At 62.8% G+C, this 57,671-nt stretch carries 49 protein-coding genes and 1 pseudogene (2 of these 50 cut by a window edge); 25 read left to right on the forward strand and 25 right to left on the reverse strand.

What is annotated here, in order from left to right:
• Together O7A05_RS00260 and O7A05_RS00265 are read right to left on the reverse strand one after the other, a co-directional pair.
• Positions 1-565, reverse strand: the start of a protein-coding gene (locus O7A05_RS00260) for a mandelate racemase/muconate lactonizing enzyme family protein (RefSeq protein WP_337090946.1). 755 nt of this gene lie to the left of the window's left edge; 565 of the gene's 1,320 nt are visible here — the first part of the coding sequence; its start codon is at positions 563-565; the stop codon falls past the left edge of the window.
• Positions 465-1,175: a GntR family transcriptional regulator gene (locus O7A05_RS00265; protein WP_337090947.1), complete on the reverse strand. Its 711-nt coding sequence runs from the start codon at positions 1,173-1,175 to the stop codon at positions 465-467. The genes O7A05_RS00260 and O7A05_RS00265 overlap by 101 nt, the downstream gene beginning before the upstream one ends.
• Before the next feature lie 215 nt (positions 1,176-1,390).
• On the opposite strand from O7A05_RS00265, the gene O7A05_RS00270 reads away from it, so the two are divergent.
• The 6 genes from O7A05_RS00270 to O7A05_RS00295 all read left to right on the forward strand — a co-directional run bounded on the left by O7A05_RS00270 (position 1,391) and on the right by O7A05_RS00295 (position 7,972).
• Positions 1,391-2,872: an ABC transporter substrate-binding protein gene (locus tag O7A05_RS00270; protein WP_337090948.1), complete on the forward strand. Its 1,482-nt coding sequence runs from the start codon at positions 1,391-1,393 to the stop codon at positions 2,870-2,872.
• Between the two features lie 190 nt (positions 2,873-3,062).
• Positions 3,063-4,022, forward strand: a complete 960-nt coding sequence (locus tag O7A05_RS00275; RefSeq protein WP_337090949.1) for a carbohydrate ABC transporter permease — start codon at positions 3,063-3,065, stop codon at positions 4,020-4,022.
• Positions 4,019-4,909, forward strand: a complete 891-nt coding sequence (locus tag O7A05_RS00280) for a carbohydrate ABC transporter permease (protein ID WP_337090951.1) — start codon at positions 4,019-4,021, stop codon at positions 4,907-4,909. Before O7A05_RS00275 ends, O7A05_RS00280 begins: the two co-directional genes overlap by 4 nt.
• 10 nt (positions 4,910-4,919) lie before the next feature.
• Positions 4,920-6,017: an ABC transporter ATP-binding protein gene (locus O7A05_RS00285; protein ID WP_337090952.1), complete on the forward strand. Its 1,098-nt coding sequence runs from the start codon at positions 4,920-4,922 to the stop codon at positions 6,015-6,017.
• Between the two features lie 32 nt (positions 6,018-6,049).
• Complete coding sequence (locus O7A05_RS00290) at positions 6,050-7,213, forward strand: mandelate racemase/muconate lactonizing enzyme family protein (RefSeq protein WP_337090953.1); 1,164 nt, start codon at positions 6,050-6,052, stop codon at positions 7,211-7,213.
• A gap of 24 nt (positions 7,214-7,237) precedes the next feature.
• Positions 7,238-7,972 (forward strand): ribonuclease activity regulator RraA, encoded by a 735-nt coding sequence (locus tag O7A05_RS00295; RefSeq protein ID WP_337090955.1) that lies wholly within the window; start codon positions 7,238-7,240, stop codon positions 7,970-7,972.
• A 97-nt stretch (positions 7,973-8,069) separates the two neighbouring features.
• Here O7A05_RS00295 and O7A05_RS00300 read toward each other — a convergent pair whose 3' ends face one another.
• The gene (locus tag O7A05_RS00300) at positions 8,070-8,663 is read right to left on the reverse strand and encodes a DJ-1/PfpI family protein (RefSeq protein WP_224714868.1); all 594 of its coding nucleotides are present in this window, start codon (positions 8,661-8,663) and stop codon (positions 8,070-8,072) included.
• A 45-nt stretch (positions 8,664-8,708) separates the two neighbouring features.
• Positions 8,709-9,407, reverse strand: a complete 699-nt coding sequence (locus O7A05_RS00305; protein ID WP_337090956.1) for a GntR family transcriptional regulator — start codon at positions 9,405-9,407, stop codon at positions 8,709-8,711.
• Positions 9,408-9,638: 231 nt separating this feature from the next.
• Between O7A05_RS00305 and O7A05_RS00310 the strand changes: the two genes are divergently transcribed.
• From O7A05_RS00310 to O7A05_RS00320, 3 genes are read left to right on the forward strand one after another with little or no spacing between them, the layout of a single operon-like run.
• Positions 9,639-10,865, forward strand: coding sequence for an iron-containing alcohol dehydrogenase (locus O7A05_RS00310; RefSeq protein ID WP_337090957.1), 1,227 nt, complete (start codon positions 9,639-9,641; stop codon positions 10,863-10,865).
• A 56-nt stretch (positions 10,866-10,921) separates the two neighbouring features.
• A complete protein-coding gene (locus tag O7A05_RS00315; protein ID WP_415926931.1) occupies positions 10,922-12,370 on the forward strand; it encodes an NAD-dependent succinate-semialdehyde dehydrogenase in 1,449 nt (482 codons plus the stop codon).
• Between the two features lie 8 nt (positions 12,371-12,378).
• The gene (locus tag O7A05_RS00320) at positions 12,379-13,194 is read left to right on the forward strand and encodes an alpha/beta hydrolase (protein WP_337090959.1); all 816 of its coding nucleotides are present in this window, start codon (positions 12,379-12,381) and stop codon (positions 13,192-13,194) included.
• Positions 13,195-13,394: 200 nt separating this feature from the next.
• Here O7A05_RS00320 and O7A05_RS00325 read toward each other — a convergent pair whose 3' ends face one another.
• Together O7A05_RS00325 and O7A05_RS00330 are read right to left on the reverse strand one after the other, a co-directional pair.
• On the reverse strand, positions 13,395-14,564 hold the full coding sequence (locus O7A05_RS00325) for an acetate/propionate family kinase (RefSeq protein WP_337090960.1): 1,170 nt from the start codon (positions 14,562-14,564) through the stop codon (positions 13,395-13,397).
• Complete coding sequence (locus O7A05_RS00330; RefSeq protein ID WP_415926932.1) at positions 14,561-16,945, reverse strand: phosphoketolase family protein; 2,385 nt, start codon at positions 16,943-16,945, stop codon at positions 14,561-14,563. Before O7A05_RS00330 ends, O7A05_RS00325 begins: the two co-directional genes overlap by 4 nt.
• Before the next feature lie 417 nt (positions 16,946-17,362).
• Here O7A05_RS00330 and O7A05_RS00335 point away from each other — a divergent pair, with 417 nt between their 5' ends.
• The 4 genes from O7A05_RS00335 to O7A05_RS00350 all read left to right on the forward strand — a co-directional run bounded on the left by O7A05_RS00335 (position 17,363) and on the right by O7A05_RS00350 (position 21,817).
• On the forward strand, positions 17,363-19,123 hold the full coding sequence (locus O7A05_RS00335) for a thiamine pyrophosphate-dependent enzyme (protein WP_337090962.1): 1,761 nt from the start codon (positions 17,363-17,365) through the stop codon (positions 19,121-19,123).
• A gap of 12 nt (positions 19,124-19,135) precedes the next feature.
• Complete coding sequence (locus O7A05_RS00340) at positions 19,136-21,127, forward strand: protein-L-isoaspartate(D-aspartate) O-methyltransferase (protein WP_337090963.1); 1,992 nt, start codon at positions 19,136-19,138, stop codon at positions 21,125-21,127.
• A gap of 55 nt (positions 21,128-21,182) precedes the next feature.
• Positions 21,183-21,386, forward strand: a complete 204-nt coding sequence (locus O7A05_RS00345; RefSeq protein WP_337090964.1) for a hypothetical protein — start codon at positions 21,183-21,185, stop codon at positions 21,384-21,386.
• A 131-nt stretch (positions 21,387-21,517) separates the two neighbouring features.
• On the forward strand, positions 21,518-21,817 hold the full coding sequence (locus tag O7A05_RS00350; RefSeq protein WP_337090965.1) for a hypothetical protein: 300 nt from the start codon (positions 21,518-21,520) through the stop codon (positions 21,815-21,817).
• A gap of 92 nt (positions 21,818-21,909) precedes the next feature.
• On the opposite strand, the gene O7A05_RS00355 is transcribed toward O7A05_RS00350, so the two are convergent.
• The gene (locus tag O7A05_RS00355) at positions 21,910-22,188 is read right to left on the reverse strand and encodes a hypothetical protein (protein WP_337090966.1); all 279 of its coding nucleotides are present in this window, start codon (positions 22,186-22,188) and stop codon (positions 21,910-21,912) included.
• Between the two features lie 250 nt (positions 22,189-22,438).
• Positions 22,439-22,750 (reverse strand): hypothetical protein, encoded by a 312-nt coding sequence (locus tag O7A05_RS00360; RefSeq protein WP_337090967.1) that lies wholly within the window; start codon positions 22,748-22,750, stop codon positions 22,439-22,441.
• Between the two features lie 144 nt (positions 22,751-22,894).
• Between O7A05_RS00360 and O7A05_RS00365 the strand changes: the two genes are divergently transcribed.
• Both O7A05_RS00365 and O7A05_RS00370 read left to right on the forward strand, forming a co-directional pair.
• A complete protein-coding gene (locus O7A05_RS00365; RefSeq protein WP_337090968.1) occupies positions 22,895-23,098 on the forward strand; it encodes a DUF2934 domain-containing protein in 204 nt (67 codons plus the stop codon).
• A 13-nt stretch (positions 23,099-23,111) separates the two neighbouring features.
• The gene (locus O7A05_RS00370; protein ID WP_337090969.1) at positions 23,112-23,249 is read left to right on the forward strand and encodes a hypothetical protein; all 138 of its coding nucleotides are present in this window, start codon (positions 23,112-23,114) and stop codon (positions 23,247-23,249) included.
• A 252-nt stretch (positions 23,250-23,501) separates the two neighbouring features.
• Here O7A05_RS00370 and O7A05_RS00375 read toward each other — a convergent pair whose 3' ends face one another.
• From O7A05_RS00375 to O7A05_RS00395, 5 genes are all read right to left on the reverse strand, one after another.
• Entirely contained in the window at positions 23,502-23,933 is a 432-nt protein-coding gene (locus tag O7A05_RS00375; RefSeq protein ID WP_337090970.1) for a hypothetical protein, read from the reverse strand.
• 397 nt (positions 23,934-24,330) lie between these two features.
• Complete coding sequence (locus O7A05_RS00380; protein ID WP_337090972.1) at positions 24,331-24,516, reverse strand: hypothetical protein; 186 nt, start codon at positions 24,514-24,516, stop codon at positions 24,331-24,333.
• Positions 24,517-24,961: 445 nt separating this feature from the next.
• On the reverse strand, positions 24,962-27,241 hold the full coding sequence (locus O7A05_RS00385) for a xanthine dehydrogenase family protein molybdopterin-binding subunit (protein WP_337090973.1): 2,280 nt from the start codon (positions 27,239-27,241) through the stop codon (positions 24,962-24,964).
• Between the two features lie 2 nt (positions 27,242-27,243).
• Positions 27,244-28,266 carry an FAD binding domain-containing protein gene (locus O7A05_RS00390; RefSeq protein WP_337090974.1) on the reverse strand — a complete coding sequence of 341 codons (1,023 nt, stop codon included), beginning with the start codon at positions 28,264-28,266 and terminating at the stop codon, positions 27,244-27,246.
• A 1-nt stretch (position 28,267) separates the two neighbouring features.
• Positions 28,268-28,837 (reverse strand): (2Fe-2S)-binding protein, encoded by a 570-nt coding sequence (locus O7A05_RS00395; RefSeq protein ID WP_337090975.1) that lies wholly within the window; start codon positions 28,835-28,837, stop codon positions 28,268-28,270.
• A gap of 232 nt (positions 28,838-29,069) precedes the next feature.
• Here O7A05_RS00395 and O7A05_RS00400 point away from each other — a divergent pair, with 232 nt between their 5' ends.
• A complete protein-coding gene (locus O7A05_RS00400; RefSeq protein ID WP_337090976.1) occupies positions 29,070-29,513 on the forward strand; it encodes a PPC domain-containing DNA-binding protein in 444 nt (147 codons plus the stop codon).
• 7 nt (positions 29,514-29,520) lie between these two features.
• On the opposite strand, the gene O7A05_RS00405 is transcribed toward O7A05_RS00400, so the two are convergent.
• Positions 29,521-30,129 (reverse strand): cysteine hydrolase family protein, encoded by a 609-nt coding sequence (locus tag O7A05_RS00405; RefSeq protein ID WP_337090977.1) that lies wholly within the window; start codon positions 30,127-30,129, stop codon positions 29,521-29,523.
• Positions 30,130-30,297: 168 nt separating this feature from the next.
• Here O7A05_RS00405 and O7A05_RS00410 point away from each other — a divergent pair, with 168 nt between their 5' ends.
• On the forward strand, positions 30,298-30,729 hold the full coding sequence (locus O7A05_RS00410; RefSeq protein ID WP_463150618.1) for a GFA family protein: 432 nt from the start codon (positions 30,298-30,300) through the stop codon (positions 30,727-30,729).
• On the forward strand, positions 30,723-31,736 hold the full coding sequence (locus O7A05_RS00415) for an ATP-dependent DNA ligase (RefSeq protein ID WP_337090979.1): 1,014 nt from the start codon (positions 30,723-30,725) through the stop codon (positions 31,734-31,736). Before O7A05_RS00410 ends, O7A05_RS00415 begins: the two co-directional genes overlap by 7 nt.
• Before the next feature lie 33 nt (positions 31,737-31,769).
• On the opposite strand, the gene O7A05_RS00420 is transcribed toward O7A05_RS00415, so the two are convergent.
• Positions 31,770-32,981, reverse strand: a complete 1,212-nt coding sequence (locus O7A05_RS00420) for an NAD(P)/FAD-dependent oxidoreductase (RefSeq protein WP_337090980.1) — start codon at positions 32,979-32,981, stop codon at positions 31,770-31,772.
• Positions 32,982-33,122: 141 nt separating this feature from the next.
• On the opposite strand from O7A05_RS00420, the gene O7A05_RS00425 reads away from it, so the two are divergent.
• Positions 33,123-33,404, forward strand: coding sequence for a hypothetical protein (locus O7A05_RS00425; protein ID WP_224514813.1), 282 nt, complete (start codon positions 33,123-33,125; stop codon positions 33,402-33,404).
• Between the two features lie 24 nt (positions 33,405-33,428).
• On the opposite strand, the gene O7A05_RS00430 is transcribed toward O7A05_RS00425, so the two are convergent.
• The 3 genes from O7A05_RS00430 to O7A05_RS00440 form a co-directional block, all read right to left on the reverse strand.
• On the reverse strand, positions 33,429-34,178 hold the full coding sequence (locus O7A05_RS00430; RefSeq protein WP_337090981.1) for a metallophosphoesterase family protein: 750 nt from the start codon (positions 34,176-34,178) through the stop codon (positions 33,429-33,431).
• A complete protein-coding gene (locus tag O7A05_RS00435) occupies positions 34,171-34,977 on the reverse strand; it encodes a nucleotidyltransferase family protein (RefSeq protein ID WP_337090982.1) in 807 nt (268 codons plus the stop codon). The genes O7A05_RS00430 and O7A05_RS00435 overlap by 8 nt, the downstream gene beginning before the upstream one ends.
• Positions 34,978-35,090: 113 nt before the next feature.
• Positions 35,091-35,252 (reverse strand): hypothetical protein, encoded by a 162-nt coding sequence (locus O7A05_RS00440; protein WP_337090983.1) that lies wholly within the window; start codon positions 35,250-35,252, stop codon positions 35,091-35,093.
• Positions 35,253-35,508: 256 nt separating this feature from the next.
• On the opposite strand from O7A05_RS00440, the gene O7A05_RS00445 reads away from it, so the two are divergent.
• Both O7A05_RS00445 and O7A05_RS00450 read left to right on the forward strand, forming a co-directional pair.
• Positions 35,509-37,824, forward strand: coding sequence for an FdhF/YdeP family oxidoreductase (locus tag O7A05_RS00445; protein ID WP_337090984.1), 2,316 nt, complete (start codon positions 35,509-35,511; stop codon positions 37,822-37,824).
• Positions 37,825-38,084: 260 nt separating this feature from the next.
• Positions 38,085-39,416, forward strand: coding sequence for a PQQ-dependent sugar dehydrogenase (locus O7A05_RS00450; RefSeq protein ID WP_337090985.1), 1,332 nt, complete (start codon positions 38,085-38,087; stop codon positions 39,414-39,416).
• A 366-nt stretch (positions 39,417-39,782) separates the two neighbouring features.
• Here O7A05_RS00450 and O7A05_RS00455 read toward each other — a convergent pair whose 3' ends face one another.
• From O7A05_RS00455 to O7A05_RS00470, 4 genes are all read right to left on the reverse strand, one after another.
• The gene (locus O7A05_RS00455) at positions 39,783-40,328 is read right to left on the reverse strand and encodes an invasion associated locus B family protein (protein WP_337090986.1); all 546 of its coding nucleotides are present in this window, start codon (positions 40,326-40,328) and stop codon (positions 39,783-39,785) included.
• A gap of 98 nt (positions 40,329-40,426) precedes the next feature.
• Entirely contained in the window at positions 40,427-48,700 is an 8,274-nt protein-coding gene (locus O7A05_RS00460; RefSeq protein WP_337090987.1) for an autotransporter-associated beta strand repeat-containing protein, read from the reverse strand.
• A complete protein-coding gene (locus O7A05_RS00465) occupies positions 48,697-51,921 on the reverse strand; it encodes a beta strand repeat-containing protein (RefSeq protein WP_337090988.1) in 3,225 nt (1,074 codons plus the stop codon). The genes O7A05_RS00460 and O7A05_RS00465 overlap by 4 nt, the downstream gene beginning before the upstream one ends.
• Positions 51,922-52,566: 645 nt before the next feature.
• Positions 52,567-52,989 carry an AraC family transcriptional regulator gene (locus O7A05_RS00470; protein ID WP_337090989.1) on the reverse strand — a complete coding sequence of 141 codons (423 nt, stop codon included), beginning with the start codon at positions 52,987-52,989 and terminating at the stop codon, positions 52,567-52,569.
• A 350-nt stretch (positions 52,990-53,339) separates the two neighbouring features.
• Here O7A05_RS00470 and O7A05_RS00475 point away from each other — a divergent pair, with 350 nt between their 5' ends.
• The gene (locus O7A05_RS00475) at positions 53,340-53,645 is read left to right on the forward strand and encodes a hypothetical protein (RefSeq protein WP_224518191.1); all 306 of its coding nucleotides are present in this window, start codon (positions 53,340-53,342) and stop codon (positions 53,643-53,645) included.
• 174 nt (positions 53,646-53,819) lie between these two features.
• Here O7A05_RS00475 and O7A05_RS00480 read toward each other — a convergent pair whose 3' ends face one another.
• Positions 53,820-54,449, reverse strand: coding sequence for a TetR/AcrR family transcriptional regulator (locus O7A05_RS00480; protein ID WP_337090991.1), 630 nt, complete (start codon positions 54,447-54,449; stop codon positions 53,820-53,822).
• Between the two features lie 271 nt (positions 54,450-54,720).
• Between O7A05_RS00480 and O7A05_RS00485 the strand changes: the two are divergent.
• The 3 genes and pseudogenes from O7A05_RS00485 to O7A05_RS00495 form a co-directional block, all read left to right on the forward strand.
• Positions 54,721-55,452 (forward strand): annotated as a pseudogene (locus tag O7A05_RS00485) (alpha/beta hydrolase); the annotation flags it as partial.
• Between the two features lie 53 nt (positions 55,453-55,505).
• Positions 55,506-55,937: a YybH family protein gene (locus tag O7A05_RS00490; protein WP_337090992.1), complete on the forward strand. Its 432-nt coding sequence runs from the start codon at positions 55,506-55,508 to the stop codon at positions 55,935-55,937.
• A gap of 34 nt (positions 55,938-55,971) precedes the next feature.
• Entirely contained in the window at positions 55,972-56,760 is a 789-nt protein-coding gene (locus O7A05_RS00495) for an enoyl-CoA hydratase/isomerase family protein (protein ID WP_337090993.1), read from the forward strand.
• 231 nt (positions 56,761-56,991) lie between these two features.
• Here the strand turns inward: O7A05_RS00495 and O7A05_RS00500 are convergent, their stop codons facing one another.
• Complete coding sequence (locus O7A05_RS00500; RefSeq protein WP_337090994.1) at positions 56,992-57,207, reverse strand: hypothetical protein; 216 nt, start codon at positions 57,205-57,207, stop codon at positions 56,992-56,994.
• A gap of 224 nt (positions 57,208-57,431) precedes the next feature.
• Positions 57,432-57,671, reverse strand: partial view of a hypothetical protein gene (locus O7A05_RS00505; RefSeq protein ID WP_337090995.1) — the 3' end only. 399 nt of this gene lie beyond the right edge of the window; the window shows 240 of its 639 coding nt (coding positions 400-639); its start codon lies beyond the right edge, outside the window — the gene reads right to left on this strand; the stop codon is at positions 57,432-57,434.

The raw sequence follows: 57,671 nt of genomic DNA on the forward strand, positions 1-57,671 counted from the left end.
CCTTGCTGGTGAATTTAGCCTGGTTGGGGTGGGTGTAGAGCGCGATTTCATCGCGCACCGGCCCGCCCAGCAGCTCGTAGATCGGCTTACCGAGGACTTTGCCGCGGATATCCCAGAGGGCTATGTCGATGGCGCTCACGCATTCGACAGCGGCGCCGCGGCTGCCCATATAAGTGAAGCTGCGGAAAATCTTGTGCCAGAGATACTCGATACGCGCCGGATCCTCGCCTGCCACGGCGGCGCCGATCTGTCGCAGGATCGTGCAGAGCGCGCGGTTGGCGAGCTTTGTCGTGGTGGTGATCTCCCCCCAGCCACTCACCCCCTCGTCGGTCGTCACTTCGACGAACAGGAACTCTCCCCAGTAAGAAGCATCGGACTTGATCAGCCACGGCCGGACGCTCGTGATTTTCATCTCAACTATCCTTGTCTGAATGGCCAGGTTGACGATGTTGCGGACCGGAGTTCTATCCGGCCCGTGCGGCGTTACGGGCACGCATGTGTTCGAGGATGTGCCGGCCGGAGCCCTCGACGTGGCGTGCCACCAGTTCGGCCGCCTCGTCGGCATTTCCGGCTTTTACATGCGCGATGAGCTCGCGATGTTCGCGCATGATCGCGGCGCGTCGCGCGAGGGTGAAATTGAAACGCCGGCTCACGGCTCGCAGCACTTCGCGATGCTTCCACCAGAGCTCGGCGGCATGGCGGTTGTAGTGCCGCTGGTACATCACGGTGTGGAAGGCGGTATCCAGCTCGCTATGCCTGAATGTGTCGGCAAAGTTGTTCTCTTCGATCAGGCCTTGGATGCGTTCGAGCTCGGCGATGTCCTCCACGGTGGCCATGTTCACAAACCATCGCGTCAGGGCCGGCTCGATCAGAACGCCGATCTCGTAGATATCGCGGACAAATTCCTGGTCTATGGGCCGGACGCGCGCCCCGCGGTTGGGGGTAAAGATGACGAAGCCCTCGCCTCGCAGCAGCTGCAGGGCCTCGCGCACGGGATTGGTCGAGGTGCCGTGACGCCGCGCGAGATCGGTGACCACGAGCCGTTCATTGGCGGCCAGCCGACCCTCGATGATGTCTTCCCTGATCAGTTCGTAAACCGAGGCACCCTCGCTGGAGGCTCCGATCGGATCGATCCCCCCAGGTGGCTTGGCTTTGAAGTCGCTCGTTTCGGCCAAGGTCGGCTCCCCGATTTGTACACACCCTGTCCGATTATCACGCAAAGTTTCTCCAAACAATGTACGATTTGGCGCGTTGACAGGAAATCCGCGATCTGAAAACGTATAAAACGATCGAAGGGATACATTAGGGCGGAGAGATATCCCCGCGGTCGAACCAGCAAGGACCGCTTGCCTCGACGCAGAGCGGCATGGGAGAAACCTGGAGGAGACCTATGAGGAGGATCACACTCGGCGGTGCCGTGCTGCGCGGCGCTGTCTCCACTGCTTTAACGGCATCGTTGATGTCGGCACCGGCGCTGGCTGCGCCGCCGGTAGACCTGAGCAAATGGTCGCCGGAATATGTGCGCTCCATTGCGGGTACGCAGGATTTCGACACCGCAGGCGATTGCGCCAAGGTCACGCCGCTCGACTACAAGGGGCGACTGACTTTCTGGTACCAGGGCGTGTTCGAGGGCGACCCGGACCTTTTGCGCCAGTACTACAAGGATTTCTTCGCAACCTTCCGCAAGACCTATCCGAACATCCAGCTCGAGGATCAGGCTCTCACCTATAACGACCTCCTCGACAAGTTCCGCACCGCGCTGCTCGGCAATGCGGCACCGATGGCTGTGCGCCTGCAAATCCTGGGCGGCACTGAGTTCGCCTCGAAGGGATATTTGCAGCCGCTCAAGCCCGAGGATGTGGGGTATTCGACCGAGGATTTCTGGCCCGGCGCCATGAAGGCCGTTACCTGGGACGGCGTGACCTACGGCATTCCGACCAATAACGAGACGATGGCGTTCATCTGGAACGCCGACATCTTCAAGCGCGCCGGCCTCGATCCGGACAAGCCCCCGGCAACCTGGGACGATGTCGTCAAATATTCCAAACAAATCCACGACAAGCTCGGCATTGCCGGTTACGGCCTGGTGGCGCGCAAGAATGCCGGCAATACGCCGTACCGTTTCATGCCGCAGCTATGGGCCTATGGCGGCGGCGTCTTCGACGAAGCCTCAGCGAACCCGACCTATAAGGAAATCGAGCTTAACAGCCCGCAGAGCAAGGCCGCATTGCAAGCCTCCTACGATATGTATGTTCGCGACAAGTCGGTTCCGGTCTCGGCGCTCACCAACCAGCAGGCCGATAACCAGCCCCTGTTCCTCGCCGGCCAGCTCGGCATGATGATCTCGCATCCGTCCGACTACAACGTCATGCTCGACCTGCAGAAGAAGGCGACGGGCACCGACAAGGACAAGGCGCAGACGGTGATCGACAATATGCGCTACGGGTTGATTCCGACGGGCCCCGACGGCAAGCGCGCGGTCGTTTTCGGCGGCTCGAACATCCACATACTGAAGCCCGAATATGTCGAGGGCGGCAAGGTGGACGAGCCGGCCGCGAAGGCCATCATCTGCATGTGGACGAGCCCCGAATGGTCGCTGAAGATGGCCTATGCCGGCTCGAATCCCGGCAACCTCAATGGCTTCAAGACCAAATGGATGAAGGAGCGTCTGGACAGCATCAAATTCCTCGATGTCACGACCTCGATGCTGCCATACGGCATCCCGTTCCCGGCACTGCCGCAGTCTCCCGAGATCATGAACATCATCATCCCGGACATGCTGCAGAATGCCCTTACCGGAGCGATGACGGTCGACCAGGCGGCGGAGGACGCGGCCAAGAAGGTAAAAGACCTGATGGGCGGCGGACTCTAGAGCATGATACCGAAAAGTGTGAAGCGGTTTTCGGACGACATCATGCTCTATCTCTCTGATTTCGAGACGGATTCAGATTTCAGGTCGATTCGACCTGAAATCATCCGGCTCTAGCCGAAGCCTGACCCGCGATCTCACCGGCCGCGCCGACGACGCAGCCGGTTGTTCCGAACAACAAGGGCACGCCAAAGTGACGATCGTGAGCGGCAAGACCGAGGCTCGCCTAAGATTGCAATCCGGCTGGTCGGGGCTGCCGCGGAAGATCTGGCAGCATCGCGCCGATTACGCGTATGTGCTTCCGGCGATCGCCGTTATGCTCGTCGTCATCGCCTATCCGATCTACTACACGATCGAGCTGTCGTTCTTCAACACGCCGCCTGGCCTGCAGCTCCGCGACAAGATCTTCGTCGGCTTCAACAATTACACAGCCATCCTGACAAGTCAGGTGTTCTGGCAAGTCACCTTGAACACCCTGGTCTGGACATTTGCTTCCACCTTCATCTCCTTTGTCCTGGGATTCGCCACCGCGCTGGCGCTGCACCGCGACTTCATCGGCCGCGGTGTCCTGCGCGCCATCCTGATCATCCCCTGGGTCATCAGCGCGGTCGCCGCCTCCTATATCTGGAAGTGGATCTACCATTCCGATTTCGGGATCATCGGCGCGGTGCTGGTCGAGCTCGGATTGGCCGACCGGCCGCCCAATTTCATCGACAGCGTCAGCACGGTGCTGCCCTCCCTCATCGTCGTCAATATCTGGCGCGAGTTTCCATTCGCCATGATCATGATGATGGCCGGCCTGCAGACTGTCCCCGACCAGCTGCTGCGCGCCGCGAAAGTCGACGGCGCCAATGCGTGGCAGCGCTTCTGGCACGTCACCTTCCCGCATCTGAGAAACGTCTCGACGGTGACGATCCTGCTTCTGGCGGTCGCCAACTTCAATTCCTTCATCATCCCCTGGATCATGACCGGCGGCGGGCCGTCGAACGCATCGCATATCTGGATCACTCACATTTATGAGCTCGCCTTCGGTCGGCAGCGCTGGGGGGTGGCGGCGGCCTACTCCGTGCTCCTGTTCCTGATCCTGATGACGCTTGGCTACTTCTATGTCCGCGCGCTCAACGGCAACGAGCGGAGAGAGGCAAACGCATGAGCACGATTGCCGAGACAAGCTCTCGAGGCCAGACCCGTCGCGGCGTGCGCGTCGACGGATGGCGGTGGGGCGGGCGTATCTTCCTGGTGTTCATGCTGCTTTACACCGCGCTGCCGATGGTCTGGATGCTGCTCACCTCGATCAAGTCCGGCTTCGCGGCAATGCAACTTCCGCCGCAATGGTGGCCCGACCAGCCTACCCTTGACAGCTACCAAAAACTGCTCGATCCGCAAAACAGCGTCGGCCAGGACTTCCTGCGCTTCTTCTGGAACAGCCTTTTCGTCTCGACCGCCACGACGATCCTTTCGGTGATCGTGGCGGTTCCCGCGGCCTATGCGTTTTCGCGCTTCACCTTCCCGGGCCGGAACTTCCTGTTCTTCGCCGTGCTGCTGCGCAATATGTTCCCGGCGGTGATCTTTCTCGTGCCGCTCTTCATCCTGATGCGCGCGATCGGGCTGGTGAACACGCATGGATCGCTCGTTCTCACCTACCTCACCTTCGGGCTGCCGCTGGCGATCTGGCTGCTCAAGGGCTTTTACGACAACATCCCGGTGCAGCTCGAGCAGGCCGCGCGGATCGACGGGGCGACGCGGTTCCAGGCCTTCATCTTGATCGTGATGCCGCTCTCGGCGCCAGGAATCATCGCCACCGCGATCTATTCCTTCATCGGCGCGTGGAACGAGTACATCTACGCCTACACCTTCCTCTCCAAGAACGAGCAGCTGACACTGCCTGTCGGCATCCAGCGCTTCTTCTCGGAGAACACGACCGACTTTCCGGGCCTGATGGCCGCCAGCTTCATGATGAGCGTGCCCGTCGTGGTGCTGTTCCTCCTCCTGCAACGCTACTTCGTACGCGCCCTGACAGAAGGCGCGGTCAAACACTAGGGAGTTGCCGATGGCCCACGTGGTCCTCAAAGATCTCGTCAAGACCTATGGCAGCTTCAAAGCCGTCAACGAGGTGTCGCTAACGGTCAATGACGGCGAGTTCGTCGCGCTTGTCGGTCCTTCGGGCTGCGGCAAGACAACCACGCTCAACCTCGTCGCAGGCCTGACCACCGTCACATCGGGCGACATCGTCATCGGCGACCGGGTGGTCAACGACCTCGACCCCAAGGATCGGGACATCGCGATGGTGTTCCAGAACTACGCCCTCTATCCGCAGAAGTCGGTCTATATGAACCTCGCCTTCCCGCTGCAGATGCGCAAGCTGCCCCGGGACGAGATCGACAGGAAGGTCAGGGAAGCGGCGCGCGTGCTCGACATGACGCAGCTGCTCGAGCGCAAGCCGCGCGAACTTTCGGGCGGGCAACAGCAGCGCGTGGCGCTGGGCCGGGCCCTCGTTCGGGATCCGGCCGTGTTCCTAATGGACGAACCGCTCTCCAATCTGGACGCAAAGCTGCGCGTGCAGATGCGGTCCGAGATCAAGCGGTTCCATCAGGACCTGAAGGCGACGATCATCTATGTGACGCACGACCAGCTGGAGGCCGTCACCATGGCGGACAGGATGGCCGTGATGAACGGCGGCTACCTGCAGCAATATGATTCGCCGGCGCAGGTTTTCGCGCACCCCGTGAACATGTTCGTCGCAAGCTTCGTGGGCAGCCCGGCAATGAGCCTAATTCCGCTGGAAGCATCCACCGCAAACGGCGATGCGGTCCTGACCAGCGCGGAGGGCTGGACCCTCGCGCTGTCGCAAGCCAACGCGCGCAAGATCCAAGGAGCCACCTCCAGGAAGATCGTGCTCGGCGCACGCCATTCGACGATCAAGCTGCACAAGAACGCGGTCCCCGGCGCCATTCCGGCCAAGGCCTATACGGTGGAACCGACCGGGGACGTCACCTTCGTGCAGGCTTTCCTCTCCGGCGCCATCGTCAATATCAGCGTTTCGCCCAACATCGCCGTCGCGCCTGACGAGCAGATCTGGCTCGAGTTCGACCAGGAGCGCATGCACCTGTTCGACGGCGAAACCGAAATGGCCCTCAGGGCCAGCTGACGCGGGCGGGCACGCGTGGAACCTGGGCGGGGATGACTACGAAGATGAGGATCACCGCGATCAAGCCCTATCCGGCGTGGGTGGGAACGCGCAACCAGATGCTTGTCAAGGTCGAGACCGACCAGGGCATCTTCGGCTGGGGCGAGAGCGGCCTGAGCGGCCGCGAGAAGGCCGTGACCGGCGCGATCGAGCATTATCGCGAGTTTCTCGTCGGCCGCGACCCGATGCAGATCGGGCGGATCTGGCAGGAAGCCTATCGCAGCCAGTATTTCGAAGGCGGGCGTGTTCTGCAGGCGGCGATATCCGCCATCGACATCGCCCTTCATGACATCAAGGGCAAGGCGCTGGGAGTACCGGTCTATGACCTGCTCGGCGGCAAGCAACGCGACCGTATCCCAACCTTCGCCTCGACCGGAGACGAGGCCGAGGGGGATGTCGCCATCGAACGAGCCCGAGAACTGCGCGCCCAAGGTTGGCAGGCGATCCGCTTCTTCCCCGTCGGGCAAAGCAGCAAGGACATATTCGAGCCGCGCGAGTCGATCGGCGCTACGGCGAGCATACTGAACAAGGCGCGCGAGGCGCTGGGCGAGGACGTGGTGCTCGGCATCGACTACCATCACCGGCTGTCGGTCGCAGAGGCGGCGAGCTTTTGCAACAAGCTCGGTCGCGGCGTGCTTGATTTCCTCGAGGAGCCGATTCGGGACGAGACGCCGGAAGCCTACGAGTCCCTGCGCAGGATGACCGATGTCCCCTTCGCCATCGGCGAGGAATTTGCCAGCAAATGGCAGTTCCTGCCCTACATCGAGCGCGGCATCCACCAATTCAATCGGCTCGATGTGTGCAATGTCGGCGGGCTTACCGAGGCGATGAAGGTCGCCGGCTGGAGCGAGGCGCATTATGTGGATCTGATGCCGCACAATCCCCTCGGTCCGGTGTGCACCGCCGCGACCGTGCATCTCGCCGCTGCGGTGCCCAACTTCGCCTGGCTCGAAACCAGGGCGCCCGAACGAAAGCTGGGCTTCGACAGTTCCGAGTTTTTCCCCATACAGCCAAGGCTCGACGGCCCCCATTATCCGGTCAGCGATCTGCCGGGGCTGGGCGTCGAGGTCAACGAGGAGGCGATCAAAGCGCAGAGTTTCCGTTTCTGGGAAGCGCCTCACCTCAAGCGCCGCGACGGTTCCGTCACCAATTGGTAGTTCAATTCCAACCGGAGTCCGACAATGACGCATACGCCTGACATCACGCGGCCGCCCAAGGACCTGATCGACGCCTTGAGGGAGATTGGCGCCGCCACAGTTGCCGGCACGCTCGGCCACATGGGCTTCCGCAAGCCTCACATGGTCGGCCCGGTGGCGCAGAACCACGGCAAATCGATCGTCGGACCGGCGCTGACGCTGCAGTTCCTGCCGCAGCGGCCGGACCTGTTCGACGAGGGAGAATATACCGATCCGGAAACGCAACTGCACCGGCATGTGCTCTATCACGCGCAGGAGGGCGACGTGGTCGTGGTCGACGCCCGCGGCGACATGAGCTCGGGCGTCTTCGGCGATATGATGTCGACCTATTTCAAGGGCAGAGGCGGCGCGGGCATCGTCATCGATGGATGCATGCGCGACCGGCCCAACGTCGAAAAGCTCGATCTGCCGCTATGGCTGCGCGGCTGGACGCCAAACTATCATGTGCAGACCAGCATCTACCCCAATGCCGTCAACGTCCCGATTGCCTGCGGCGGCGTCACGGTGATCCCTGGCGACATCATCGTCGCCGACGACGACGGGGCGGTGGTGGTTCCCGTCGCAATGGCCCCCAAGGTCATCGAAGAGGCACAGAAGCATCACGACTGGGAAGAATTTTCACGGGAGAAGCTCATGCAGGGCGCTCCGCTGCAACGCTACTACCCGCTGCACGACGACGCCCGCGGAGAGTACGAGGAGTGGCGCAAAACAAGGCGTTAGCGGGCCGGCGAAAGATGGCAGCCATTGTGTACTTGGAGCGATGCGGCTTCATTTCGGCCGCCTTCCGCTCCAAGTATTTTCTGCGCGCCGCCAAATTCTAGCCGTGCCGGATTTCCGTGCCGAGCACTTTCAGGCATTCCCGGATGAAGGCCGCGAGCGCGGTCCAGCCTTTGGCCGAAACCATCGTGCCATCGACATAGGCTTCGGTTGGCGACAGGTCGATGTAAGTGCCGCCGGCGAGCGTCACTTCTGGCTCGCAGGCCGCCAAAGCTCCGACCTTCTTGCCGCGCACGACGCCGTCGACCGCGATCAGAATCTGCACGCCGTGGCAGATTGTGAAGATCGGCTTCTTGGTTTCATGGAAATGGCGCACCATTGCCTGAACGCGCTTGTCCGTGCGGATATATTCCGGTCCGCGGCCGCCGGCGCAATAGACGGCGTCGTACTGATCAAGCTGCCTTTCCGCATCGGAAAATGTCTTGTTGATCAACGCATAATGGCCAAGCTTCTCGGTATAGGTCTGGTCGCCCTCGAAGTCGTGCAATGACGTCTTGATCACGTCGCCGGCCTTCTTGTCGGGGCAGACCACATGAACCGTGTGGCCGACCGCCTCCATGGCCTGTTGATAGACGAAAATTTCGTATTCCTCGGTGAACTCACCGGTCAGCATCAGGATTTTTTTGGCTGGCATGATTTGTCCTCTTTGATTGGGGGCGGCGATGGCCATAGGAACCTGTCACTCGAAGGCAGGCAGGAGCCGGTCCCGCGAATTCTCGATGTGAACGCGCATCGCATCCGCGGCGCCGCTCGCGTCGCCTGCAGCGAACGCGGCGAGAATCGCCTCGTGCTCATCCAACGCTTCTTCAGTGACCCGCGAATGGTACATCAGGCGGAAGATATGGAAGTGGGTATGCTGATGGTTCAGCGTCTCGCGAATGAGCTCGTTCTGCGCGAATTCCATGATCTTGTCGTGAAAGATCGCATCCTGCCGCGCGAAGTTGGAATACCGCAGACGCTCGTCCTTCCCCACCCGCCGGGCCATCACGCCTGCCGCTTCCCGCAACGCCGTGAGGCGCTCCTCGTCGAGCGTTGCCGTGGCCTTTGCCGCAGCGGCGGGCTCAAGCAGGAGACGCAGTTCGTAGAGCTCGTCGAACCGGCGCCGAGTGATCTGCGGGGCCGCGCGATAGCCGATCAAATGGGTCTTTACCACCAGGCCTTCGCCTTCCAACCGCCCGAGCGCTTCGCGGATAGGCGTGTGTGAAACGTCGAATTCCCTGACAAGATTATCGACGGTAATGCGCGATCCTGGCGGAATCTTCAGCGACATCAATTGCGCGAAGATTGCTTCGTAAACATCGCCCGCCAAGCTGTTGGCGCGCTGGATGCGGCCGCTTGGGCGAGCTTCAGCTTCAACCGTCAGGTCGGGATTTTCCATCTGTTACCTCTTGACAGGAGTAAGCCCTAACATGATGCTCCGGCCAATTCAATAGGATATCCTATACGATTTTATAGAGGATGTGAGATGTGAAGGTGCGGGCTAGGAACCCCTATCGCCCGCATTCAACGACGCTGGCAGGAAAGCCGACAAAGCCCCGGTCTCAGAACTCAAGGCCCCACCGATGAACACGACGCTGTTCCATCAGTCTCTTTCGAAAGATCTCGGTCCATGACCCTTTTTGCAGCCGCGCGCCTGCCCCGCGAAATTCTCTTCGGCAAAGGTCAGCGCCATGCGCTGCCTGCCATTGCCGGCCGATATGGCCGGCGTGCATTCATCTGCACCGACGAACGGCTCGCCGGAACGTCCGAGTTCATCGAGATGCTCGATGGGTTAAAAGCTGCCCGGATCGACACGCTCGTCTACGACCGCACCTTGCCTGATGTGCCGCGCGACAGCGTGGGCGCCTGTATCGCAGAGGCGAAGGGGTTCAGGCCGGACATGGTGATCGGCATCGGCGGCGGCAGTTGCCTCGATATGGCAAAATGCGCCGGGCTGCTCATCAGCTATGGCGGCAAGCTCCAGGACTACTATGGAGAGTTCAAGGTGCCGGGCCCTGCCCTTCCCCTTATCGCAGTGCCGACCACGGCCGGCACCGGCTCCGAAGTCACTCCCGTCGCGGTGATCTCCGATCCGGAGCGGACACTCAAGGTCGGCATCTCCAGCCCGCATCTCATCGCCGCGGTTGCGCTGTGCGACCCGGACCTGACAGCGAGTTGTCCCCCATCATTGACAGCCATTGCCGGCGCCGACGCACTCACACATGCGATCGAAGCCTTCACTGCCGCCAAGCGAGGCACCGACCCCGACCTGCCGCAAAGACATGTGTTCATCGGCAAAAGCGCGATGACCGACCATTTCGCACTGCTGGCGATCAGACTCCTCGGCCGCAGCCTCGAAGCAGCCTGCCGCGATGGTTCCAACGAGGACGCACGCGCGGATGTCATGATGGGGGCGTTGGCCGCCGGCTGCGCCTTCGGCACCGCGGGAACGGCTGCTGCCCACGCCGTGCAGTATCCGGTCGGCGCGCTCACCCACACGCCGCACGGGTTGGGCGTCGCCACAATGCTTCCTTACGTCATGCGCTATAACCTTGCCGCCGCGACAGCGGAGATAGCCGAGATCGGCTCAGCCCTCGGTTTGGCCGGCCACAACGGCAATGCCGCCGCCCTGGCGGAGGCGACCATCGATGAAATCGCCCGGCTGTTCGCCGCGATAGGCATCACACGGACATTGTCCGAACTCGGCCTTCCTGCGGATAAGATCGACTGGACGGCCGAGCAGGCGCTCGGAATAGACAGGTTGATCAAGAACAATCCCCGTCCATTCGACATCGCGGCGATGCGAAACTTGATCCGAGCCGCGTATGAGGGCGACATGGCCGCCAACGCGATGTGACGGAGGAATTCGAAACTATGAACATCTCTCCAGACTCATTTGACCAAGATTCCGACATGTCCGACTACACCACCTTTTCGCACGGTCTTTACATCGGCGGTAAGTGGCGCTCGTCATCCGACGGCCGCGTCATAGAAGTGGTCGATCCCTCGACGGAAGCAGTAATCGCCGCCGTCCCCGATGCGACGCTGGCCGACGCCGGGGCCGCGGTCGATGCGGCTGCGGCGGCAGCATCGGGTTGGCGCGAGACGCCGCCGCGCAGGCGATCCGAGATCCTGCGGCGTTGCTTCGAGCTGATGACCGAACGGGCAGAGACGCTGGCTGCGCTGATCGCCCTGGAGAATGGCAAGGCCCTGCGGGACGCGCGCGGCGAAGTCGCCTATGCGGCCGAGTTCTTCCGCTGGAACGCTGAGGAGGCGGTGCGCATCAGCGGCGAATTCGGCCTGTCGCCATCGGGCACCAACCGGATTGTCGTCGACTACCAGCCCATCGGCATCTGCGTGCTTATAACGCCCTGGAATTTTCCCGCGGCCATGGCCACGCGTAAGATCGCTCCCGCCCTCGCAGCCGGCTGCACCGTGATCCTCAAGCCGGCCAGCGAGACGCCTCTGACGGCTTACGCGCTTGCCGCGCTCTACGAGGAAGCCGGAGTGCCGCCCGGCGTCGTCAACGTCATCACCACCTCGAATCCAGGCCCGGTAACATCGGCCATGCTGGCCGATCCTCGCGCGCGCAAGCTATCCTTCACCGGTTCAACCGGCGTCGGCCGGGTGCTTCTTGCCGAAGCGGCCAAACATGTCATCTCCTGCTCGATGGAGCTTGGCGGCAATGCTCCATTCATCGTCTTCGATGACGCCGACCTGGAGGCGGCTCTTGACGGCGCGATGATCGCCAAGATGCGCAACGCGGGTGAGGCTTGCACGGCTGCCAATCGGCTCTACGTGCAGGCCGGCATCCACGACGCTTTTGCGGAAGGACTGCGCGAGCGCATGGCGGCGCTCAATGTCGGCCCGGGCACCGAATCCGACACCGAGTGTGGTCCGATGATCACAAGGAAGGCCGTGGACAAGATCGACCGGCTCGTCCAAGACGCGATTGCCCGCGGCGCGAAAGTTCTGTGCGGCGGCGCGATTTCTGAAGGCCGAGGCTACTTCTATCCGCCGACCGTGCTCTGCGATGTGCCTGCCGACGCGCTCATGGCGCATGAGGAGATATTTGGTCCCGTGGCACCGATCAGCCGCTTCGAAGGTGAGGCGGAGGTCATCGCAAAAGCGAACGATACCGAATACGGCCTCGCCGCCTATATCTACACACGTGATCTTGCAAAAGGCATGCGCGTGGCATCGAAGATCGAGTCCGGCATGATCGCGCTCAATCGCGGCCTCATGTCGGATCCGGCCGCGCCATTCGGCGGCGTCAAGCAGAGCGGGTTGGGGCGAGAAGGCGGCCAGAAGCACGGCATAGCCGAGTTCATGGAGGCGAAGTACATCGCCGTGACGATGTGAGCAGACAAATGGCGAAAGACCCGTTCCGCACCCGTGATCACGTCGTCGAGTTTGACGAGATCGTCGCCGAGATTGTTCGCAGAAGCGCGGAGACCAGGGCGAGGATCCCGATGGTCGCCGATGTCGCCTACGGACCGAGCCGCGCCGAAACCCTGGACTTGTTCTTCCCGGAAGGGAGGCGCGATCGGCTGCCGGTGCACATGTTCATCCACGGCGGCTATTGGCGCATGTTTTCCAAGAGCGACTATTCTTATGTCGCCGAGACCGTCACAAGCGCAGGAGCCATCGCGGCTATCGTTGGCTATGCGTTGATGCCTGCCGTCAGGATGGCTGCAATCGTGGATCAGGTTCGCCGGGCAAGACGGTGGGTAGGTGAGAGGATCGCAAATTTTGGCGGCGATCCCGGGCAACTCACAATCAGCGGACATTCAGCGGGGGCGCACCTTGCTACCATGCTCTTCAACGATGGCAGCCGGCCGTCCGGCATCAAGGGAGCAATGCTGCTTGGCGGGCTTTATGACCTGAAGCCGTTGCAAAGCTCCTTCCTTGCTGGTGAGATCGCGCTCACCGACGAAGAAGTGGCCGGCTTTTCGCCGATCGGCCATCGTTTCGATATTCCGGTGGCGGTCGAGATCGCGGTCGGAAGCGACGAGACACCCCCTTTCCATGGTCAAGCTGCAGCGTTTGCCGAGCACCTGGAACGGCAAGGACTGGCCGTTTCGCGCTCAAGCTTAGCGGGCGCAAATCATATGAGCAGCATTCGCGATCTCGGCATGCCCGGCACACAGGCTTCGGCTTTGTTGACTCGTCTGCTGGCCAGATGAAAGGCTTAGACGCCAGAGGTCGAAAGTCGCTTTTCGTAAGGATGGATCTACTCCGAACGCTATGAGGCGCATTTCGGACGGCAATATCCGGGTCACGGAAGCAGACCCTGGCGCCCCTGTTGATGTGGACGCTTCCGGGCAGCCAATCAAAGCGATTGCCAAACGGACGATGGCGTCGTCACCGCTTGGAGCATGCGCGGCTAGATCTCACTGGTTGCCTTAAGCACGTGTCGCGCAATGACGCTCTCCTCGTCGGTCGGCACAACCCTGATCTCGACAGTGCTGGCGGGTGTGCTGATTGTTGGCGCGTGGCGTAGATTTGCATCATCGTCGATCGCGACGCCCAGCCAGTCGAGCCTGCCGCAGATAGCCTTTCGGACAGCGCCGGAATGTTCGCCAATTCCTGCTGTAAAGACGAGGCAGTCGAGGCCGCCCAATGTGTTGGCAAGCGCGGCGATCTCTCGGGTCGCACGGAAGACGAAAAGCTCAAAGGCTTCGCGGGCCTTCGGATCGGCACTCGCCTCCAACTCGCGCATGTCTGCGGACATTTCCGAAATGCCGAGCAGACCGGATTTCTCGTAAAGGAGGTGCTGAAGTTCGTGCGGCGCCATACCCTCGTGTTGCAATAGGTAGAGCAGCACGCCCGGATCAAGTGCTCCGCAACGCGTCCCCATGACCAATCCGTCCAGCGTAGAAAAGCCCATGGTCGTGTCGACGCTGGCGCCGTTTCGCATGGCGCACAGGCTGGCCCCATTGCCGAGATGGGCGACGATCGTACGTCGGTCAGATTTTCCCTCTGCCTGAAGCCGGCTTGCGATGGATTCGTAGGAGAGGCCATGGAAACCATAGCGGCGAATGCCTTTCCTTTCATAGGCTCTCGGCAGGGCGAAGCGGCTCGCCGGCGGCCTGATCGTGCGGTGGAAGGCAGTATCGAAACATCCGATTTGTCGAAGCCGCGGCCTCATTCTCGCGATGGCGCGGATCGGGTTAATGCTGCGAGGCTGATGCAGCGGCGAGAGCGGCGAGAGCGCATCGATGGCGTCTATCTGCTCAGGCGTTAACACGATGGGATCGAAAAACAACGTTCCGCCGTGGACGATACGATGGCCGCAGGCAGTGACGCGGCGCTCGCCGGATTCCGTTTCGATCCAAGTCAGCACTGCCTCAATGACATCCTCCAGGCTGCCGTTCGGCAAGGCGCGATCGACCAGGGGCTTCCCCTTTTCCGCCTCTGCCTTGATGTGTGCCGGGAGACCCATCTCCACTGATCCGCGCGCCGCCGGACGCGGCTCGCCTGGGCAGCCGATGTCGTAGACCCCAAACTTGAGGCTGGATGAACCAGCGTTCAGCGCCAGGATTGCCTCGTTCATCGGACGCCGGCCCCGCCCGCTTCGCGCCGCCACGTCCAGTTGCGGATTTCCGGCATATCCTCGCCGTGCTCGTACACATAGGCCTTATGTTCCTCGAGCTTCTTCTTAAGGGTGGCCGAGAACTGAGCGGAGCGCTGGGACAGTTGCGGAAGCCAGCGCAACGCCGCCAAAGTAAGATGGAACCGATCGATCTGGTTCATCACCGCCATGTCGAAAGGCGTGGTCGTCGTGCCTTCCTCGCGAAAACCGTGGACATGGATATTGTCGTGGTTGGCGCGCCGGTAAGTCAGCCTGTGAATGAGATAGGGATATCCATGATAGGCGAAGATTACCGGCCTATCCTTTGTGAACAGCGCATCGAACGTCTCGTCGGAAAAGCCATGCGGATGTTCGCTGCGGGCTTGCAGCGTCATCAGATCCACCACGTTGACGACTCTGATCCGCAGTCCAGGCGAATCGGCGACAAGAAGATCGACGGCGGCAAGCGTCTCCATGGTGGGCACGTCACCGGCGCAAGCCATAACCAGGTCGGGCTCCTCATCGGCAGGACAGGTCGACGCCCATTCCCATATGCCTGCACCGGCCTTGCAGTGGCCTTCCGCCTCTTGCGCCGTCAGCCACTGAGGAGCTGGCTGCTTGCCGGCGGTGATGACGTTGATGCGGTTCCATGTGCGCAGGCAATGGTCGGCGACCCATAGCAGCGTATTGGCATCCGGTGGAAAATACAGCCGCACGGTATCGGCCTTCTTGTTCGCCACGAAATCCGAAAAGCCCGGATCCTGGTGGCTGAAGCCATTGTGATCCTGACGCCAGACATGTGAAGTCAGCAGATAGTTGAGCGACGCGATCGGTTCGCGCCAGGAAAGTTCCGCCGAGGTCTTCAGCCATTTGGCGTGCTGGTTGACCATGGAATCGACGATATGGATGAAGGCTTCGTAGCAGGAGAACAGGCCGTGCCTGCCTGTCAGCAGATAGCCTTCCAGCCAGCCTTGGCACAGGTGCTCGGAAAGCACTTCCATCACCCGCCCTTCAGGGGCGAGATGGACGTCATAGGGCTCGATGCCTTCCATCCAGACGCGATCCGTAGCCTCGAAAACAGCGTCGAGCCGGTTCGATGACGTCTCATCTGGACCCATCAATCGAAAATTACGCGAGGCGGCGTTCAACCTAACGACGTCGCGCAGGTAAGCCCCCAGGATGTGAGTGCCTTCCGCCGTCCGCCCGCCAGGCGCCGGCACATCGACAGCGAAGCTCTTCCAATCGGGTAGGGCAAGGTCCTTCTTGAGCAGCCCGCCATTGGCATAGGGCGATGCGCCCATGCGTTTGGTTCCTTCGGGCGCTAGCGCGGCGATCTCCGGCAGGAGGCGGCCTTCCGTGTCGAACAGTTCGTCCGGCCCGTAGCTGCGCATCCATTCCTCGAGGATTTGGCGATGCGCATCGTCATCGCGAGCATTCGAGACCGGAACCTGATGCGCGCGCCAGAAACCTTCTACCTTTTTGCCATCGACCTCCTTCGGCCCGGTCCAACCCTTCGGACTCCGAAGCACGATCATCGGCCAGCGCGGCAGCCCGGTGCTTCCTGTCGTTGTCCGGGCAGTTGTCTGGATATCGCGGATGCGCTCCATGACCTGGTCCAGTGTCGCGGCCATGAGCGCATGCATGGGCTCCGGATCGCTGCCCTCGACGAAAAACGGCTCATATCCGTACCCGATGAAAAGACTTCTCAGATCATCGTCATTCATTCGCCCCATCAATGTCGGATTCGCGATCTTGTAGCCGTTGAGATGCAGGATCGGCAGGACCGCACCGTCGGTCCGGGGATTCAGGAATTTGCTGGAGTGCCAGGTGGCTGCCAGAGGCCCGGTCTCGGCTTCGCCATCCCCCACGACGCATGCGACCACCAGATCCGGGTTGTCGAACGCCGCGCCGAAGCCATGGACCAGAGCATAGCCGAGTTCGCCGCCCTCGTGGATCGAGCCGGGCGTCTCCGGCGCGGCATGGCTTGGCACGCCGCCCGGGAAAGAGAACTGTTTGAACAGTTCCTTCATGCCTTCGCTATCGCGACCGATATCGGGATAGATCTCGCTGTAGGTCCCTTCCAGCCATGTATTGGCAACCATGGCCGGGCCGCCATGACCAGGACCGCAGATGAAGAGCATGTCAAGGTCACGCTCTCTGATCAGCCGGTTCAAATGCACGTAGATGAAGTTCAGGCCAGGGGTCGTTCCCCAGTGTCCGAGCAATCTCGGTTTCACGTGCTCGGCGCGCAGAGGTTCTCTAAGCAGCGGGTTGTCCATCAGGTAGATCTGACCGACCGAAACGTAATTCGCCGCCCGCCAGTATCGATCCATCATTGCGAACTGCGGTGACCTGCTGCTCATGGCCTCGCTCCTTCCGACGTTTTGCCGGCCGTTATCCCCCTCACTGGATGCACGGCGATTGATGTCTGAGAGAATTACGATGACCGCACCCGACATTTCTGATCCGGAACGGCACGCCCGCCTGTGCCGCCGATCTTCCTCAACCCGAAGAGCCGCCAGGCGTTCCCTCGCCGCCGCCAAATCCCGTTCCTTCGCCATGGCCGGCCGGGATACCGCCTCGGCCCGTGCGAATTGCCGGCCTCCGTCGCGTCTTCCTATCGGGCGCTGCGGGGTTTCTTCATCACAGCTGTACTGGCGCTTTGCATCGAGGGGCTTTCGGCGGTTGAGCGCATTCTGGGCGCTTTGGTTTGTTGCGGCCGCCAACGAGGGAACCAACCGCAATCCTGATGGTTCGGAAACCAACAGCGGAGCCTCGCAATGCCCAATGCAGCCGAAATCCTCGTCGACACCTTGATTGCCTGGAACGTCGAAGTCGTGTTCGGGCTCCCCGGCGACGGCATCAACGGCGTCATGGAGGCGCTGCGCAAAAACCAGGACAAAATTTCTTTCGTTCAAGTGCGGCACGAGGAGTCGGCCGCTTTCATGGCCTGCGCCTACGCGAAATGGACAGGCAGGCTCGGCGTATGCCTCGCAACGTCCGGACCCGGCGGCACCCACCTTCTGACCGGCCTTTATGATGCCAAGCTCGATCAGGCCCCGGTGTTGGCGATCACCGGCATGCAGTTCCACGATCTCATCGAGACATTCACGCAGCAGGACGTCGATCTGACGCGCGTCTTCAACGATGTGAGCGTCTATAACGTCCAGGTTTCGGATGCAGCGCATATGGAGAACGTGGCGAGCCTTGCCTGCCGCACGGCGCTCGCCCGCAAGGGCGTAGCTCATCTTTCGATAGCCAGCGATATCCAGGAACAGCCGGCCGACGCGGCCAAGCGCTCCAAGCGCAACCGGCCGGCGCACACGCCGCAGGACATGTTCGCTCCTCACTGCCTCGCCGAGGATGCGGAGTTGGACAAGGCCGCAGCAATCCTCAACGACGCGCGGCGCGTGGCGATCCTGGCGGGACGCGGAGCCATCGGCGCAGCGGCCGAACTCCAAGACACGGCGAGGCTGCTGAAGGCGCCGATCGTCAAGGCGCTGCTCGGCAAGGCGGTGCTGCCGGACGATCATCCCTATACCACCGGCGGCATCGGCATTCTGGGCACCTTGCCCTCGCAGCAGGCGATGGAAACCTGCGATGCCGTCCTCATTGTCGGCTCGACCTTCCCCTACATCGAATATTATCCGCAGCCGGGCAAGGCGCGTGGCGTCCAGATCGACTGCGACGCGCAGCGCATCGGCTTGCGCTTCCCGGTCGAGGCCGGCCTGGTCGGTGACGCGGCGGAGACCTTGCGCGCCCTCAACAAGCGGCTGGAGCAAAAGCGCGATGGCGAATTCCTGGGGACGGCGCAAAACTCGATGCAAAAATGGCGCGAGATGATGCACCAATCCGAAGACAGCTCGGCGCATCCGCTCAAGCCGCAGCGCGTCGCGCGCGCCTTCGGCGAACGCCTCGCCGAAAACACGATACTGGCGGCCGATTCCGGTCAGAACACGGAACTGGCCGCGCGCCATGTCGATCTTGGCGTAGGGCAAGCGTTCGGCGTTTCGGGCGCGCTTGCCTCCATGTCCTGCGGTTTGAGCTATGCCATCGCCGCGGGCATTGCCTTTCCCGGCCGTCCGGTCGCGGCGATCGTCGGCGATGGCGGGCTCGCCATGCAGCTCGGCGAATTTTCCACGGCAGTGCGCTACGGCATTCCGCTGAAGCTCCTGGTCATCAAGAACAACATGCTGAACCAGATCGCCTGGGAGCAGATGATGTTTCTCGGCAATCCGCAATTCGGCTGCGAATTGCAGCCGATCGATTTTGCCAAGGCTGCGGAGGCGATGGGCGGAAAAGGCTTCAGCATCGAGCGGGCAGACGATGTCGAGCGCGTGCTTGACCAGGCCTTCGCCGCCAGCGGGCCGGTGATCATCGAAGCGCTGGTAGACGCCTATGAGCCGATGATGCCGCCGAAGATGCCGCGGGACTATGCCAAGAACTTCCGCAAGGCGCTGCCCCAGACTCCGAACCGCGACCTGATCGAGGAAAACGTCGCCCGGCAGCCGGCCAAGACGATGATGGAGGCAGGCGAATAGGAGGAAATTCTGATGCTCGATCTTTCCCGCGAGCGCCGTCGGATGGTCGATGTGCATCTCAGCCGCCGCGGCATCCATGATGGGGAGATATTGGCGGCGATGCGGGAGGTTCCGCGCGAAGCCTTCGTAGATCCTGGCTACGAGGAATTCGCCTATGAAGACGGACCGTTGCCGATCGCTGGGGGGCAGACCATATCGCAGCCCTACATCGTCGCCCTCATGCTGGAAATGGCGGAGATCGGTCCGGGCGATCAGGTCCTCGAAGTCGGCACGGGATCAGGCTACGCCGCCGCCGTCATGAGCCGCGTGGTCGACCATGTCTACACGATCGAGCGCCATGCGGCGCTGGCCGAAACAGCACGGCGGCGCTTTCAAAAACTAGGCTACGGCAACATCGAAGTTCGGACCGGCGACGGCACCAGAGGCTGGCCGGAAGCGGCGCCCTTCGACGCCATCGTGGTGGCGGCGAGCGGGCCGGGCGCGCCGCTGGCTTTGCAGCAGCAGCTCGATGTCGGCGGCAGGCTGATAATCCCGGTCGGCGACGATCCCGACGAGCAGCGGCTGCTCAAGGTAACCCGCACCGGCGCATCGACTTACAGCGAGGAGGATTTCGGCGGGGTGCGCTTCGTCCCGTTGATCGGCGAACAGGGCTGGCGGGAGGAAAGCCGGCCAGGGATTGCCCGCACGATGCCGCTTGCCCGCCCGCGCAGCCTGCCGGAGATGATCGCGGCGGCAGCCGAGCCGCTTTTGGACGTCGACGACCCCGGCTTCGCCGAAGCGTTCGACCGGTTTGCGGACCGGCGGATCGTCCTGCTTGGCGAGGCCAGCCATGGCACGTCCGAATTTTACCGGGCGCGCGCTGCGATCACCAAAAGGCTGATCGAGAGACACGGCTTCACCGTCGTCGCGGTCGAGGCCGATTGGCCCGATGCCGCCGCGATCGACCGCTATGTCCGCGGCCGCGGCCCCTCGCCCGGCGCCGATCGGCCGTTCCAGCGCTTTCCGACCTGGATGTGGCGCAACACCGACGTCGCGGCATTCGTGGAATGGCTGCGCGAGCACAATGACAAGGTCAAGGCACTCCAGCCGCAAGCAGGCTTCTATGGCCTCGATATCTACAACATGCGCGGCTCGATCGCCGCCGTCTTGGAGTATCTCGACCGCGTCGACCCGGAAGCGGCAAGGGTTGCGCGGGAACGCTATGGCTGCCTGACGCCGTGGCAGACCGAACCGTCTACCTATGCCCGGGCCGCGCTGACCAAGGGCTATCGCGAATGCGAGAAAGCGGCCCTCGAACAGTGCCGCGACATGCTGGCGAGGCAACTCGATCATGCTGGCCAGGACGGCGACGAACTTTTCGACGCCGCGCAGAACGCCAGGCTCATTGCCTCCGCCGAGCGTTATTACCGCACCATGTACTATGGCGGATCGCAATCCTGGAACCTGCGCGACACGCATATGTTCGAAACGCTGGAACGTATTCTCGGCGCGCGGGGACCGAACGCCAAAGCCGTGGTGTGGGCGCACAATTCCCATATCGGCGACGCCCGTTACACCGAAATGGGAATCTCGCGCGAGGAAGTGAATATCGGCCAACTCTGCCGGCAGCGGTTCGGCGATGCCGCGGCGCTCATCGGTTTCGGCACGCATGCAGGCACTGTCGCCGCAGCGACAGACTGGGACGGCGAGATGGAAATCAAGTCGGTGCGGCCTTCGCGCGAGGACAGCTACGAGCGGCTATGCCACGACGCGGGCATAGAGCGGTTCCTGCTTGACCTCGGACGCGATCCGAAGCTGCGCGACCGGCTGACGGAGCGTCGCCTGGAACGCTTCATCGGCGTGATCTACCGGCCGGAAACCGAACTGCACAGCCATTATGCCGACGCTTCGCTGGCGCGGCAGTTCGACGCCTTCGTCTGGTTCGATGAAACCAGGGCCGTCACGCCTCTTGGCCCCGAGCACGCGGCGGGAGGCATGCCCGAAACCTATCCGTTCGGAGTCTGACGGCGGAACATCCGACGCCGCTTCCCGTTCGGAATGACAAGAGCGAGGAATGGTCATGAGTGGAAACCAGCACCCGAAATCGAAAAAACCGAGCGACGCGGATATGGCGAACGATCCTGGCATCGGCACCTCCAAGGGCACTATCAAGGAGGGCGATGAACTGGAGCATGGCGAGAACACGGTCGAAGTGGACGTCGAGAACGACACCAACGCCGCCGGCGGAATAAACCCGAGGCAGAAAATCCGTACAAACAAATAATCGTTCTTACGTTGCTATGCCTGGAACACCGTAACAACAAAGTATAATTTGTGCATAGCCCGGCTGGAACATCGGCAGAAGTCTCTTGTTTGAATCATATCGCAATCAGGCGATAACATAGGAGACTCCCCATGATTAGACTTTTCTCAGCTTCGGCTGTCGCAATCGTGCTGGCCTCGTCTGCGATGGCGCAATCCAGCGGAACCGGAACCGGCGCCACGACAGGCACCACGGGGGCTACCACCGGGACCAATGGCATGAACAACAACGGCAATGGCGGCACGATCGATCCGAACGCCACAAACAGCACGAACACGACAGCCAATCCCAACGGAGGCAGCGACCGGTGCAAGGACGCGGCCGGCAACGACAACGACAACAACACTGCCAGCGGCAACACCACATCCAACGTGCAGAACTGCAACAAGTAGGCTTGTCAGCCTGCCTCCCTTGCGCACGAAGAAGGCCCGCCTTTCAGGGACGAGCCTTCTTCCTTGGCGATCTTGCGGTCGAGCCGCCCGGCCTACATCCCGCGGTCCGGAACATAAAGGCAGAAGGAGTGCTGGGATTGGATGTCGCCCCCAGGCTTGCACTCGTGAAAATATCCGTCATGCGATCGCTTGATGCGGTGATCGCTGTAGGGGATCAGCTCTCCTGTCGAGAGCTGATAGCCGTATTTCGTCTCCTTCACGTCCGAAGGCGGCGCCTGGTAGCAATCCACCCCGGCGCAGCAGGAAGGATCGTACTGCCAGCCTGCCGGCGCCTGGTGCGCCAATGCCGGGACGCAAAGGAAACTTGCCACGATACTTGCCGGCAAAACCAGCCAGGCCTTCGATCGGCGCTGCTTGGTTGATCGGCAGGCCACCGCGGCTGTCCGCTTTTGGAGGCGTCTGCCTGGGGCTGTTCTGTCCATCGCCGGTCCGCCGTGTCTGCGGCGGCCCCGGATAGGGCCCGGGGCCTCACAATCCGCCGCCGGCATGCGGAAGTCGCCGGCGGCGGTTGCTACCGAACCTGGAAGTCAAAGCTATGTTCCACGGCGTGCCCGGTCCGGCTCATTCCTTCACATAGGCGCCAGGCTGACGGCCGCTCCGGGGCGCCTTTGCGTCCTTGGAGCGCTCCGCGACGGCCGGGCCTGCGCCTGAACTCTTTTCCGTCGCCGGGCTTGGTGTCCGACGGGGCGGATTGCGGCCCTCGGACTGATGGGTTTTGTCCTCGACCTCGCCTTGCTTGCGGCTGAGACCTGGACCGACATGGGGTTTTTCGTTGCTCGCGGCGTCCTGGAAGAACTGGTCGCTTGGATCCGGATCGGTGTTAGGAGGATATTTCCTGGCGCCTGTCTCGCGGCGGTTCTGGCTGTCCTTCATGACGATCTCCTGTTGAATGAAAGATAACATTTCGAAAAGGGCGGCGTTCCAACGCGGCGTGGTCCGATGAAGTCTTGATGGAACAAACCTCTCGTCGGCCGATTAAGTCTTTTCAGCGCCAGCCAAGCGCGAGAGGAGGTCCGCATGGACAGGGAAGCACGCATCAGACAACGCGCCCATGAGATCTGGGAGCGCGAAGGCCGCCCCGAGGAACGCCTGCAGGAACATTGGGATCAGGCCGTCCAGGAGATCGAGTCGGAGGGCTCGGAAGCCGAACGCGGCCCGGTTGCCCCCGATCCGGTGGTTGGCGTCGGCTCCGACCCGATCGTTAACAAGCCAGGCGGCTAGAGCCCGCGCGCCGATGCCTCGTATCATTGCATTGATCATCATCCTGGTGATCGTGGCGGTTGCTGTATGGGTTTGGGCCGACCACACCGGCGGGCGTCCGAGCGGCGGTGCCCAGCAGCCTTCGCCGCACGCTATCGACCAGAATGGCTGAGAGGATTAGTGCCGCCTCACCGGGTCGCGACGTCGTCTCCGGAAGATTTCCCCCACGCTGCTTTGTCATGGTTCGACTTCGTCGTGCCCCGGTGGAATGGTTCCATGCGGCCTGCCGCCTGAACCGATGTGCATAGGCGACGGGGACCGAACAGCCGCCCTCGCATTTCATCGCTCAGTTTCCGTGCGAACTCCTTGTCGCGCGGCGCGCCGAGCCGCCGGCGACCTGCGCTCGCCGGGCGGCTAGCCTTCTTCAATGCAGGAAGCGGCTTCTGAGCCAGGCGAAGAACCGGTTGCCGTTAATCAGCCTGCGCACCCGCGCCGCGGCCCAACTGGCCTGCATCGTCGACCCGGCATGGCAGCTGCAGACGACGTCATGCAATTGCCAATCGGAGAGTTCGAAAAAGCGCTTCGCCTCGCCATAAGTGTCCGATTGCAATCCGGCCGCGCGCAGCAACGGATCATCGAACGCAACCGTGAGCGGGGATCCGTCCGCCCGCACCCGTTCGCGAACTTCAGGATCGACATATTCGGTTCCTGTCAGGGCCGAGAGGCAGCGCAGAGGATTTCGATCGAGCAATTCCGCCCACCGCTCGATCCGCTGCGCTCTTGTTGCCAGGGGAGCCAATCCAAGCCGATCGACGACTGCCACCGATTGAAGTTCATATGAGGTCTGATGCTTCATTGCTGTCTCCTGTGGTTGTGGCGGCGACATCTCACAGCGGCACGGCATATCCTGCCGGGGCATGAAGCCCACGCCTGCGAGGGACAGACCCGGGCCGATCAGGTGTTGCCCACCGATCTTCGACAGACGCCTTTGAAGCGGCGTCTGAACCAAACCCGAACTGCCAGCGATGTCCAATGTTCCCCAGACATCCTTCGCAACGACACGGCTTCCTGCCAGGCTCGATCGCGGCTGCATGTGGCGCGTTAATCGGCACCAATGGACATCGGGCATATTGCAGGGCCAAACGGCTGACCGGTCGCTTCGAGCGCGACGGCGCCAAACATGTGCACTCCGCAGCAGCTGGTCGACTGCAACGATCAGAAAACTCAGATCGTAGGTCCGCCAGCCTTACCGTTTATCGCCCGATCAGCGTCAGCCCGAACAGGATGACAAGCCAAAGCCCGGCGGCCGCGACGGCGAGCCGCGGCAACATGCCGTCAGATGCATGAACAGCATGGCGCTTTGCGGCGGCGCTCGCCAGGTTGAGCGCGACGTTGAACCCGCCGAGATCGACGAAGGACGAGCCGACCGTCAGTGTCATTGGCGTTTTTTGAGAAGATTTGCGGCATCCCCTCGCCGATTCTGCTGAAGGCAAACCCAGAGTTGACGCCCCCTAGCAGTGCTTTCGCCGCTAAGTTCCGAGCCCGTGTCGGAATCAAAGAATGGTGACTGCAACCGGGAGCAGGTCGCGGATTTAGTCCGCAACCACTGCCGCTCCCATGGCCCGGCGGGCCAGTGGGTGACAGAGATCGGCCGGCCGGACTAAAGACTTCAGCGCGTCAGGTCGTTGCGACGCCGCCCCGTCGCTGTGACGGACCGCCCTTCCGCTCCGCCGGCCGCCGGCTTCGGCGCCTGGCGAGGAAATACGTCCAGATCAGAATGAGGATTAGAGGGATGCCCGCGATGGGCAGTACCCACACGCCAAGGTGAAACATGGGTTCCGCCCTGTTAGAGAAAATAGCTGTGCGCATGCATCGCAGGCATGCTCAAGCGAGCAACTGCTCGATTCTTATCGGAAGGTCACGGATGCGCTTGCCCGTCGCGTGGAAGACCGCGCTGGCGACGGCGGCGGCCGTGCCGACATTGCCCAGTTCGCCCAAGCCTTTCACGCCGGCCGGGTTGACCGCGTGGTCGATTTCCGGAACCAGGATCACCTGCAGGTCCTTGATGTCGGCATTGACCGGCACGAGGTAGTCCTGCAGGTCGCGGTTCACGTAGCGGGCGTAGCGTCTGTCGACCTCGGTCGCCTCATGCAGCGCCTGGCCGATGCCCCAGATCATGCCGCCCATCAGCTGGCTGCGCGCCGTGCGCGTGTTCATGATGCGGCCGGCCGCGAACGCGCCGACGATGCGCGGCACTCGGATTTCCCTGGTGTAGCGATTGATGCGCACTTCGACGAACTCGGCGCCGAAGGCATATTTCACCGAGTCCTCGTCCTGATCGCCGCCGTGGAATTCCGGCGTACCCGCATAGAGCTTCTTCAGTGCCTCCGGCGTCGCTCCCTTGGGAGCGAACTCGGCATATTCCTCGATCGCACCGACCTGCATGGCTTTCAGGATGTCCTCCACTTTGGCCGACGCGCCGCTCTTCGCCACGATCTTTCCGTCGACAAGCTCGAATTCCTCATTATGGGAGCCCGCCAGCGGACCGCCCTCGGCAGTCGCGGCGGCAAATAGCTTGGTTCGGATAGCGTCGCAGGCCTTGAGCACCGCCGAACACACGCTGGCCGTGGAGATCGAGCCGCCTGAGACGGGCGCAGGAGGAAGGCTGCTGTCGCCCATTTCGACACCGACCTTGTCGATAGCGACGCCGAGCCGCTCCGACGCCATTTGGCCGGCCACGGTGCGCACGCCGGTGCCGATCTCGTGCGAACCGCATTGCAGGCGCACATCGCCATCGACCGTCAGGCGCACGCGCGCCGCGCATGGCGCGACGGCGGTGGGATAGATTGCCGTGGCGCAGGCCATGCCGATCAGCCAGTCGCCGTCGCGCATCGCGCCGATCTTCGGATCGCGCCTGCCCCATCCGAAGGCCTCTGCCGCCTGGTCGTAGCACTGGATCAGCGAGCGGCTGGAGAACGGTTTCTTGCCGATCGGCTCTGTCTTCGGTTCGTTGATCCGGCGGAACTCGACCGGATCCATGCCAAGCGCCACCGCCATCTCGTCCATGGCGTTTTCGAGCGCATAGACATAAGGCGTCTCGGGCGGCGAACGCATATAGCCCGGCGTGTTGCGGTCGGCCTGCACCAGCGAGACATGGGTCAGCACCGAGCCATAGCCGTACATGCGACCCGTGGCCGACGTGCCGCCGACGACATAGAGATCGGGGCGCGAGGTCACCTCCCAGCCTTCATGCGCGAAAGCGGTGATGCGGCCGTCCTTGCCGGCCCCGATCCTGATGCGGTGCCGCGTTTCAGCCCGGTAGGTCTGGGTGCCGAAAGCCTGCATGCGGCTTGTCACGCAACGCACCGGACGCCCGAGCCGCTTGGCGGCAACGGCAACGATCGCGGTGCGCGGCGTCATCGGCCCTTTCGAGCCGAATGCGCCACCGATGAAGGGGCTTACGATGCGCACATTCGCCGGATCCATCTTCAGCTGCCTGGCAAGCTCGACTTTCCAGCCGGTGACGTTCTGCGAGGGCTCATGCACTATGAGTTGGTCGCCCTGCCAGTACGCGGTCGTCGAGAACAGCTCGATCGGATTGTGGTGCTGGGTGGGCGTCGAATAGCGCTGGTCGATCTTGACCGCCGCCGTGGCAAAGGCGGCGTCGAAGTCGCCGGCCTTGACGTCCTCCTTGAACATCGGGCTTTTGCCGGCCGCCGCAACGGTCTTCGTGCCCGGACTGTCGAAGCTCGCGGCCGGCTTGTCCTCCTCATATTCGGCGCGGATCAACCGCGCCGCCTCTTCGGCCGCCTCGAAGGTCTCGGCAACCGCGAGCGCGATGATCTGGCCGTCATGGAAGATCGTCCGGTCATGCAGTGGACCGATCGACGTGGCGCTGGAATTGCCGAATTTCGGTTTGTCGACCTTGTCCATGTCCCCATAGGTGACGATGTCGAGCAGGCCAGGCACGGCGCGAGCATCGTCGAGACGAAGCTTCGTCACCTTGCCTCTGGCGATGCTGCTGGTGGCCAGCGCGCCATACGCAATGTTGGCGGCCGGCAGGTCGGCGGGGTAGTGCGCCTGCCCGGTGACTTTCAACCGCGCATCGACGCGCGGCAGCGGTTCGCCCTGGTTTTCCTTGGGTCTTGGAGCGGCAGCGTCCATGGTCACACCTTCATGTCACGGGTTTCGAGCAGCGCGCGCACCAATGTCCGCTTGCCGAGTTCGATCTTGAACGCGTTGTGTTGGCGCGGCTGGGCCTCGGCGAAGGCGGCGTCCGCCGCTGCTCCTGCCGATGCATCGTCGAGCTTCTTCCCTTGCAGGATGTGCTCGGCCGCGCTGGCGCGCCACGGCACGGTCGCAACGCCGCCGAGCGCAATGCGTGCCTCGCGCACAGCCTCGCCGTCGAGGTCGAGCGCAACGGCCGCCGAAGCCAGCGCAAAGGCATAGGATTCGCGGTCACGGATCTTCAGATAGAGCGAGCGCCGGCCCCACGGCAGAGCCGGCACCTCGATGGCGGTGATGATCTCGTCGGCGGCGAGATCCGTCTCGATATGCGGCGTATCGCCGGGCTGTCGATGCAGTTTGGCGAACGGGATTTTGCGCGCGCCGCGCGAACCCTCGGTGAGAACGACGGCGTCGAGCGCGATCAGCGCCTGAGCGAAGTCGCCATGATAGGTGGCGATACACGCATTGCTGCCCCCCAGCACCGCATGCTGCCGGTTGAAGCCGTCCATCGCGGCACAGCCCGACCCCGGCATACGTTTGTTGCAAGCCCAAGACGTCTCGCGAAAATATTCGCAGCGCGTGCGTTGCAGGACATTGCCGGCGAGGCTTGCCATGTTGCGGATCTGGCCGCTTGCCGCCAAACGCAAACTCTCGGCAATGACCGGATAGCGCTCCTTGACCTCGCGGTGATCCGCAGCCTCGCCCATCCGCACCAGGGCGCCGAAGCGAATGCCGTCTTCCGTTACCCGGATCTGCCTGAGCTTTTGCTCCTCGAGCCGGTTGAGGTCGAGCAGACGGTTCGGCTCAGCGACCCCCAATTTCATATAATCGGCGAGATTGGTGCCGCCGGCGATGAACTGCGCATTGGCTCGCGTCGGCTGATCGTCGCGGGTCGTGAAGTTGGACGCGAGCGCGACCGCTGCAGAAATGTCGGTCGGTTGTTCATAGACGAAAGGCCGCATCTCAGGCCCCCCTTGTCTCGCCGCGTGCCTGCAGAACGGCTGCGACGATGTTGGGATAGGCGGCGCAGCGGCAGATATTGCCGCTCATATATTCACGGACGTCATTCTCGGATTCGGCGTGACCTTCATTGACGCAGCCGATCGCCGACATGATCTGGCCCGGCGTGCAGTAGCCGCATTGGAAGGCATCGTGGTCGATAAAGGCCTGCTGCATCGGATGCAGCTTGCCGTCTCTGGACGCGAGCCCTTCGATTGTCGTCACGTCCTTGCCGTCGTTCATCACCGCGAAGCTCAGACAAGAGAGCACGCGCTTGCCGTCGACCAGCACCGTGCATGCGCCGCACTGGCCGTGATCGCAGCCCTTCTTGGTGCCGGTGAGCCCGGCGTGATCGCGCAACGCGTCGAGCAGGCTCGTTCTGGGATCGAGCGAAAGCTCGTGACGTTGCTTGTTGATCCGCAACGTCGTGACGACCGGCTCCCTTAGCCGTGCCCCTGACTGTGTGACTTCTTGCGTCTTCGCCGGTGAGCCAAGCAGAGGCACGGCCGCGGCGGCGGACACCGTGCCTGTCATGAAATTTCGCCGGTTGAGAGCAGCAACATGTGAGGCTGAAGACTGGGACATGGCTCGCTCCGTCGCTGGCTGGTCATTGGCCCCAACCGATGACCCGAAGCATTGTTCCGAACTTACTCGCGAACTGGCCGAGATTCACAAAAAGGTGCTGCACGGCTCCAGAACCAAGCAAGGAACACGCTGCCCGCTTCCGAGTTCGGCCTTTGGTGGTGGCCGTTGAAGCGAGTTGATCATGAAATCGAAGCTGGTTGGCGAGACATCCGAACAAAGGACATTTGTGGTCGTGCTTGACCCGGGCGAAGAAGCTTTCGCTTGCCTGACTGCCTTTGCGGTCGAGCAGGGGATGACCGCCGCATCCCTGACCGCAATCGGGGCATTCGAGAAGGCGGTGGTCGGCTGGTTCGATTTCCAGTCGAAATCCTATCGCAGGATTCCCGTCGATGAGCAGTGCGAAGTGCTGAGCGCGATCGGCGACATCGCCGTCGACGATAGAGGCAAACCCAGTCTTCCCATGCATGCCGTGCTCGGCCTCGGCGATGGGTCGACGCGGGGCGGACACCTGCTGGAAGGCTACGTGCGACCCACGCTGGAGGTCACGGTGCTGGAATCGCCTGGCCACCTGCGCCGCCGGAAGCGTTCCGAGCTTGGCATCGCGCTGATCGATCTCGAGGCGTAGCAGCCTCTCAATTCCAGGCCGAGAGAAGGACCTCCATCTCCACCGTCTCAACCTGCTGGGCGAAGCGCTGATGATAGACGGTCATCAGCGCATCATGGGTAGCGTCGGATGAGCTGCAAAGCGCATCCGTGACCAGCACGACGCGGTAGCCGATGTCGATCGCTCCGAGAACTGTGGCGAGAACGCAGACATCGGTTTCGCCGCCAGTGATCACCAAAGTATCGACACCTCGGCCGGCAAGCTCTGCCTGCAGTCTGCCCTCCGGCCAGGGTGAATAGACATGCTTGTCGATCACTTGGGCCGGCGGACAAAATGCGCGAAGCGCCGGCAGCAAGTCCACCATCTGCGGACCAACGGCTTCGACCGTCATCGAGGCCCATCGCTCGTAGTAGCGTCTCCAGGTGCCTACGCCGTGCCCCGCCCTCGCCGCCGGAATAAAGCGGGTAAAGATCGTTTGCTCGGCCTTTCTTTCGACCAGACTCACAATTCTCGGAAGGACCCGGGTAATCCAGGGCGTCGCCCATTCCGAGGGCTCGGCAAACAGCTTTTGCATGTCGACGCAAAGATGGGCGCAGTGATTGCCAAGCGGCCCATAGGTCAAGCCCGGAGCTGACATCAGAACACCCGATAAATTCGGCTCGGCGGAAGCGGAATGAAGCGGAAAAGCATGTACGGCAACGCGCGGCAGTGTTGATTGGAGATCATCCTTGGAATGTTGAACAACGCTTTGGTTCGTTGGCTGTTCCCGCCGGAAACCAGATCCCGCGCCGACCGTTCAAGCTGAATGGATGCAGCAGAGACTCTCACCAACCCGGCGACTGGCGAACGTTCAGGCGGATGCCTCTGCGGCAGGATCCGTTACCGCGTGACCGGCGATCCACGTGTGCACTACTGTCAATGCGACATGTGCCGCCGTGCGACCGGCAGCGCCTTCGCGGTGCTCGCATGGTTGCCTTCTGCCGACGTGTCATGGCTGGGCGAGGAGCCGTGCTTCCGGCGCTCATCACCTCTCGCCAAACGCGGCTTCTGCCAGGCTTGCGGCTCTCCTCTTACCCTGGCCTACGACGCCGCCCTCAGCGAGATCGCGCTGCATGTCGGAACCTTCGACAATCCGGCGGATCTTGAGCCGCAATACAATTACGGATCGTCGCAGCGGCTCGGCTGGGTTTGCTGCGGCATCGACCTGCCTCATCGCGATACGGAAGAGCGATGGTAGCCGCTCGGGCGAACAGCTTTCCGTTGCCGTTGGACACGCCGCCGATGGAAGCGCGAACTGCGGAAATGTTGCCGACGCAGGACGGGCCTTGGCAGTATGAGCCGAAATGGGATGGCTTCCGCTGCCTCGCCTTCAAGGGCAAGGAGGACGTCGATCTTCGCGCCAAATCCGGCAAGCCGCTCGGGCGCTACTTTCCGGAGCTGATCACCATGGTGCGAAGGCTCGACGCCAAGGATTTCGTCGTCGACGGCGAGATCGTGATCGAGATCGACGGCCGCGCTTCCTTCGACGCGTTGCAGATGCGGCTGCATCCCGCGGAAAGCCGCATTCGCAAGCTGAGCATGGAGACGCCGGCGCGATTGATCCTGTTCGACATGCTTGTCGCGCCGACCGGCAAGATCATGCTCGAGGCGCCCCTGATCGACCGACGCGCGGCATTGGAGACGTTCTTGTCCGGCTGCGCAGGCGCAGCGCTGCGGCTGTCGCGATCGACCACCGACATTGCGACTGCCGAGCAATGGCTGAGCGGCTCGGGCCAGGGTTCGACCGACGGGGTTGTCGCCAAGCGGCTGGACGAGCCATATCGACCCGGCGAGCGCGCTATGATCAAGGTAAAACGGCTACGCACAGCCGACTGCGTGGTCGGCGGCTTTCGCTATCTCAATGGCACGCGGCTAGTCGGATCGCTGCTGCTCGGCCTCTACAATGACAATGGGCAGCTCGATCATGTCGGCTTCACCTCGACCATCGCCAATGGCGAGCGCGTCGCTCTCACTGAGAGGCTCGAAAAGTTGCGTGGCGGGTCAGGCTTCACCGGCAAGGCACCGGGCGGGCCGAGCAGATGGAGCACCGAACGCAGCGGAGAGTGGGAACCGGTGCGGCCAAAACTGGTCGTCGAGGTCCGCTTCGACCATGTCACCGGCGGCCGTTTCCGGCACGGCACGAGGCTCTTGCGCTGGCGACCCGACAAGGCGCCGAGCCAATGCACGTTCGAGCAGATCGAATAGCTTCCAATCCGCTCGCAACGATTGCTCTCAGAATCATATTTTGAAAGCGAAGAGATCGGCATCGGCATCCTGTGCGCCGGCGATCGAGGCGGAAACGATCTCGGAAGCAATCTGTGAAAAGGTGATCCCGTTGCCGCCATAGCCCATCACCGCATGAACACGCGGATGACCGGGCACGCTGCCGATGATGGGAAGGCCGGTGCCGGTGGCCCCGAACGAACCGCTCCAGGTGAAACGTGCTGCCGTGTCGAGCCTCGGAAAAATCCGCGCGAGTTTCTTCTCCAGGCGCTCGGTCTTTTCCGGCGTCAGCGCATCGCGCCTTTCATCGTCGGTGAAATCCTCATCCTCACCGCCGCAGACCACGCGCCCGTCAGAGGTGGCACGCAGGTAGAGATAGGGATCGGAGGCTTCCCATATCATGGCGGCCTGCGGCCATATCTTGTTGGGCTGCGGGTCCGTCGCGATAGCCCAAGTGGAAATCACGCGATGGTCGATCGCCGGCACGACATCGACGAGCTCATAACCCGTGGTCAGGACCAGATGCTTTGCGGCAATGGCCGGGCCATGCCGGGTGCTTACTGTCACGCCCAGGCGTGTGTCCTCTATGGTCGTTGCTTCGGCGGGCGCGTAAAAACGGGCCTTTCGCTTCAATGTCTGAAGCAGCAAGCCGGATGTCAGCTTTCTCGGATCGAGCGCAAGATTATCGTGACTGAGGATGGCCGCGGCGCGATCGATGGCGAATTCGCTTCGTAGCTCGTTGTGCGTCATGAAGGACGCCGCGATACCTGCTTGCCGCCGTGCCTTTGCTTCGTGGCGCAGGTCCGAGGCCCCTAGCTGTTCGCCTGCGAGGTAGAGCGAGGGCGTGGCCACGCACTGACAATGGATGCCGAGCTCGCCAATGCGGCCGCGCAGATTTACGAGCGCCAGCCGGGAGCGTCGCCAGGCCTCTCGAGCGGCGCTGTTGCCAATCATCTTGGACAGTTTTGTCAGCGGCTGATCTATCTCGAACAGGACGAGCGCCGTCGTGGCGGCGGTCGACCCTTTCAGCGGGCCGCGCCTGTCGATGCAAATCACGGAATGGCCGTCGCGGGTCAGCGTTTCAGCCATCATTGCGCCGCTGATGCCCATACCGACGATCAGCACGTCGGTTTTAACGTCGCGCGTCAGGCGATCGACAGGCACGGAAGGCGGGCGATAGGCAGACCAGACAGGCGTGCCGCCTCTAAGATCGAGCTTGCGAGGCATGAGCGTTCCCGATTTCGCACGATAAGTCACAACGCGCCATGCTGTTCCCGGGCACGCGCGCCGACCGTTGCGTGATTGCATGAGCGGAACAACTGTTTCGGCGAAAGGTTCTTCACTCGAAGCTCAGCATTGGAGAACGTCATGGACCCGCGCGACAAACAGCGGCCTGCAAAGACCGAAGAAACCGAAGCCCCGACTATCGAGCAGCAGGACTGGGATGCTCTGGAGGGCGGCAGAATCCTGCCTGACAGCGTTGCCGTGAACGGCGACCCGCAGGATGATGCTGAAGCGGAAGGCGATCTGCCGGAAGAGGATGACGATAACCCCTTCCAGGAAAGTGACGAAGCCTTGCCCGACGATCAGGAAGAGCGTGTGCTGTCCAAGGATCCTTCCAAGGAAGGCAGCCGGTTTGACGAAGTCTAGCCGGTCACCAAATCGCTGGCCGGCTCAGATCTCGAGCAGCGCGTAAGGCCGGCCGGTCGGTTTCGCGATATGCATGGCGACATTGTAAACTTTCGCGCCGCCGGGAGTTTGGCCTTCGAAAGTGCCACGATGAGCATGCCCATGCACGACGGCGCTCACCTTGAACCGGTCGATCGTTTCCGCCAGCCGGGAAGAGCCGAGGAACGGGAAGATTTCCGGCGGCTCGCCGGCGACCGTCTCCGCGATCGGTGCGTAGTGAAGCACCACAAGCGTCCGCTTGGCGCGGACTTGCCGCATGGCATTTTCGAGCCGCATCGCCTCGCTCACGCTCTCGGCCACCATGGCCTTGATTGCCGGCTCACCGAAGGACCCAAGCATCCTCGGGCCGAAACCGCCGACAAAGCCCTTCACGCCGACAAAGCCGACTTCCATCAGCTCCGTCGCCTGTCCATCGAGGAGATGAACGCCGGCCTGGCGAAGCGTCGCCGCGATCTGCTCTGCGCAACCGGATTCGTAGTCGTGGTTGCCGAGCACCGCAACCACGGGAATCGAGCAGGCCCGGAGATCCTCCGCCAGAAGCTCGGCCTCCTTCGGCTTGCCGAGATTGGTGAGGTCCCCGGTAAGCACCAGGACATCGGCTTCGCGCGAAACCTCGCCGAACAGATCGCGGTAGGAGGTCTGCGCATCTTCCTGAACATGCAGATCGCCCACAGCGGCGACTTTGACTTTGCCATTCCCGTTCGGTTTGCGGTCTGCCTTGCTTTGTTCAGCCATCGCGGAATTCTCCAACACCGCCGACGCCTGCGAAGCCCCATTCCTTGACGTCGATCTCATAATCGATCTGCGACAGCAGCCGGCCACGGCAGATCTTCATTCTGGGCGACGGCAGCCGCCGCTGTGTGGTCAGCCGCTCGAGCAGTTCGTCGAGCAGCCAGTCGGGGACAAGGTCGCGCTCGCTCGGATAGATCCAGCGGAAGTTGAGCAACTGCATCAAAAGCACCTCCCAGTGGACGTCGAGATAGGAGAGCAGCCTGTGCCAGTCGATCTGGTCATGCGCCTTGAGGATGGTGTGGGCGATGTCGGCGCCATCGTGACGGCCCCTATCCTGAATGAAGCATTTCGACCAGATGAGCTCCGTCGGTCCGATGATCCGGACACGGCTGCCGAGCAGTTCGACCTGGCGGGCATGCTCCAGCCACTGGTCGTCGACCAGCATGGTGCCGTTGGCTGATGCAAAGATCACATCGAAGAAATGCGAACCTTCGAAGACCTTCCCCAGCCAGCGATCGTCCTCAATCTCGACGGCGTAGCCGATATCCTTGAAATGGGCGAGGACGCGCGGGCAATCGCCGGCCTTGCAGAAGATATCGAGGTCCTTGGTCTGGCGCACGACGCCGGTATAGGCGCTCACCGCATAGGTCCCGGCAACCAGAAAAGGAATGTCGGTGGCGGCGAGCTCGCGGATCGCCTGCGTATAGAAAGCTTCCGCCTCCGCGCTCTTCAGCGTCGGCTCCGCCTTGGCGTCGATCACAGGCAGCGTCGCCAGCACTCCCGGCAACTCGTCGTTGGCCATCAACCGTTGCTCCGGTGTCGATCTTCACGTCCGCATCGATAATAGCGACGGCCCCGCGTTGTTCCGCCGTCAACGACACTGCCTTGGATGCGGCGCCGCCAGGACGGGCCGCTTTAATCGCCTTTCTCTCGGTACAGACGCTCGGTTGCCCGGTCGCTTTCGCGTCGCTCCGCCGGTCCGCGGCGACGGCGGTTGAGGAGAACGTAGACGATCACGAGCAAAAGAATGAGGGGACCGCCCGCGACGACGATGAGCCACAAATCGGTGCCTGACATTGGTCTTCCTTCCCGGATCGAAGGCAATGTTCCCGCAACCAGGGTTGCCGGTGGTGCGCCAACCCCGGTCTTCGCTAACCGGTAAAAGGGTCAAATGTTCCGCTGTTGGACAGGTTGCGGCGGGCAGTTGTCGATGGCTGAGCAGCCTTGGCGGCCTATCTCGCGCAGAACGACTCTGCCGCAGCGTTCGCCGGCACTGGAACATAGCGCCCCCAGAAGGGTTTGAGATCAAAGCGATAGCCAACCGAGCTCCACCATGAGGCCCTCCACTACCAGCCACATCGAAATTCGCAAATACAACCACCCGACCGGCGGATGGGGATCCCTCAAATCGCTGATCCGCAAGGCTCGCGCACAAGGTCTGCTGACGTCCGGCATCTGGAGCACGCTGCTCAAGCAGAACAAGGCGGACGGCTATATGTGCGTGTCCTGTTCCTGGGCGAAGCCTGCCGAGCCACGCCCGTTCGAGTTCTGCGAGAATGGCGCCAAGGCGACGATTTGGGATCAGACGAAGCGGCGCTGCGGCCCGGAGTTCTTCGCCGCGCATTCCGTCAACGAGCTGCTCGACTGGCCCGATCACGATCTGGAAAAGCAGGGGCGGCTGCTCGAGCCGATGCGCTACAACGAGGTCACCGACAAATATGAGCCGGTCGCGTGGGAGGCCGCATTCCGGGATATCGGCGAAGAGCTGAGCAAGCTCGATCCGAAATCGGTCGTTTTCTACACCTCGGGCCGCGCTTCGCTCGAGGCATCTTTCATGTATCAGCTCTTCGCACGCATCTACGGCTCGAGCAATCTGCCGGACTCTTCGAACATGTGCCACGAGTCGACCTCGGTCGGCCTGCCTGAGTCGATCGGCTCGCCGGTCGGTACCGTGCAACTGGAGGATTTCAGCCGTTGCGACCTGATGTTCTTCTTCGGCCACAATACCGGCGTGACCGCGCCGCGATTGCTCCACCCGATCGAGGAGGCGCGCCAGCGCGGCATACCCGTCATCACATTCAATCCATTGCCGGAACGCGGCCTGAAGCGTTTTAAGAATCCGCAGAACCCGATTGAAATGCTTTCGCCGGGCGCCGGCACCAAGATGTCCAGCGACTTCTTCCAGATCCGCGGCGGCGGCGATATCGCCGCCATGACCGGGATTGCGAAAGCCGTTCTCGCGCTCGACGATGCGGCGAGGCGGACCGGCGCGCCGCGCGTCCTCGACACCGCTTTCATCGAAGAACACACGCACGGCTTCGATGCGTTCGAGGCCTATCTGCGCCGCACACCTTGGGAAAAAATCGATCTGCGTTCGGGCATCGCGCGCGCCGACCTCGAGCATGTGGCGGATGTCTACAGCAAGGCATCGGCGGTCATCGGCAATTACGGCATGGGCCTGACGCAGCACCGGCACGGGACCGAGAACGTCCACATGCTTTGCAACCTGCTCCTGATGCGCGGCAATATCGGCAAACCGGGCGCCGGCGTGTCCCCGCTTCGCGGCCACTCCAATGTTCAAGGCCAAAGAACCGTCGGCATCTCCGAAAAGCCCGAACTGGTGCCGCTCGACAAGTTTGCCGAATTTTATCGGTTCGAACCGCCACGCGAGAAAGGGCGCGACACCGTCGAAACATGCGAAGGCGTGATCGACGGCTCGGTGAGGGCGTTCATTGGACTGGGCGGCAATTTCGTACGGGCCGTCCCGGAAACCGGGCTTGTCGAAGACGCTTGGCGGCACCTGAGATTGCATGTCCAGATCGCCACAAAGCTGAACCGCAGTCACCTGATACCGGGAGCCGTCACCTATTTGCTGCCCTGCCTATCGCGCATCGAAAAGGACCTGCAGGCTACCGGCGAGCAGCATGTCTCCGTGGAGGATTCCACCGCCTGCATCCATGGCTCCTTCGGCTATCGCACGCCAGCTGGACCCAACCTGCTCTCCGAGCCACGCATCGTCGCCGAACTCGCCAAAGCGACAGTTGCCGGCAAGAGCTCGATTCCGTGGGATGAATGGGTGGCCGACTATGCCCGCGTGCGGGACGAGATCGAACGTTGCTATCCGGACCACTTCAAGGACTTCAACAAACGCTTCCTGGCGCCGGGCGGGTTTCATCGCGACATCAAGGCTTCGAAGCGGGTGTGGCAGACCCCCAACAAGAAGGCCAACTTCAAGCCGCCGACGATGCTGGAAACGGATCCGGATATTGATGTCTCGCAATCGGACGTGCTGACGCTGATCACGGTTCGCTCCAACGATCAATTCAACACCACCGTCTACGGCTACCGCGATCGCCTTCGCGGCATCGACGGGACGCGCATGGTGTTGCTCATGAACGAGCAGGATATCGAACGGCTGGGACTCCATGACGGACAGGAGATCGATCTGGAATCGGCGGCAGGCGACAATGTCGAGCGCCGCGTGCATGGATTGCGCGTCACTCCCTATTCAATTCCACGCGGCGATTGCGCCGGCTACTATCCCGAGCTCAATCCGCTCATTCCGCTGTGGCACCGAGCCGAAAAGGCTCATGTGCCGGCGGCAAAGTCGGTGCCGGTCCGCGTGGTGACGTCGGCGCCATCTCGCTAGGGCCTGATGCCGAAGAGCGTCGAGCGGTTTTCGGACGACATCATTGCCCTATTTCTTTGAATTAGAGGCGGATTCAGTTTCCGGTCGAATCGACCTGAAATCATCCGGCTCTAGCGCCGACTTGGCGATTGACCAAAAGGTAACGGGACAGCGGGGTCGCTGTGCCAGTCCAGCGCGCCAGATTGCAAGCAATCTGGAATAAAAGGCCGCCCGATGGCGTTTATGCAAAGACCACGGCGCAATCCGTGCGGAGGACTCCGATGTACGCCGACTTCCCGCGAAACTCGGTCCTAGTCGTATTGGTTATACTCGTGGCGAGCTGCTCCAGCGTTCCGGTGCAGCAAACGCCGGCGGCAGCCGGCTATGGCCCTAACCCCACCCTGCCGAAACCAACACCCTCGCTGATCCCGACTGTTAACATCGCCCAGGCCACAGGCTGGCGGGAAGGTGGTATGCCGACCCCGGCGAAGGGGCTGAGAGTGACGGCCTTCGCCACCGGCCTCGATCATCCGCGCTGGCTGCATGTGCTCCCGAATGGCGACGTGCTTGTTGCCGAAACCAATGCCCCTGCCAAGCATGACGATGGCTTCAGCCTCAGAAAGCTCTTCATGAACCAGGCCATGAAGCGGGCCGGCGCCGCGACGACCAGCGCTAACCGCATCACTCTGCTGCGCGACACCAATGGTGACGGCATCGCGGATGTGCGCCGGATTTTCGCAGAAGGCCTTAATTCGCCCTTCGGCATGACGCTTTCCAAGGGCAAGCTCTATGTCGCCGACACCGATGCGCTCGTGGCTTTTCCCTACTCCAACGGCCAGACCCGAGTAACCACGCCACCAGAAAAGATAGTCGACCTGCCGGCCGGAGACATCAACCATCATTGGACCAAGGACGTGATCGCAAGTCCGGACGGAAGCAAACTCTATGTCACCGTCGGCTCGAACAGCAACGCTGGTGAAAACGGCATGGAGGCGGAAAGGAACCGCGCCGCCGTCCTTGAAGTGGATCGGTCCAGCCGCAGCATCCGGGTCTTCGCATCGGGACTGCGCAACCCGAACGGGCTTTCCTGGAACCCTGAGACCGGTAAGCTTTGGGTCGCTGTGAACGAGCGTGACGAGATTGGCGACGATCTCGTGCCTGATTACATCACCTCAGTTCGCAACGGCGCTTTCTATGGCTGGCCCTACAGCTATTATGGACAGAATGTCGACGAACGCGTCAAGCCGCAGCGCCCTGATCTTGTGGCGAAGGCCGTCCAACCCGACTATGCGGTGGGTTCCCATACCGCCTCGCTGGGACTGGCCTTCTCCGGCCACGCGTCGCTCGGCCCCGCCTACGGCAACGGCGCTTTCGTTGGCCAGCACGGCTCTTGGAACAGAAGCGTGTACAGCGGTTATAAGGTAATCTTTGTGCCGTTCCGTGGGGGTAGACCAAGCGGGTCCCCGAAGGATGTGCTCACGGGCTTTCTCGGACGTAATGGCGAAGCCATGGGCCGTCCGGTCGGCGTTGCTGTCGACGGGGCCGGCGCGCTGCTCGTCGCCGACGATGTTGGCAATGTAATCTGGCGGGTCAGCCGAGCGAACGGGCGTTGAGAGCCGGTGCCTTGCTGGCTCCCTCTATTGGATCCGTTCAAGCGCACCTGACGAGCGCGCAGCGGCGCTGAATGACTGCGGCAACACGACGCTTAACAAGGCGCATGCGGAGTTCTGCGGGATGGCGAGGAAGATGGGAGGCTGATGGCTACGCACGAATGAAATCGACGGCGGATCCAGTGTCCGCTATTTTCGTGCACACCTTTGCCTATGGTTGGCAAGATTAGTATAGGGCCGGGCGCACCGTCTTCTCTCATTGTTGAAGGATGAACTGCCAACACCGGGAATGTCGGGCCATTTCAGGCTGATTGGGGCCGTTGAATAAACCTCAGCATGACTGATCCTTGGTGAACCAGAAGACGGCGATCATTTCAACAGCGCGACCGTCCTGTCGACAGCGCTGGGGAAGCCGTTCAGCGACAGAGCAAGCATGGTCTCCTTGCCCCCGTCGGCAACCACCTTGACCTTGAGGCTTTTGCCGTCGCGCAAGGTCGCCAAGGTCTCGGCGTCAAAGCTCAGATCCACGATGCAGCCGCCGGGCAGGCAGGTGCGGAAGCGCAGCGGCGGCAGGGTCGGACCGTCATCGATCTGCAGCGTCGCGCCCTGATCCAGCGCCAGGCCGAACGGCAGCACCAGCGTTCCCTGGACGGCCTCGCCGGCCGGGCGCAGTTCCATCGCCAGCACGCGCTGGCGCGACTGGCTGTCCGTCTGCTCCTGCGACAGCGCACAGACCTTCACGCCGGCGCCGTTCTGGGTGGCGAGATTGCAGGAGACGGTCCAGTCGCCATGCCCTTCCCTGAGCGAGGTCGCCCCTCCAGGGAGGGCTGCCGTTTCCTGCGCGAATGCGGCGGCAAAGGAGAGCAGGCTTGCGGCGATCAGCGTGGCATATCCAATTCGTCTGTATCGTTTCATCTTGTTTCCATCTCTCAAAAAATCAGCCCGGCGGGAATGCGCACATCCGCGCATTCTGATGCTTCGACATACTGTGCGCGATATCTTCTCGTGCTCGGCTACCAGCGCACGCTGAAGCCGAGCTTACCGCTGATGACATTGCTATCGCCGAAGCTCGCCAGGCTGGTCTTGGCCAGCGCCTCGCCATAGACCGAGTACTTGCCGTCGCCGAAGTCAAGCGAGCCGCCGAGGCCGACGCCGCCCCAGACCTTCTGGTTCTGGCTGGAAAGCTTCACGCCCGAGACATCGACATCGGTTCCGTCGAGGAAGTCGTAATAGAGGTTGGCGATGCCATAGACATGCGCGCGGCTCACCTGGCCGGCGCTGTCGGCCCACTGGTCCTCATAGTCGGCCGAAATGCCGAGCCGGCCGATCAGGCTGTCGCCGCTGCCGGGCGACACGATCGCGCCGAACCGATCGGTGAACCTGTCGAAGTCGACCGCCGAATAGGAAAGCTGCGCCTGCGGGGTCAGCAACCAGTTGGAGCGCAGCGCGATCTTCTGGCCGCTCTCGATGCTCAAGCCATAGCCGAAGCCGTTGTTGCCATCGGCAAGCTTGCCCAGCACGGCCGAGTTGATGTCGCTGTCATACCAGGTCGCCTGGGCCTGGCTATCGACATAGAAGCCGCTGTTGCCGAGCCAGGTCAGCGTGCCGCCGACGCCGTAGCCGGTGGCCGCGATCGAGCCGGTGCCGAAGGTCGATGACACGTCCGAGGAGACGGTGCCGTAATGGACGGTGATGCCGCCCAGCAGGATGCCGGCCGCGCTCTCATGCAGCAGGCCGTCGACGCCGGCGTTGAGCTTCCAGGTCGTCACGTCGTAGTCGGTGCCGGTGGTCGAGGTCTTCGGCTCGAACTTGCCATGCGCGGCATCGATCCGCGCCCAGATGGCATTGCCGTCGACCGGGCCCTGGCCGGGCACATCGGCGCCCTGCGGCGTCGCGCCCTCGCCCCAGGCCCGGTTGCCGATGCGCTGCTGCAGCGTGCCCAGTTCGTTGAAGCTCTGCAGCACGCCTTCATAAGCCTCGTAGAGCGGCGTGCTGGGCGCATAGAGCGGACCGCTCTGGTTGATCAGGGTCGAGCGCAGATACCAGTCGCCGTCGGCCGGCGTGCTGACGCCGTTCTTGTAGAGCCGGTAGGCGTAAGCGCCGCCGACCACGGCCTGGTCGCCCTCAAAGACATAGTCGCCGGCAAGCGTGAAGGTGCCGGCCGAGCTGCCGTCGATGTCGACGATCTTGATGCCTTCGCTGGTCTGCGCGCCCGCGCCGCCGATATTGCTGACCGCCAGGATACCGGTGCCCGACGTGCTGCCATGCACGACCAGCCTGTCGGTCGCAGACGCATCGCCGTCCAGCGCGGCATTGATGAGGATTTTGCCGCCATTGCCGACATAGTCACCGCTAACCGTGAGCACCGTGCCGGGTGCCGCAGCACCGAGCCGCACCGCGCCGCTGTTGTTGAGCGAGGCCACCGTCTGGTCGAAGCCGGCAAGGTCAAGCATGCCGCCGGAAGCGACGCTGAAGGCGGAGGTCGCGTTGAAGGCCCCGGCCTTGCCCGCCGCCAGGGTTCCGTCCTGCACTGTCGTCGCCCCGACATAGGAGCTGTTGCCGGCCAGGATCAGGGTGCCGAAGTCGACCTTGGTCAGCCCGGCGTTTCCAACAAGGTCGGACGCAATCGTCGCCTTGTAGCCGGCGCTGCCGCTGGTGCCGTCGCCGACATTGATGATGGCCGGTCCGCCGGTCAGCGTGATGGCATCGCCCTGGATGCGGTAGCCGTCGGCGGCGAACTGCATGCCGTTGACGGTCACCGCGCCGTTGCCGTTGTCGACGCTCACCGTTCCGGGCGTGCCCTGGAACACGGCGAACTGGCCGTTGCTCCACGGCGCATTGACCTCGCCGCCGGGCGTCGTCCAGTTGTTGCCGGAGCCGGCCACCTGCCAGGTGCCGTTGCCGCCGTCGACCACGCTGTTGTTCTTGGGGCCGGCATCGCCGTCCCAGAAGGTCAGCAGCTGCCCGGCCGTGTTGATGAGGTTGACCTGTTTGGCGATCGACGTCTGCACCGAATAGTCGGGCGACGTCAGCGTCAGCCCGTTGTCGATCAGCGCGCCATTGTAGTTGAACACGCGGTAGACGCCGGGCCCAAAGCTGCCGCCGGCGGTCGCCGTGATGTTGAGCGTGCCGTCGAGCGTCAGGTTGCCGCCGACATTGACGACGTCATTCAGCGCTCCGCCGGGCGCGTTGGCCTGCCCGAAATTATACAAGAGATTGGTGCCGCCGCTGAGCGTCAGATTGCCGTTGATGGTCAGCGCGCCGGCGGAATTGCCGCTGCCGCCGGGGCTGAGCGTGCTGCCATCCGCCATGGTGACATCGCCGCCGACGATGCCGGTGCCGCCGAGCGTCGCCCCGCCTGCCACCGAGGTCAGGCCGGTGGCGCCGGACTGGTTGCCGTTGACGAGCAAGGTGCCGCTGTCGACGTTGGTTTGCCCGCCATAGGTGTTGGCGGCGGTCAGGACCGTGGTGCCGCTGCCGATCTGGTTCAGCCCGCCAGTGCCGGAGATCACGCCGCCGAAGGTGATGGCATCCGAACGGTCGAAGGCCAGCGTGCCGTTGTCGACGACATTGCCGGCCAGGCTGCCGAGGGCGCCGCCATTGCCGACCTGCAGCGTGCCCGCGGCGATCGTCGTGCCGCCGGCATGGGTGGCAGCGCTCGCCAGCACCAGCGTGCCGGTGCCGTCCTTGGTCAGCGGGCCGGCGCCGATGATGCCGCCGGTCAATGTGGTGGTCGTGGCTGCGTCGGTCAGGAACGTGCCAGCGCCGGCAAGCGTGACGGCGCGGCCGGTCGTGATGTCGGCGGTGGTGTTGAGCGTGCCGCCGTCGAAGCTCAGGCCGCCGGCCGCGTCGCCGAGATTGGCGTCCTGAGAGATCCGCACCGTGCCGCCGTTGATCGCGGTGCCGCCGCTGTAGCTGTTGGTTCCCGAGAGAACCAGCGTGCCGAGGTCGTCCTTGACCAGCTGGCTGTTGCCGGTGAGGTTGGAGGCGATGGTCGCCACAAAGGTTGCGCTGGCCGCGGTGCCGTCGCCGACGCGGATGGTCGATTGCGGCCCGACCAAAGCGATGTCGCCGCCCTGGATGAGGTAGCCGTCGGTGGCGAACTGCATGCCCGAGGCGCTGACCTGTCCCAGCGAATTGTCGACCGCGACGGTGCCGGCCGTGCCGGCGAAGATGGCGAAGGCATTGTCCTGGTAGGGCGCGTTGATCGCACCGCTCGCATCCGTCCAATTGTCGTTGCCGGTCGAGTTCTGCCAGGTGCCGTTGCCGCCATTGACGGCGCTGTTGTTCTTCGGTCCGGCGTCGCCGTCCCAGAAGTTGAGCAGCAGGCCGGCGGTGTTGACCAGGTTGACTTGGCTTGCGATCGAGGTCTGGACGAAGAAGTCCGGCGACGGGATCGTGCCGACGTCGAGGCCGTTGTCGGTCAGCGTGCCGCCATAGCTGATGACCCGGTAGATGCCGGGGCTGAAGGTGCCGCCCGGCGCCACGGCGACGTTGATCGTGCCGTCGAGCGTCAGGTTGCCTGCGACCACCGTCAGGTCGTTGAGGGCGCCACCGGCGACATTGGCCTGGCCGAAATCGTAATTGAGGGTCGATCCGCCGCTCAGCCCAAGGGCGCCGTTGATGGTGAGTGTGCCGGCCGCCCCGGCCGCACCCGGGTTCATCGAACCGCTGTTCGCCACGCTGACGTCGCCGCCGATCGTGCCGGTGCCGCCGAGCGTGCCGCCGGTATTGACAGATGTCGGGCCGGTGGCGGCCGACTGGTCGCCATTGACGAAGAGCGTGCCGCCATCGACGACCGTCGCGCCGGTGTAGCTGTTGCTGGCGGTGAGCGTCGTCGAGCCGCTGCCGAACTGCCGGATGCCGCCGCTGCCGCTGATCGTGCCGCCGAAGGTGACGGCGTCCGAGCGGTCGAACGCCAGCGTGCCGTTGTCGACGACATCGCCGAGGATCGAGCCCGATGTGCCGCCATTGCCGAGCTGCAGCGTGCCCGAAGAGATCGTCGTGCCCCCGCTGTAGGTGCTGTCGCCGGTCAGAACCGTGGTGCCGGTACCGATCTGGTTGACCGCGCCGGTGCCGGAGATCACGCCGCCGAACGACAAGGTGTCGGAGCGGTCGAAAGCCAGCGTGCCGTTGTCGGTGACATTGCCAGCGAGGCTGCCGGCGGTACCGCCATTGCCGACCTGCAGCGTGCCCGCCGCGATCGTCGTGCCGCCCGAATGCGTGGCATCGCTCGCCAGCACCAGGGTGCCGCCACCGTCCTTGGTCAGCGCGCCCGCGCCGGCGATGCCGCCGGTCAATGTGGTCGTCGTGCCGCCATCGGTCAGGAACGTGCCGGCGCCGGCGAGCGCGACAGCGCGTGCGCTGGTGATGTCGGCGGTGGTGTGGAGCGTGCCACCGCCGAAGCTCAGGCCGCCCGCGGCAGCACCGAGATTGGCGTCCGACGAGGCCTGCAGCGTGCCGCTGTTGATCGCCGTGCCGCCGCTGTAGCTGTTGGTTCCTGACAGCACCAGCGTGCCGAGATCGGTCTTCACCAGCTGGCTGGCGCCGATGAGGTTGGAGGCGATGGTGGTCGTATAGCCGGCACCGGCCCCGGTGCCGTCGCCGACGCGGATAATGCTCGAGCCGCCCACCAGCTGGATGTCGGCGCCTTGGACGAGATAGCCGCCGGTGGCGAACTGCATGCCCGCCGCCTGCACCTGGCCATTCGTGTTGTCGACCGTGACCGTCCCGGCCGCACCCTGGAAGATGGCGAAACTGGCATTGGCGAACGGCGCGGCGAAGGTGCCGGTGCTGTCGGTCCAGTTGGTATCGCCGGCAGCGCGCCAGGTGCCGTTGCCGCCATTGACGATGCCGTTGGAATGCGGACCGGCATTGCCGTCCCAGTAGCTGAGCTGCAGGCCCGCCGAATTGACCAGGTTGACCTGGTTGGCGACCGAGGTCTGCACGAAATAATTGGGATCCGTGACATTGAGCCCATTGTCGGTCAACGAGCCGTTGTAGCTGATGATGCGGTAGGTGCCGGGCCCGAAATTGCCGCCAGGGCTCTGCGTCACGTTGATCGTGCCGTCGAGGGTGAGATTGCCGCCGACGTTGATCAGGTCGTTGAGTGCGCCGCCGACGACGTTCGCCTGGCCGAAATCGACATTCAGGTTCGAATTGCCGAGCGCCAGATTGCCGTTGATGGTGAGCGTGCCGGGAGAATTGCCCGTTTCGCCGGGCGCCAGCGTGGCGCCGTCGGCGACGGTGACGCTGCCGCCGATCGTGCCGATGCCGCCCAGCGTCGCCCCGCTCGCGACCGTCGTCGGTCCCGTGGCGCCGGCCTGGTTGCCGTCGACAATAAGCGTGCCGGCATTGACGTTCGTCGCGCCCGTATAGGTGTTGATTCCGGTGAGCGTGGTGATGCCGGTGCCGAGCTTGTTGACCACGCCGGTGCCGGAGATGGCGCCGTTAAAAGTGTAATTGTTGTTCAGGTTGAAGGCGAGCGTGCCGTTGTTGGTCACGTTCGGCGTCGCCAGCGCGCCGGCCACGGCGCCGGTGCCGATCTGCAGCGTGCCGGCCGAAATCGTCGTGCCGGACGTGTAGCTGTGATCGCCCGTCAGCGTGAGGGTGGCGGCGCCTTGCTTGTTCAAGCTTTCGAAACCGGTAATCTGAGCGCCATTGAGCGTACGGCTGAAGGTGGTGGTCACCTGCAGCGTGTCGGAGCCGCCGCCGCCGTCCACGCCGACTCCGGCGATCGTCGCAAGACCGCTCAACAGGAACGTGTCGTTGCCGCTGCCGAGATTCAATGTGGCTGCGCCGGTATTGAGCGAACCGGCGGTGAGATTGACAATGTTGCCGCCTCCGCCCAGCGTGCCGTTGCCGAGCAACGTGCCGCCAGTGATGTTGATCGTGGCGCCGCCGGTCCCGCCCGTGAACAACGTCTGCGTGCCACCGGCTGCCTGGACCGTGCCGCCGCCGACGTTGAGCTTCGAGCCGGAGTTCATCGTCATCGTCGGCGTGGTTATGGAGGCGCCCCCTCCGTTGCTCTGCAGCGTGCCAGCGTTGATCGTGGTCCCCCCGGTGCTCGTCAGGCTGCCGTTGACCTGCAATGTGCCCGCGTCGACCTTGGTCGCTCCGACTTTGTTCGTCGCCGTGAGCACCGTCGTGCCGGTACCGACCTGCGCGATCGTGCCGATGGCCGCCTGCGGATCGGGGTTGATCGTACCCGTGAAACTGAACGTGTCGCTGCGGTTGAACGACAATGTCGAGGTCGCGTTGGCGACGATGACGTTGCCGGCGCCGGCATTGCCGCTGGTGCCACCATTGCCGATGATCAGGTTACCGTCATTGACGACCGTGTTGCCGGTGAAGGTGTTGTTGCCGGTGAGGACCCAGGTGCCGCTGTCGTTCTTGGCGAGTGTGGTCGTGCCGCCGGGGCCATCGATGATGGTGCCGCCCATCGTGTTGAGCCCGGTATTGGTGCCGCCGAGGGCCAGCGTGCGGTTGCCGCTGCCGGTATAGGCGGCCGAACCGGTGTTCTTGAAGACGATCGCGCCGGTGCCCGAGGACTCGATGAAGCTGATGCCGGTCTGCAATGTGAACAGGCGATCCGTCTCGTCGCCAGCGCCCGTATAGCGTAGCGTCGAGCCGCTGCCGATCACGAGGTTGGATGCCAGGTTCGACGACTGCCCGATCGAGCTCGCCTGGCCGCCGTTGGCCAGCTTGCTCACCGCAAGCACGCCGCCGCTGATCGTGGTGACGCCGGTATAGGTGCTGGTCGTGTTGTTCAAGACCCACGTGCCGGCACCGGACTTCGTCAGCGACGTGACGCCCCCGGATGGATCGTCGATGCGGGCAGAAAGCGAGTTGTTGGCCGTGTTGCTGCCGGCGAGCGTGAGCGTGCGGTTGCCCGTTCCCGACAATGTGACCGGCGCCGTGCTGGTGAAATTGATCGCGCCCGTGCCGGAGGCATCGAGAGTGCCGCCGCTCGCGCCGAGCGTGAACCGGCGGTCCGTGCTGCCGGCCGCGCCGATATATTGCAGCGTGCCGCCATTGAGCACCAGGTTGACAGCAGCATTGGACGAAGCGCCGATCGAGCTGTTGCTGCCGCCATCGGCCAGGCAGCTCACCGTAAGCCGGCCGGCATTGACGACCGTTGCGCCCGTATAGCTGCTGTCGCAGCCGCTGAGCGCCTCAAACCCGCCGCCGGACTTGATCAGCTGCCCGCTTCCGCTGATCACGCCGCCATATGTGCCATTCGAGTTTGCGTTGGTGATGGTGAGCGTACCGCTGCCCAGCGTGACATTGCCGCCGGTCGTACCGCCGCCCTGCAGTGCAGAGATAGAGAGGTTCTTGTCGTTCACGTCAAGGGTGACGCCGGCGGTATTGCTCAGCGCCACGGCGCCTATGCCGAATGCGCTGTCCGAACCAGCCCGTAAGATGCCGGCCGTGACCGATGTTCCGCCGCTGTAGTTGTTGGTGCCGGACAATATCAGCGTGCCGGGTCCCTCTTTCGTGAAGCCCCCCAGCCCAGTCGCCGTTCCGCTGAACTCCAATGTCGTTGCGGCGGTCGCGACTTGGATAAAGCCGCCACCCTGCAGTGTGAATCCTCGGTCGATGCTGACGCTGCCGCCCGTGTAGATCAGCCTGCCATTTATGACCAGATTCGATGAGGCGTTGCTCGACGCGCCGATGCCGCTCGCCGACAAGCCATTGGCAAGGCAATTGGTGCTCAAGTTGCCGCTGATGATGGTGGTGGCGCCCGTGTAGCTGTTGTTGCAGCCAGTCATCACCTCTGTACCGCCATTGTGCGCGAATCCGCCGGTGCCGGTGATTGTGCCCGTGAAGGTGCCGTTGCTGTTGGTTGTCAGGGTCGCCGCGCCCAACAGCACGCTGCCCCCGCCGTTGAGCCCGCCGACCGTGTTGTTGTTGCCGGCGAGGTCCAGCGTCGTGCCGGTTGCCACGGTCATGGCGCCCGTGCCGAAGGCGCTGGTGGACCCGGCGCGCAAGATGCCGGTGCTCACCGTGGTGCCGCCGGTATAGGTGTTCGTGCCCGACAGCACCAAGGTGCCGGCGCCGCTCTTGGTGAGGCTGCCCGCGCCCGTGGCCACACCGCTCATCGTCAGCGTCGTGCCGCCGGTCACGTCGATGCCGCCGCCGCCCGTACCAAGTGTGAAGCCGCGGTCGGTGCTGGCGGTTGCGCCGATGTAGCCAAGCTTGCCGCCGTTCTGCAGGACCAGGCTGGATGAGGCATTGCTGGATGCGCCGATGGAACTGTTGCTGCCGCCATTGGCGAGCGTGGTCACCGCAAGCGTGCCGCCGTTGACGGTGGTGGTGAGGTATAACTGTTGTTGCTCCCGGCAAGCGTCAGCGTGCCCGCGCCGTCTTTGATTAAATTGGCACCGTCGGGGCTCACCACCTGCCCGGAGACGGTCAGATTGGCGGCGGCATTCGTGACGTTGATCGTGGCCGATGTGGCGGCGCCGGCTCGTGCGATGGTGAAGCCGCGGTCGGTGGAGGCGCTGGTCCCGGTATATTCCAGCGTGGCGCCCTGGATCACCAGGTTCGATGAAGCGGACGTCGCGGCGCCGATGGCGCTGGCGACACCGCCATTGGCGACCGAATTGATCGAGAGCGTGCCCTGGCTCACGGTGGTGGCGCCGGTATAGGTATTGCTGCTGGTGAGCGCCACCTTACCCGTGCCGGCTTTGCTGAAGCCGACGGCGCCGGTGTTGTCGACGATGGTCGAGGCGATGGTGAAGGTGCCCGCGCCGTTCTGCTGGACGCCCAGCACGCCGCCGCCGAGCGTGCCCGTCATTGAGCCGCCGGTGATCGTCTGGTTCGCCGCGCCCACCGAAGGCGCGACGATGATGGTGCCGTCGACACCGAGGGTCTGGCCGCTCGCCACGGTCACCGTCGAGTTCGCGGCCGCGGTATATTGCAGCCCGCCGATCTGGATGCTGGCGCCGACCGTGTTGAAGAAGGGCGTGTTCGCCGATCCGCCGGCGTCGCTCAGGATCTGGTTGGTCTGCCACAGGCTGGCGTTGTCCTGGTTGACGTAATCGGCCGCGGTGAAGGCAACGATGTTGCCGCTTACTACCTTGGCATAGTTCGAGCCATTGACCGTTGCCCAGCGGCCGAGCGCCCGGTCGGGTCCGGTCGTGCTGATCGCACCGGCCGTGGGCAGAACGAAATTGGCGAGGCCGCCGGTGCGGGTGATGGCGCCGAGACTGACGGTAGTGCTGCCCCCAGCCCCGGAGGTGGCGCTCACCGTGTTGTTGCCCGTCGTGATCGTGAGGCCGCCGAAGCTCTGGAGATTGGTCTCGCCGGCTGCACCGGTAATCTTGAGCGTGCCGCCGTTCATGACCAGGGCGGAAGACGCCGAGATGATGTTGCTGCTCGGTCCGCCGGCCGGCGAGAAGTCGAGCGCCAGCGTGCCGCCGCCGACGGTCGTCGCGCCCGTGTAGGTGCTCGCACCGGTCAAAGTCAGCGTGCCTGCGCCGAGCTTGGTCAGGCTGCCGCCGGTGCCGGTGATGCTGCCGCCATAGATGCTAGTGACTCCAGTACCCAGATTGAGGGTAAGATTGCCGCTCCCCATCGCGACGGCGCCCCCCGTGCCGTCGAGCGAGGCGGGCGCAAGATTGTTACCATTGAGGTCCAGTGTGCCGCTGTTGACCGTGACATTGGTCACCGTTCCGAAGGCCGAGGCGCTGCCGGCGCGCAGCGTGCCGCCGTTCACGGTGATGGCGCCCGTTCGCGTGTTCGCGCCTGTAAGCACCCATGTGGCCGAACCAGAGCTGGCGAGGGCGCCCGTTCCGGAGATCACGCCGGAGAAGGTGTTGTCTGCGCCGGTATAGCTGCCGCCGAAAGTCAGCGTCGAACCGGCATTGAGTGTGGCGGCGCCACTAAGCGTCAGCGCTCCTGAGCCATCGTTACTGATCGCGCTCGCGCCGCTGACTGACGATGCGCGGTCGCTGGCGGCGGCGGCGCCGGTATAGCTGAGGGTGCCGTTAAACAGCGCGATGCTCGTGCCCGCGCCGAGAGAGCTGTTCGCGCCGCCATTGGCGAGCGTGCCGACCTTAATGATGCCGCTTTCGATCGAAGCCGCGCCGGTAAAGCTGTTGGCATCGCCGAGCGTAACGGCGCCATTGGCGCTACCGATGAACCGGAACGTGTTGGCCGTTGAACTGCTGAGAACGCCCAACACCTGCAAATCGGCGCTGGCGGCCGAAAATGCGACAGCCGTCCCCCCGGTTACCGAAACATTGCCGGTCAGCTTCAGCAGGCCGCTGCCGGCGTTCTGGAGAAGGGCGGTCGGTGTGCCGATACCGGTGTTGATCTGCCAGTTCCGGTTGGATGTATTTCCGGTTCCGGTGTAATAGAGGCCCGACACACCTGAATTGGCCGTCAAGCTGATTGTATCTCCGGCGCCTAGAGCGCTGGCCTCGCCGATATTGCCTATCGAGGTGAACGACGCCGTGGCCGCGCTGTTCACGAAAAAATTCACCGGACCGGTAAAGTCGTTCGTGTTGTCGCTCAGCGTGATCGCGCCCGTGCTGCCGACGGCGGTGACGTTGAGCCCTCCGCTTCCGGTGTAGTGGGCGGAGCCCGCGCCGCCTACCTGCACAGTTGCTTGGCCCGTGAGACTAACTGTCCGCCCGGTCAGCGATCCGCTGGCACTCAAGGTCGTACCAGCGGACAGATTTACGACATTGTTTGTGTTGCCCAGCGCAGCGTTCGAGCTGACCGACAGAATGCCGGCATTGACGTTGATTGCACCGGTGAAGCTGTTTGTGCCCGTCAGACTTAAAGTGCCGGCGTTGACGTTTACACTCCCCGAAAACGTGTTGTCGCCGGAGAGGGTCAAAGTGCCGCCACCCGCCTTGGTCAGCCCTGCCGTGCCGGCGACGATCGAACTGATGGTGGCGTTGCCGGCTGCCGTGATCGTCGGCGTCGCGCCGCCGAGCGTCAGCGTGCCGCCGGCGATGGTGTAGCCGCTGACATTGAAGGTGAGGTTGCCAGCCGTGATCGGCGCGCCCAGCGTCACCGTCCCCGCCGTGCCGGCGAAGATGGCGTTGTCCGGGGTGCCGTTGTTCCAGGTGACGAACGGGCCGGCCGTGGCATTGCCGGTGGTGTTCCAGAGCGGCGGCGTTGCGGTGTTCCAGGTTCCGGTGCCGCCGAGCTGGAGCCCCGAGCCATCGGCATCCCAGTAGAGATCCGCGGCTGCCGCCGGATTGGCCGCAACGCCCATGAGGAGAGTGAGCAGAACGGCGGCGCTGCGCGGACGAGGGGCCGAAGCGATCGTGTGGGCGAGATTCGGAGCATAGCTCGCCGCCTGCCCCTTCCACTTGGTCATACGGCCGCCGCGCAGCAGGCGCGAACCAGACATGTTGGCGCGGGACGCGGTTGCGGACGAGCGCTTCCCGCGCTCCAGGGTCTCAGCTGAACGGTCCTGGACTCGGCTCATTCTTCCCCCTGGGCGCCAACCCTGGCGGGTCTCGCGACCACCGGTCGCGATCTGGCGCACGCGTGCGATTGCAATTGGAAATTCGGATCGAAGTCGGCCGCCGCGGATGCCACCCCGGGATCAAGCGGAAGTCGCCATCCGGGAAAGCCTCGCCTGAGAAGCGGAACGCGCCATGTCGCTCCAGGCAACCGGCATATGAGAAAATTGTGCGCTTCTTGCGCCGGATGAGTCGCCCTGCCCCCGAAGGCATCTGCGGAAAACCCGGCGCCCTTGGGACAACTTTGCTAATCCAGGGATCTGCGGAACGCCGAAGCATCGCGTCAATGATCGGGATCGCAAGCAGCCGCCCGAAAGGATCGCGCCCGTGTATCCAATATGTCTGCGGCTCTTCGGAAACCTGCGGCGACCGGCACGTGCCGCAACCCGCAATGTCGGGCAAAGCTCGGCATGTCCCCCGTCCTCCTCGGCGCTTTACGACGTGCTCACGCATGGGAATGGTCCCCGCCCATGCATCAGCCTTATGAAACCCGGCATGGTTTCAATTGAACTCAACAAGACATGATTCCAAGACTTAAGTATTTCAAGAATCTGCTGTGTCGTTCGAAAAAATCGGCTAGACTTGGCAGCGGTTAACGCCCTGTTACTTTAGAGATACCTTTAGTAAGCCAGCGGTTAATTTAGCCAGCACGGCGCCTGGAAACCCCTTTACGCTCGAGACCTGAAAGTAAGCGCTCCTGCTTGCGCCTGCATCGGCGTCATGTCCCGATGCTTCTTCATCATCGTGGTGAGGTGGCTTTGGCTGGCAAAGCCGCATTGATGTGCGACATCGGCGATCGACATCCGGCCGTCGCTCAGCAGTCTCTCAGCATGATCCAGCCGCAGATCGAGAACATATTGATGGGGTGACTTCCCGAACGTTCTGGAGAAGGCGCGCGCAAAGTGAGAGGTTGAAAGTCCGCACACCGCCGCCATCTCGGCTACCGAGAGCTTGCGGGAAAAATTCTCCGTCAAGAAGGACCGCAGGTTTCGCACGCAGCGAGCTGAGAGCCCACCTTGAACGTTCTGCTGTGGCTGCCAGGCAGCCTGGAACCCGAACCGGGTTTCCTGAAGGTCGTCGTCGCGCCGCAAGTCGCCTCCAATGCCCAACCCGCGTTGGAGCAACCAGAACTGGTGCGATTGGTTCCTTCGACAAGAAAGTCGTGATCCCGAGGTGGATCTCGATCTACCAAAATCACCCGATGCCTTCCGACCCATGATTAGGTTGCCGGCCAGACCAATGCAATCAAAGGATGTCCCAGACGCAATCAGTTGGCCTGACTTTTCGCCAATCCCCGATTTTCACCAATCCATCCGAGGTTCATAAAGAAACGTCGAGGAGTGTCTAACCAGCTCTTCACCATACCAACAATGGTTACGGAACCTTCCTGATCGCAGCGGACTTCTGGGGTTCATTGTGAATCGAATGAAGAGGTCCCTGCATGAAAGTCACCGCAGCAGGCATCGACCGCATCAAGATCGGCAATGCGGACGCGAGCGGCCAAGGCGCGCATTTCGTCGTTTGGCTTTATCTTCAGGTCGACGAAGGCGGCACACAGACCGGACAGGAACTGGTGGTGTCGGTGCCGTACGATGCGCAAATGACGTTCGATGATCTCGCTACCCAGGCTTTCGAGAAGGCGCACGCCATGCTTCGCGCCTGCTGCGAGATTGATGAGACCATGTGGTGGAAGCAGTTCAACCGCAGTCTGGCGCCACTGCCCGAATGGACGCCCGGCGCCCAGTAGGTCATCCGTCCGCCACGCATCAGCCGCAGGCCGTATGCGGTGACAGGGACCCGGTTCCGACAAGCGCTTGCGGCGCAGCAGCGCGCCGGAAACTGCCCATTCAGATACGGCCAACGCGCACCTCAAATAGCGTAGATCAAGGCTAAGATCAGGCATTCGCTGCAAGCCTGCAAGCTAATCAACGTAACGCCGTACAAGAATGCTACCGAAAATGACATCCTTGAAGTCTAATAGAGGGGTATCACTTTTTTCGGCGCGCATGCGTAGCAACGCCCCCTCCCAGCTATTGAAGATAAAACGCGCCAATACCGCTGGGGGCAGCTGGCTACCAACTTCCCCCCGATCTTGCGCCTCCGAAATACATTTCTCAAACAGGTCACCCCAAGCTTTGAACTGCCTGGCCAAGCGCTCTCGTATCATGGAGCTATGATCTGCAGCCTCTGCACTGAAATTGCCCATTAGGCAGCCGCGTGCGTAATTATTTTCTCTGAACGACCTAATGCGATCATCAAAATAGGACTCTATCCGCTCCAACGGTCCTAGGTCGGCGTTCTCTAGGAAAGTACGCAGCTTTTCCTGTCCGAGATCGGAGTAGGCGTCGATCACATCTGCTCCAAAGGCCTCTTTGCTGGCGAAGTGATTGTAGAACGAGCCCTTTGGTACGTGGGCCTTCTCAACGATGCTCTGGATACCGGTCGCTGAAAATCCCTCGGCGTGAATCGTCTGAACGCCCACCTGGATCAGATTGCTGCGCGTGTCCGGCTTTGGCTTCGGACCTCTACGGGCGGCGGAACGGATTTCCATCAAAGCACCTCTTGACTAATTAAAGACGACCGGTCATATTTAATTTAGCCACAGTCGATGACTTTTGTCAAGGCACGCCTAATTCGCAGGAAAAACCGATGGTCAAAACAATCGAGGTCCGCATACCGGCCGACGGGGAAATCGAACTCGGAGCGCGCCTGTTCATTCCGGAGGAAAAGGGGCTGCGACCGGCGATCACCATGGCCCATGGCTTCGCAGGACCCACGCGCATGGTCTTGACCGTTTCGCGAATGCCTTTGCTTCGGCGGGCTTCGTCGTGCTGATTCATGATCACCGTAATTTCGGGACGAGCGGCGGCGCCCTTCGCGGCGATATCGATCCTTGGCGCCAAATCGGCGACTGGCGCCGTGCGATCACATATCTGGAATCCCGCCCAGAGGTCGATCCAGCACGCATTGGCCTGTGGGGAACGAGCTATGCTGGCGGGCACGCCATCGTTCTCGGCGCAACGGATCGCCGTTTGCGCTGCGTAGTCGCCCAGGTGCCGACGATCAGCGGCTACGATCTGGGCCAGCGTCGGATCTCGCCGGATGCGCTGCCTACGCTCGAGGCGGCCTTTGACGAAGACGAACGGGCGCAGTTGCGAGGCGCGCAGCCGCGCCGCCAGGCGGTGGTGAGTGCGGACACGAGCGTATCAGCGGCCTATCGTTCCCAGGAGGCAATCGATTTCTACCTGCAGCCGACGCCGCCGGGACTATGGGAAAACGAGATCACGCTTCGCTCCACCCGGGCCGCGCGCATGTACGAACCGGGTGCCTGGATCAGGCGCGTGTCGCCGACGCCGCTCCTTCTTGTCGTTGCGCGGGATGACAAGGTGACCGTGACCGATCTCGCATTGACCGCTTACGAACATGCCCTCGAGCCTAAGCGGCTCGTCCTGGTCCCGGGCGGTCACTTCGACCCCTATCTCAATCAGTTCGCCGTGGCCGAAGCTGCGGCGACCGCATGGTTCCGCGAACATTTGGGCGATCCCTCTGCCTGATCACCACACGCTCGACCCGCAATCCCCCTTCAACGCTACAAAGGAATGAAACAGTGACCGACACACGCAGCGAACATTCCATCAGCAACGCAGACATTGAAGAGATCCGCAGCCTATTCCTCCGCCAGGCCGCGGGTGAGACCGCCCATGATATCGGCATAGTCGAATCGGTCCTGGCGAAGGCGCACCCCGGGCAGCCTGACCCCGTGAACTTCGTGGCCCGCGCATACCGCTTTTGGGGTCGCGAAGCGGTCATCGATCATTTCCGCGCTGTCTTCCAGGGCACCTGGCGCTTTGAACCGGTCAGAGAGGAAATCCGCATCCTCCCCCTGGGACCGGATACCGCCCATATCTTTGCGCCCACGCACATTACCCTCGGCGCGGCCGGCCAGGAGGGTGCGACCTACACATTCCTGGTCAATGAAATAGCGATCCGGACCCCTGAAGGCTGGCGCATTTCCGCCATCGTTCCCGTCCCGGCGTAGTAACCGGCGCAAGTTGTTACAACAGGAGGCTCACATGTCCCATCTGACGTGCACGATCGACAATCGCGTCGCGACCATCACGCTCGACAACGCACCACAAAACCGCATCGGCGACCAGATGGTCGAAGAACTCGCAGCGGCCATCGCGCAGATCGCGAACAGCGACGCCAGGGCCGTGCTGCTGCGTGGGGCCGGACCGGACTTCAGCTTTGGCGGCGATATCCGGCTTTGGCCCGACCGCAGCCGCTCTGCACTCCGCGGCACTTTCGAGCGCTATATGGAAGTATTCAATCGGTTCGAACAATTGCCGTTGCCGGTGGTGGCGGCCGTAAACGGACTCTGCTTTGGCGGCGGCCTCGAACTCGCCCTGCGTGCCGACGTCCTCTTCGCCTCGGATACGGCCCGGTTCGGTCATCCCGAGCAGACGCTGGGCATCGTGACCTTGCTGGGCGGCATTTATCGCGTCGCGGAACGCGCAGGACGGGCACGTGCAGCGGAATGGGCGCTGACCTCCGAGCAGATCCCGGCCTCGGTCATGGAGCGCGCCGGCATCGTCAACCGGGTGGTCGCAGACGACGAGTTGCTCGCCCAAGCGCAAGCCTTTGTGGACAAGCTCGCCAAGGGGCCAACCCGTGCCTTTGCGGCGCATAAGGCGCTGTTGCGCGCATGGGCGAACGGCGGAGTGGCAGCGGCTGACGAGATCATGTTCGACATCGCCATGCCGGTTTTTGACTCGCAAGACGCGACCGGTGGCATCGCTTCGGCGGTGGACGCACTCAAGGCCGGAAAGCCGCGACCATCCTTTCCTTTCAAGGGCGCATAAAGGCGTGGGAGATGCCGTAGACCATGCTTGAACTCTATCCGAACCGCGCAATCCCGGCTCGCTCCGGGCTGGAGCGGATATCGCCAAGGAGCAGGTAAAGGTGGGAATTCGTCAACCAATGGCGCGCTCGGCGAGCAGCCTCTCGGCTAAATTTAGCCCCGAATCGAGAACGACTGGTGGGCCGGCTTGCCGAATGTCGCGGAGAAGGCGCGCACATCGCTGCCATCTTGGCTACCGAGAGCTTGCGCGAGAGGTTTTTGTTTCAAAAAGGGTTGTGTGCGTCAAGTTCTGCAAAAAAGAGGCGGCCACGTGGTGGGTGATGGCGGCGTTCTCGCTCGCATCCGAAAGCGTATCGCCTGGCCCGGATCCGTAGGCGGTGGTGTCGAGGAACGGCTGATCTGACCCAGGCTGGCCAACGCCCAAGCCCTTGTTGATCGTCTTCGCCATAGCCGGCCTCCAGGACCACGAGTTCACGCCAACCGATACCGCTCGGTTGCCCTCCGCCCGGCGAATGTTCTTCGTTTTAAATTGTTAAATTCTTATTCTATACTTCTGTAACACGTAGCAACCAAAACAATACCATACGCCCGCTTGGCAGAATCTACAAGTTCTAGAGCATTGACGCGCGGCAGTCGGATCGCCCGCCAAGTTGCCGGAGCGCCTTAAAATTGTCAGCGCAGAAGACCCTCGCTCTCGAAATCCTCCCAGCCGCGCAAGTTGGAACGAGATGCATTGTCCCGCTCGCCATCGCCTGAAGTTGAACCCCCACGGCCACTTTTTTGGGCACGCTTCAGGGCAGCCTTCGCGGCAGCGCGTCGCCGGTTCTCAGCAGAGGTCGCGGCATCCTCGTCCCGCCAGGCGGTGACCAAGTCGCGGTCGAGCACATCTTCGATATGGCGCGGGTCGAACAC

It is taken from the genome of Mesorhizobium argentiipisi (SeqCode) (assembly GCF_037179585.1).
GTDB lineage: Bacteria > Pseudomonadota > Alphaproteobacteria > Rhizobiales > Rhizobiaceae > Mesorhizobium > Mesorhizobium argentiipisi.

Coding starts and splice junctions, on each gene's coding strand:
- O7A05_RS00270 (WP_337090948.1), top strand. CDS start 1,391: ATGAGGAGGATCACACTCGGCGGTGCCGTGCTGCGCGGCGCTGTCTCC.
- O7A05_RS00280 (WP_337090951.1), top strand. CDS start 4,019: ATGAGCACGATTGCCGAGACAAGCTCTCGAGGCCAGACCCGTCGCGGC.
- O7A05_RS00285 (WP_337090952.1), top strand. CDS start 4,920: ATGGCCCACGTGGTCCTCAAAGATCTCGTCAAGACCTATGGCAGCTTC.
- O7A05_RS00290 (WP_337090953.1), top strand. CDS start 6,050: ATGACTACGAAGATGAGGATCACCGCGATCAAGCCCTATCCGGCGTGG.
- O7A05_RS00295 (WP_337090955.1), top strand. CDS start 7,238: ATGACGCATACGCCTGACATCACGCGGCCGCCCAAGGACCTGATCGAC.
- O7A05_RS00300 (WP_224714868.1), bottom strand. CDS start 8,663: ATGCCAGCCAAAAAAATCCTGATGCTGACCGGTGAGTTCACCGAGGAA.
- O7A05_RS00305 (WP_337090956.1), bottom strand. CDS start 9,407: ATGGAAAATCCCGACCTGACGGTTGAAGCTGAAGCTCGCCCAAGCGGC.
- O7A05_RS00310 (WP_337090957.1), top strand. CDS start 9,639: ATGACCCTTTTTGCAGCCGCGCGCCTGCCCCGCGAAATTCTCTTCGGC.
- O7A05_RS00315 (WP_415926931.1), top strand. CDS start 10,922: ATGTCCGACTACACCACCTTTTCGCACGGTCTTTACATCGGCGGTAAG.
- O7A05_RS00320 (WP_337090959.1), top strand. CDS start 12,379: ATGGCGAAAGACCCGTTCCGCACCCGTGATCACGTCGTCGAGTTTGAC.
- O7A05_RS00325 (WP_337090960.1), bottom strand. CDS start 14,564: ATGAACGAGGCAATCCTGGCGCTGAACGCTGGTTCATCCAGCCTCAAG.
- O7A05_RS00330 (WP_415926932.1), bottom strand. CDS start 16,945: ATGAGCAGCAGGTCACCGCAGTTCGCAATGATGGATCGATACTGGCGG.
- O7A05_RS00335 (WP_337090962.1), top strand. CDS start 17,363: ATGCCCAATGCAGCCGAAATCCTCGTCGACACCTTGATTGCCTGGAAC.
- O7A05_RS00340 (WP_337090963.1), top strand. CDS start 19,136: ATGCTCGATCTTTCCCGCGAGCGCCGTCGGATGGTCGATGTGCATCTC.
- O7A05_RS00345 (WP_337090964.1), top strand. CDS start 21,183: ATGAGTGGAAACCAGCACCCGAAATCGAAAAAACCGAGCGACGCGGAT.
- O7A05_RS00350 (WP_337090965.1), top strand. CDS start 21,518: ATGATTAGACTTTTCTCAGCTTCGGCTGTCGCAATCGTGCTGGCCTCG.
- O7A05_RS00360 (WP_337090967.1), bottom strand. CDS start 22,750: ATGAAGGACAGCCAGAACCGCCGCGAGACAGGCGCCAGGAAATATCCT.
- O7A05_RS00365 (WP_337090968.1), top strand. CDS start 22,895: ATGGACAGGGAAGCACGCATCAGACAACGCGCCCATGAGATCTGGGAG.
- O7A05_RS00370 (WP_337090969.1), top strand. CDS start 23,112: ATGCCTCGTATCATTGCATTGATCATCATCCTGGTGATCGTGGCGGTT.
- O7A05_RS00375 (WP_337090970.1), bottom strand. CDS start 23,933: ATGAAGCATCAGACCTCATATGAACTTCAATCGGTGGCAGTCGTCGAT.
- O7A05_RS00380 (WP_337090972.1), bottom strand. CDS start 24,516: ATGACACTGACGGTCGGCTCGTCCTTCGTCGATCTCGGCGGGTTCAAC.
- O7A05_RS00385 (WP_337090973.1), bottom strand. CDS start 27,241: ATGGACGCTGCCGCTCCAAGACCCAAGGAAAACCAGGGCGAACCGCTG.
- O7A05_RS00390 (WP_337090974.1), bottom strand. CDS start 28,266: ATGCGGCCTTTCGTCTATGAACAACCGACCGACATTTCTGCAGCGGTC.
- O7A05_RS00395 (WP_337090975.1), bottom strand. CDS start 28,837: ATGACAGGCACGGTGTCCGCCGCCGCGGCCGTGCCTCTGCTTGGCTCA.
- O7A05_RS00400 (WP_337090976.1), top strand. CDS start 29,070: ATGAAATCGAAGCTGGTTGGCGAGACATCCGAACAAAGGACATTTGTG.
- O7A05_RS00405 (WP_337090977.1), bottom strand. CDS start 30,129: ATGTCAGCTCCGGGCTTGACCTATGGGCCGCTTGGCAATCACTGCGCC.
- O7A05_RS00410 (WP_463150618.1), top strand. CDS start 30,298: ATGGATGCAGCAGAGACTCTCACCAACCCGGCGACTGGCGAACGTTCA.
- O7A05_RS00415 (WP_337090979.1), top strand. CDS start 30,723: ATGGTAGCCGCTCGGGCGAACAGCTTTCCGTTGCCGTTGGACACGCCG.
- O7A05_RS00420 (WP_337090980.1), bottom strand. CDS start 32,981: ATGCCTCGCAAGCTCGATCTTAGAGGCGGCACGCCTGTCTGGTCTGCC.
- O7A05_RS00425 (WP_224514813.1), top strand. CDS start 33,123: ATGGACCCGCGCGACAAACAGCGGCCTGCAAAGACCGAAGAAACCGAA.
- O7A05_RS00430 (WP_337090981.1), bottom strand. CDS start 34,178: ATGGCTGAACAAAGCAAGGCAGACCGCAAACCGAACGGGAATGGCAAA.
- O7A05_RS00435 (WP_337090982.1), bottom strand. CDS start 34,977: ATGGCCAACGACGAGTTGCCGGGAGTGCTGGCGACGCTGCCTGTGATC.
- O7A05_RS00440 (WP_337090983.1), bottom strand. CDS start 35,252: ATGTCAGGCACCGATTTGTGGCTCATCGTCGTCGCGGGCGGTCCCCTC.
- O7A05_RS00445 (WP_337090984.1), top strand. CDS start 35,509: ATGAGGCCCTCCACTACCAGCCACATCGAAATTCGCAAATACAACCAC.
- O7A05_RS00450 (WP_337090985.1), top strand. CDS start 38,085: ATGTACGCCGACTTCCCGCGAAACTCGGTCCTAGTCGTATTGGTTATA.
- O7A05_RS00455 (WP_337090986.1), bottom strand. CDS start 40,328: ATGAAACGATACAGACGAATTGGATATGCCACGCTGATCGCCGCAAGC.
- O7A05_RS00475 (WP_224518191.1), top strand. CDS start 53,340: ATGAAAGTCACCGCAGCAGGCATCGACCGCATCAAGATCGGCAATGCG.
- O7A05_RS00480 (WP_337090991.1), bottom strand. CDS start 54,449: ATGGAAATCCGTTCCGCCGCCCGTAGAGGTCCGAAGCCAAAGCCGGAC.
- O7A05_RS00495 (WP_337090993.1), top strand. CDS start 55,972: ATGTCCCATCTGACGTGCACGATCGACAATCGCGTCGCGACCATCACG.
- O7A05_RS00500 (WP_337090994.1), bottom strand. CDS start 57,207: ATGGCGAAGACGATCAACAAGGGCTTGGGCGTTGGCCAGCCTGGGTCA.